Below are 51,153 nucleotides of genomic sequence, written 5' to 3' on the forward strand. Positions count from 1 at the left end.
CTGCCACGACGCCTTCTACTTCCTGCGGGACAAGCCGGCCGCGGCGGCGGCGATGCGCGCGCTGGCCGGGGACGGCGGCACCGTCGTCGTCGGGCACGCGCACGTCGCCGACCCGCACGGCGAGCCGCTGACGCCGGAGGGCTACGCCGCGGTGCTCGGCACCGACCTGCTCTACGACGACGCGGAGCTCACCGCCGCGCTGCTCGCCGGCCGCCCGCCGCGGCCGGCCGCAGCGACGGACCTGCACGAGAGCGAGGCGGTCGCCCTGGTCGCCGGCGACCCGCGCTCCCCCGCCCCGGTCGACCTCGGCGAACCGCTCGGGCCGCTGCGCCGCAACCCGCTCTACGTCGACGGCGTGCTGCGTTGGCCCAGCGAGCGCTACGCGGCCGAGTACGGCCCCCGGTCGGGGTACCTGCCGGCCCGCTGGCCCGACCCGCTGCCCGCCGACGCCGCCCGCCGCCGCCTGCTGGTCGACCTGCCGGAGGCGTGGTGACCCCCATCCCCGTCCAGCGCGACCGCCGCTCCGGCACGACCACGTGGCCGGAGCGGTACGAGTTCGTCGACTGCTCCGTGGAGAGGAGACCGGTGCGCACCGTCGGCTGGGGCATCGCCGGCTGCGGCTGGGTGGCCCGCGACCACGCGCTGCCCGCGCTGCGGGGGACGTGGGGCGCGCGGGTCGTCGCGCTGCACGACCGCGACCCGGCGGCCATGGCCCGCATGGACGTCGAGGCGCCGCGGTGCGCCGACCTCGAGGCCTTCCTCAGCACGCCGGGGCTGGACGCGGTCTACGTCGCCGTCCCCAACTCCGCGCACCGCGCGGTGGTCGAGGCGGCGGTCGCGGCCGGCAAGGCGGTGCTCTGCGAGAAGCCCCTGGCCGCCGACGTCGCCGACGCCGAGGCGATGGTCGCCGCTGCCGAGGAGGCCGGCGTGCTCCTGGGGACGGCGTACGACCAGCGCTGGCACCCCGCGCACGTGCGGCTGCGCGAGCTGGTCCCCGAGCTGGGCACGGTCACCGCCGTCCGGATCGTCTACTGCTGCTGGCTGCCGGCCGAGTGGACCCCCGACGGCCGGCCGCACGACAACTGGCGGGTCGACCGCACCCGGGCCGGCGGCGGCGCGGCGATCGACCTGGCTCCGCACGGCCTGGACCTGGCCGGCGTCCTGCTCGGGGAGGACGCCGTCGAGCTGCGGGCGCTGCTGCAGCGGCGGGTGCACGACTACCCCGTCGACGACGGCGCGCTGCTGTCCGGGCGCACCGCCGGCGGCGTGCTGGTCGACCTGCACGTCGCGTTCAACACACCCGACGCGCTGCCCCGCCGCCGCCTGGAGGTCGTCGGCACCCGCGGGTCGGCGGTCGCCGTCGACACGATGGGGCAGAGCGCGGGGGGCTCGCTGACGCTGTACCGACCCGAGCCGGTGGCGGTCCCCTTCGCCGCCGGCACCACGCCCTTCGCCGCGCAGTTCGCCGCCTTCACCGCCGCGGTCGCCGGAATCGCGCCCTGGCCGTACGACGCCGCCCGCGACCTGGCCCTGCACCGGCTGCTGCTCACCGCCCTCGCCGAGCCCGGAGGCCCGCCGTGACCCCGCCACCCGCGACCCCGCCACCCGCGACCACCCCCGCCACCAACCCCTACCGCGGCCTGCTGCCCGACCTGCCCGCCTGGGCCTGCACCAACTGCGGGCACTGGCAGCGCTGGCCGGCCCCCGGGCCGCTGGTCTGCCCGGTGTGCGCCGACGTCCGCAACGCGCTGCCGGAGAACGGCTTCGAGTTCGTCACGCCGGAGCAGGCCGACGCGCTGGTCACCGGCTTCTGCCGGCCCACCGCGGTCGAGGGGGTCACCGAGTTCGGCACCGAGCCCCGCTTCGGCCTGGACAGCCGCGGGTGGGTGGTCGAGACCGACGCCGGGCTGGTCGGCTTCGAGTGCGCCCCCTGGTACACCGCCGACATGCTCGCCCGGCTGCGGGAGATGGCGGCCGCCGAGGGCGGCTTCGACGTCCTGGCCTCCAGCCACGTGCACGGCTACGGCGCGCTGTGGCAGCTGCAGGCCGAGCTCGAACCCCGGGTGGTCTGCGTCGGCGTCCGGGACCTGGAGTGGACCAAGGCCTTCCGGGTCACCTGGCCGGCCGACGACGTGCTCGAGCTCGCCCCCGGCCTCACCCTGCACCGCACCGGCGGGCACTTCCCCGGGCACTCGGTGCTGCACGACCGCCGCCGCGGGGTGCTCTTCTGCGGCGACTCGCTCAAGGTCGACCTCGACGAGGCCGGCGACCCGGTCGGCCTGTCGGCGCACAAGGCGTTCCACGCCCAGATCCCGCTGTCCCACGGCGAGCTGCGCGAGTACCTGACGGTGGTCGGAGCGCTGGAGTTCGACACGGTGGCCACCCCGTTCGAGCTGGTCCGCGGGGTCACCACCGACCACGTCGTCCACCTGGTGCAGCGGCTGCTGTCCGGGCCGCCGGACGCCGCCCCCGTCGCGCTGGACGAGCTGTGACCGCCACCGCGACCACGGCGCCGCAGCGCTACCTGGACTCGTTCCCCAGCCCCGTCCAGGAGTTCGCCGTCGAGGGCATCGACGTCCTCGATGTGCCGCTGCACAGCGCGGTGCTGCCGCCCTCGCCCGCGCACCCGGGCGGCAGCGGCCTCGGCTACGGCGCCACCCGCGAGGAGGCGCGCACCGGAGCGCTGGGCGAGATGGCCGAGATGGCCCTGTCGGTGCGCGCGCACCAGGGCGTGCGGCGCGAACAGGGCTCGTACGCGCAGATGGCCCGCCGGCACGGCGGCGACCGGGTGGCCGACCCGCGCACCCTGTGCCTGGAGGCCGGCAGCCCCTACGACGACGACCGGCCGCTGCAGTGGCTGCCCATGACCCGGCTCCGGGACGGCGAGCGCGTGCTGGTCCCCGCCGAGCTGGTCGCCTCCGCCCCGCAGGACCTGCCCGGCGACCCGCCGCCCGACGGCTGGCTGACCACGGTCATCACCAACGGGCAGGGCGCGGGCTTCGACGCCGGGCGCGCCGTGGCGCACGCCCTGCTGGAGGTCCTGCAGCGCGACGGCAACGCCACGACGTTCCGCGCCATGGACGCCGGTGTCGTCGTCGACCTCGCCGGCCTGCGCGACCCCGACGCGCTGGCGCTGCTCGACCGGATCGACGCCGCCGGCATCGACGTCGTGGTCAAGCTGGCCAGCACCGACCTCGGCGTCGTCGACGTCTACGCGGTCGGCTGCTCCCGCGACGGGTCGGAGCCGGTGCCGGTGATGGCGACCGCGTGCGGCGAGGCGGCGCACCCCGACCGGGACACCGCCGTCCGCAAGGCGCTGCACGAGTTCGCCTCGGCGCGCAGCCGCAAGGCCTTCATGCACGGCCCGTTCGACGTCGTGCTGCCCGCGACGCCCGCGGGCTACCTGGAGTCCTGGCGCGGCGGGCACCCCCCCGAGCGGCTGGTCGAGGAGGACCGCGCGCTGGAGGCGATGCTCGCCTGGACCCGGATGGGCACCGACGCCCTGGTCGGCCTGCTGCAGGACACCGTGCTGTCCCGGCGCTCGACGGTGCGCCTGGCCGACCTGCCGACCTGGTCCGGCTCCTCGGACGGGGCGGACCTGCACGCGACGGTGACCGGCGCGGTGCAGGCAGCCGGGTTCGACGTGCTGGTCGAGCTGCAGCCCTCGATCGGCGAGGCGGTGGCGGCCAAGGTGCTCGTCCCCGGGCTGGAGGTGGAGACGATGTCCTACGGGCGGATCGGTGAGCGCGGGGTGCGCCGGCTGGCGGAGCGCGGCGACCCGCTGGTCGCCGTGGGCAGGCACCCCGGCGGCGAGGACCCCGGCGGCTGGGCGCGGGTGCACCTGACCGCCGACGCGCAAGCGCGCCTGGGCGGGCCGGCCTGGTTCGACCGCGCCGGCGCCGACCGGCGGGTGGGCGCGCTCTACGCCCTCTACCGCGAGCCCGGCCGGCACGTGGTCGCGGAGGCGCTGGCCCGATGACCCACCTGCGCTACGCCTACAACACCAACGGGCTGACCTCCCACCGGCTCGACGACGCGCTGTCCCTGCTCGCCGACACCGGCTACGCGGGCGTGGCGCTCACCCTCGACGTGGTCCACCTCGACCCGTTCGCGCCCGACGCGTTCGCGCAGGCGGAGAAGGTCCGGGCGCGCTGCGACGAGCTGGGCCTGGGCGTCGTCGTCGAGACCGGCGCCCGGTTCCTGCTCGACCCGCGGGCCAAGCACGAGCCGACCCTGGTCACCGCCGACCCCGACGGCCGGGCGCGGCGGCTGGCCTACCTGCGGCTGGCCTGCGAGCTGGCCGGGGTCCTCGACGCCGAGGCGGTGAGCTTCTGGGCCGGCGTCCCCCGGCCGGGGGTGGACCGCGACCGGGCCTGGGGCTGGCTGACCGACGGCGTCCGCGCGCTGGTCGACAGCCACGGCGACCGCTCGTACGCCCTCGCCGTCGAGCCCGAGCCGGGGATGCTGGTCGAGGACTGCGCCGGGTGGGCCCGGCTGGCCACGGAGGTCCCGGGCCTGACCCTGGCGCTGGACACCGGGCACTGCGTCGTCGCCGGCGAGCACGCCCCCGAGGAGGCGGTCGCGGCGTTCGCCCCGCACCTGGGCACGGTCGCCGTCGAGGGCATGCGCCGGGGCGTGCACGACCACCTGCCCCTCGACGAGGGGGACGTCGACCTGCCCGCGGTGCTCCGGGCGCTGCGGACGACGGGCTTCGAGCGGCTGGTCACCCTCGAGCTCTCCCGCGACGGGCACCGGGCGCACGAGATGGTGCCGCGCTCGATCGCGACCCTGAGGGAGGCCGAGGGAGCGTGAGGATCTGCTTTGTCAGCCGGCGGTACTGGCCGGCGGTCAGCGGCATGAGCGTGTACGCGGAGAACCTGCTGCGCGAGCTGGTCGCCCTCGGCTGCGACGTGACGCTGGTCAGCCAGTACCGCGACGACGAGGCCGGCACGCGGGTGTACGGCGGCGGCCCGCCCCCGCCGTCCCGCGTGCCCGCCGGTGTGGAGGTGCACGCGCTGCCCAGCCGCGGCGAGACCGTCGTCCCCGCCGACTGGGAGGGCGACATCGCCGAGATCGTGCGCACCGTCGTCGACCTGCACGCCCAGCGGCCCTTCGACGTCCTGCACGCCCAGTACGGCTACCCGCCGGGCCTGGCCGTGCTGGCCGCCGCGCGGGAGACCGGGCTGCCGACCGTGGTGAGCATCCAGGGCGGCGACGGGCACTGGGTGGGCACCTGCTGCACCACCCACGCGTCGGCGATGCGCACGGTGGTGGCCGCCTCGAGCGCGGTGCTCATCGGCAGCGCCAGCTTCCGCGACGAGGTGGTGGGCAACCTGCACTGCGACCCGGCCCGCTTCACGATCGTCCCCGGCGCCACCGACACCCGGCGGTTCACCCCCGCCGAGCGGCCGCTGGGCGCGCTGCGCGAGCCCCCGGTCCTGCTGTTCCACGGCCGGGTCGACCGGCGCAAGGGCGTGCTCGACCTGCTCGAGGCGCTGCCCGACGGCGTCCGCCTGGTCGTCTCCGGCATCGGCCCGGACCTGGACGAGGCGAAGGCCCGCGCCGACGAGCGGACGACGTTCCTCGGCTACGTCCCGCCCGACGAGGCGCCTGCGGTGTACCGCTCGGCCGACGTGTTCGTCAGCCCGACCTACAGCGAGGGGTTCAGCAACACCCTGCTCGAGGCGATGGCCAGCGGGCTGCCGACGGTGAGCACCGACAGCGTCGGCGTCGTCGACTGCCTGCGGCACGAGGAGAACGGGCTGCTGCACGCCCCCGGCGACGTCGCGGGGCTGCGTGCCGCGCTCGAGCGGCTGCTCGCCGACGCCGACCTGCGGGCCCGGCTGGCGACGACGGCGCTCGAGGATGTGCGCCGGCTGTACTCCTGGCCGGTGCTGGCCCGCTCGATCGACGCGGTGTACCGGCAGGTCGCGGGCACCGCGCCGGACCTGGACTGGGCGATGCCGGCCGAGGTCGACCTCTCCTGCCGGTTCCGCTCGGCCGCGCACCTGCTGTAGAGGGTGTCCCGATGCGTGTCATCGCGGTCAGCCCGCACCTCGACGACGCCGCGTTCTCCGCCGGCGGCACCCTGGCGGCGCTGGCCGCGGCCGGCCACGAGGTCAGCGTGCTCACCTGCTTCACCGCGAGCGTGCCCGACCCGTCCGGCTTCGCGCTGGCCTGCCAGCTGGACAAGGGGCTGCCCGCCGACGTCGACTACCTGGCCCTGCGCCGCGCCGAGGACGCCGCGGCGATGGCCGTGCTCGGCGCGACGCCGGTGCACCTGGGCCTGCCCGAGGCGCCGCACCGCGGCTACACCAGCGCCGCCGACCTGTTCGCCGGCGTCCACCCGGGCGACGACGTGTGGCGGGTGCTGGCCGGGCGGCTGGCCGGCGAGGACGCCGACCTGTGGCTGGCGCCGCAGGCGCTCGGCGGTCACGTCGACCACCTGCAGGTGCTGCGGGCGGTCGCCGTGCTCGACCGGCCGGTGCTGTGGTGGCGCGACAGCCCCTACGTGCTGCGCGACCCGGCCGCGCTGCCCGGCCCCGACCTGCCCGGCGGGCTGGGTGAAGTGCGGCTGCCGCAGGACCTCGACCGGCGCGCGGAGGCCTGCGCCTGCTACGCCACGCAGCTCGGCTTCCAGTTCGGCGGGGTCGCGGCCATGCGCACGGTGCTGGCCGGCCTGCCCGAGGTGCTGCTGGGCGGGAACCGGGTGCGCGCCGTCCTCGACCGGACCACGGCCGCAGGGGGTGCCGCGGCGCCGGCGTCGTCCTAGCCTCTCGGGGTGGCCGACGAGGACCTGCAGCGGCTGGTGCAGCGGCGTCTGCTGGAACTCGGCGTGAGCGCCGAGCAGGCGTCGCGCCGGGCGTCCTGGGCGGTCGCGCCGGAGACGATCGCCCGCATCGCGCACGGCCGGCACCCCCGGCTGGTCAGCGAGCGGCTGGCCCAGGCCCTCGCCCGGGCCCTCGACGTGCCGGAGAACCGGGTGCGCCGGGCGGTCGGGCTGCCGCTGGTCGCGGACGACCGCGCCGACGTCCACACCCGCCCGCACCTGCGCATCGTCCGCGACGACGGCCGGCCCGCCTGATCGCGACGGCCGCGTCCGAAAACCGCCGGTCCCCACCCGCCGCGGCTGTCATGCTCGCTGCATGGACCGGCTGCTGGAGCCCGAGCGCTGCTACCGCGCGGTCGCCAGCCGCGACGCCCGCTTCGACGGCTGGTTCGTCACCGCCGTGGCCACGACCGGCATCTACTGCCGCCCCTCCTGCCCGGCCCGCACGCCCCTGGCCCGCAACGTCACCTTCTTCTCCACCGCGGCCGCCGCGCAGGGCGCCGGGTATCGCGCCTGCCGCCGCTGCCGGCCCGACGCCGTCCCCGGCTCGCCCGAGTGGGACGTCCGCGCCGACGTCGTCGCCCGCGCCATGCGGCTCATCGCCGACGGCGAGGTGGAGCGCTCCGGCGTCCCCGGGCTGGCCGCCCGGCTCGGCTACTCCGAACGCCAGCTGCACCGGCTGCTGACCGCCGAGCTCGGCGTCGGCCCGCTGGCCCTGGCCCGCGCCCAGCGCGCCGAGACCGCGCGGCTGCTGATCGAGACCACCGACCTGTCGATGACCGACATCGCCTTCGCCGCCGGGTTCGCCAGCATCCGGCAGTTCAACGACACCGTGCGCGAGGTCTTCGCCCTCACCCCCACCGAGCTGCGCCGCCTGGTGCACGGCCTGCACGCAGGCGGCGTCCCGGGCTGGCTGACCCTGCGGCTGGCCGTCCGCGCTCCCTTCGCGGCGGACGAGGTGCTGCTCTTCCTCGGCGCGCACGCCGTCCCCGGCCTGGAGGAGTGGGACGGGACGACGTTCTCCCGCGTCCTCGACCTGCCGCACGGGCCCGGCGTCGTCCGGCTCTCCCCCGCTGCGGACGGCGGCGCCGCGGTCATCGCCCGGCTCAAGCTGACGGCGCTGCGCGACCTCGGCGTGGCGGTGGCCCGCTGCCGTCGGCTGCTCGACCTCGACGCCGACCCGGTCGCGGTCGACGACGTCCTCGGCGCCGACCCGGCGCTGGCCGGGCTGGTGGCCGGCGCGCCCGGCCGGCGGGTGCCCGCCTCCCCCGACGCCGACGAGCTCGCCGTCCGCGCCGTCATCGGCCAGCAGGTCTCCCTCGCCGGGGCCCGGACGCTCACCGCCCGCCTGGTGCGCGCCGCGGGCACGCCGCTGCCCGAGCCGGTCGGCACGCTGACCTGCGTCTTCCCGCGGCCGGCCGCCCTCGCCGAGGCCGACCTCACCGCCGTCGGGCTCACCGGCACCCGCCGGCGCACGGTGCACGCGCTCGCCGCCGCGCTCGCAGACGGCTCGGTGTCGCTCGACCCCGGCGCCGACCGCGAGGAGGCCGGCCGGGCGCTGCTCGCCGTCCCCGGGATCGGCCCGTGGACCGCCGCCCTCGTCGCGCTGCGCGGGCTGGCCGACCCCGACGTGTGGCTGCCCGGCGACCTCGCGCTGCGCCGGGCACTGGCCGCCCTGGGCAGCTCCGACGCCGACGCCGCCACCCGCTGGCGGCCCTGGCGGTCCTACGCCGTCCTGCACCTGTGGGCGCTGGCCGCGCCTCGTCTGTTCACCCGCCCACCCACCGCAACCACCTGCCGTCCCCCCTCTGACAGGAGCGCCTCATGACCCCGCCGCCCGCCCGCTCCGCCACCGTCGCCACCCCGCCCGGGCCGTTCACCGTGGTCACCGGCCCGGACGACGTCGTCCTCGCCAGCGGCTGGACCGCCGACGTCGCCGAGCTGGTGCCCGTCGTCCACCGGTCGCTTCGGCCCACCCGGGTGGAGCAGGTCGATCGCCTGCCCGTCCTCGACGCTGTCGAGGCCTTCCTCAGCGGTGACGTCGCGGCCGTCGACCGCGTGGCGGTGCGGCAGCGGTCCGGCCCGTTCCTCGAGGAGGCCTGGGAGGTGCTGCGCACCGTGCCGGCCGGCGCGCCGGACACCTACGCCGCCTTCGCGGCGCGCTGCGGCCGCCCGGCGGCGGTGCGGGCGGCGGCCAACGCCTGCGCGCGCAACGCCGCGGCGCTGTTCGTCCCCTGCCACCGGGTGCTCGGCTCCGACGGCGGCCTGGGCGGGTTCCGCTGGGGGACGCCGGTCAAGCGCTGGCTGCTCGACCACGAGGCGGCGCACGCGGCGGTCCCCGTCTGACCCGCCCAGGGCATGGGAAGCGATACGTGCGTCTTGCGGCCCTGAACGCAGGTATCGCTTCCCATGCCCCCGCGTCCGACACCGCGACCGCCCGCCCCGCCTCCGCCGAACTGTCGGGACCGTGCGGCAGGCTCGCCGGTCGTGGACGCCGCTTCGCTGCTCACCGGTCTGGCCGTCGGCGCGCTGCTGGCCACCGCGGTCACCCTCGGCGTCGTCGCGCTGGTCTCCCGGCGCCGGCCGGCCGCCGACGCCCTGGAGCCGGTGCACGAGTCACTCGACCACCTGCACCGCCTGCTGGCCGGCATGGAGCGGGACCGGGCCACCGCGCACGGCGAGCTGCGCGAGCAGATGGGCACCGTGGGCCAGGCGTCGTCCCTGCTCCGCCGGGAGACAGCCGCGCTGGTGACCGCGCTGCGGACCCCGCACGTGCGGGGCCGCTGGGGCGAGGTGCAGCTGCGCCGGGTGGTCGAGGTGGCCGGACTGCTCGAGCACTGCGACTTCGTCGAGCAGCCCAGCGCCACCAACGACGTCGGCGCCGGCGTCCGCCCCGACCTGGTGGTCACCCTCGCCGACGGCCGCCAGGTCGTCGTGGACGCGAAGGTGCCCTTCACCGGCTACATCGAGGCGGTGCAGGCCGAGGACGCCGCGGTGCGCACCGAGCGGGTCGCCGCGCACGCCCGGCAGCTGCGCACCCACGTCGACGCCCTCGCCGTGCGCCGCTACCCCACGGCGTTCCGCCCCGCGGCGCCGTTCACCGTGCTGTTCGTCCCCTCCGACGGGTTCCTCACCACGGCGCTGGAGGCCGAGCCGGGCCTGCTGGAGTACGGCTTCGCGCGCGACGTCGTGCTGGCCACGCCCAGCACGCTGCTGGCCCTGCTGCGCACCGTGGCCTACTCCTGGCGGCAGGAGCGGCTGGCCCGCGACGCCGACCAGGTGCTCGAGGCCGGCCGCCGGCTGCACGCCCGGCTGACCACGCTGTCCGGCCACCTCACCCGGCTGGGCTCGGCGCTGGCCTCGACGCTGACCCGCTACAACGAGACCGTCGGCTCCTACGAGGGCTCGGTGCTCGTCGCCGCCCGCCGCTTCGACGACCTCGGCGTGGCCGAGTCGCCGGTGCCGGCCCCACCGCCGGTGGAGGCCACCGTGCGCACCCTGCGCCCGGCCGAGCTCCCGGCGCTCGGCGACCAGCCGCCGGCCGCCGCCGAGGACCGCGACGGCACCACCGGTTGACCGCCGGCGGTCGGCGCACCCCCGACGTCGCGTCCGCACCGCTGCGTCCCAGGGGCCTCGGCTCCCCCGCAGGGTGTGCGCACGACGTGCTCGTTTTGGCAGTTCTGCACAGCACGCGTCGGTGGCGTCCTCCCCCGCGGGCACAGGGTCCGTCGCTACCGTTGCCGTCGACAGGGGCCTCCCCGTGCGGCCCACGACGCGAGGACGGGAGGTGCGCCATGGCCTCGGCGAGCACGGCCGACACCTGGCGGGGGTCCCCAGCACGCGCGCAGCGGCACCCCGGGTCGTGGGCTCCCCGTCCCGGTGCGGCCGACCCGGTTGCCCGCATCGGCCGGCCGCCGGTGCCGCCTCCGGCCGGGCGGCGGGCCTCCGACCTGCCGCCGTTCCCCGAACAGCTGGCCCGCGCCGGCCGCGGTCCGGACGACGACCGCCGCGGTGCCGCGCAACCGCGCCCCGCGGCCGCCGGCCCCTCCCGGCCGGTCGAGCCCGGCCGCCCCCTCCAGCACAGCCGCCCGGTGGAGCCCGGCCGTCCGATCCGCAGCGGTCGCCGGGCCGACCGTGCCCACCCGGCCGACCGCGACCGACCGGAGCGCCCGCGGGAGCGCACCGACCTCGACGGACGCGGCCGCGGCCCCCGTCCGCCCGTGCGCCGGGGCGCCACCCGGGTCACCTCGGCGCCGGAGCGCGGCAGCCGGCTGCGCGGCGCGGTCGCCGTCCTCGGGATCTTCCTGCTGACCCTGGCCGGTGCGGCGCTCGACTCCTGGCTCGGGATCGGCCTCGGGCTGTTCACGCTGGTCACGCTGACCGGGGCCACCGCCGCGGGCACGCTGCTGGTCCGCCGCCGCGACCTGCTCACGCCCGTCGTCGCCCCGCCCCTGGTCTTCGTCGCGGTCGCCGTGCTCAACTCGGCGCTGGCGCCGTCGGCCTCCCTCAACGTGGCGACGATCGCCACCCTGCTCATCCGCGGCTTCCCGACGATGGCGATCGCCACCGGCGTCGGCGTCGTGGTCGCGCTGGTCCGCTGGGCCGCCCGCCGCTGACCTGCCCTCTCCTCGGCGCGGCGCCGGGGACCCAGCGCCCAGCACCCAGCACCCAGCACGACGATCATGGAGTTGCGGTGGCGACACGCTGGGGGGAGGCGGCGTGTCGCTCCCCGGACTCCATGATCGTCGGAGGGGGCGACGGCGGATCAGGTCGGGCCGGTCGCGGGCTCGGTGCGGCGGGTGCGCAGCTCGTGCGGCAGCGCGAAGACCAACTTCTCCTCGGCGGCCTTGACCGTCTCGACGTCGCGGTAGCCGCGCTCGGCCAGCCAGTCGAGCACCTCACCGACCAGCACCTCGGGCACCGAGGCCCCGCTGGTGACCCCGACGGTGCCCACCCCGTCGAGCCAGGCCGGGTCGATCTCGAAGGCGTTGTCGACCAGGTGCGCGGCCCGGGCGCCGGCCTCCAGCGCCACCTCGACCAGCCGCACCGAGTTCGACGAGTTGGTCGAGCCGACGACGACCACCAGGTCGCACTCGCCGGCCATCTGCTTCACGGCCTGCTGCCGGTTCTGCGTGGCGTAGCAGATGTCGTCGCTGGGCGGGGACTGCAGCCCGGGGAACCGCGTCTTCAGCCGCTCGACGGTCGCCAGCGTCTCGTCGACCGACAGCGTGGTCTGCGACAGCCACACGACCTTCTCCGGGTCGCGCACCTGCACCCGCTCGACGTCCTCGGCGCCGTCGACCAGCTGGATGCGCTCCGGAGCCTCGCCGGAGGTGCCCTCGACCTCCTCGTGGCCGCGGTGGCCGATGAGGAGGATGTCGTAGTCGTCCTTGGCGAACCGCTTGGCCTCGGAGTGCACCTTGCTCACCAGCGGGCAGGTGGCGTCGATGGTCCGGAGCTGTCGGGCCGCGGCCTCGGCGTGCACCGTCGGGGAGACGCCGTGGGCGCTGAAGACGACGACCGAGCCCTCGGGCACCTCGTCGGTCTCGTCGACGAAGACCGCGCCGCGCCGCTCGAGGGTGACCACCACGTGCTTGTTGTGGACGATCTGCTTGCGGACGTACACCGGTGCCCCGTGGACCTCCAGCGCCCGCTCGACCGCGACCACCGCTCGGTCCACGCCGGCGCAGTAGCCTCGGGGATCGGCCAGCAGGACGCGCCCGCGCTGATCAGCCATGCCCCCATGGTAGAGAAAGGACCTCCCCGCCCCCCGCCACCCGCAAGCTCGCAGCGGGCCCCTGCGGGGAGGCCGTCCGCGACGGGGTGTCGGAGGCGGCGTTCTGGGGCAGGGTGGGCGCATGTCGCGTGAGATCCCTCAGGCCGTCCGCGCCCTCGCCGGCCTGGCCGCCACCTTCCTCGACGAGGCCCGCCGGCTGCCGAGCCTGCCGGTGCGCGTCGTCGGCTTGGCCATGCAGGCCACCATGAGGCTGCAGCAGCACTATGCCGGGCTGGTCGCCCGCGGGGACGAGCTGTTCACCGGCCTGCGCGGTGAGGACGAGCCCGGCCTGGCCACCTTCGACGAGGAGCTCCCGGCCGCCGCGCCGGCCGACGCGGCGCGCACCTCGGCCTTCGACCGCGCGACCGAGGCGGTGCCGGACGAGGAGATCGTCGAGGAGGAGATCGCCGAGGAGCTCGCCGAGGAGCTGATCGCCGAGGAGGTCGCGCTGCTCATCGACGACGAGGTCTCCGGCCTGCCGCAGGACCCGGCGCCGGAGGAGGTCGTCGAAGCGCTGCAGGACATCACCGACGAGGTGGTGGCCGCCGAGCTCGCCCTCGCCGAGCCCGGCCTGACCACCGAGGACGCGCTGGAGACCGCCCTGCTGGAGGCCGACGGCGCACCCGACACCGCGCTGGTGGACGGGGGCACGGCCGACACCGACACCGTCGACACCGACCTGATCGCTGAGAGCCCGACCCTGCCGCCGGCCCCGATCACCGAGGACGACGTGGCGGCGGCGCCGGCTCCCAGCGACCCGGGCGGCTCGCCGGTCGGCGAGGCGGCGGGGGCGCCCGACGTCGGCACCGATGTCGACGTCCTCACCCCTGACGGCGAGGTCGCGACCGTCGAGGCCACGGTGACCGACGAGGGGATCGCCGCCCCCGAGGCCGCGGTCGAGCCCACCGCCGACGACGCGGTCGCCGGCGCCCCGGCCCAGGCCGAGCGGCAGGACACCGGGGTCGACGAGGCGATCGGCAGCGGGATCAGCGATGCAGAGGTCCGCCCCTCCGCCGACGTGTCGGCGGCCGACGCCGCGCCGGTCACCGACGACCGCGACGCCACCGGCCGGGGCGACGAGGTCGTCACCGCCGCCGGCGCGCAGGTGGACGACGCGCTGGGTGCGGGGGAGGACACGGCCCCCGACGAGGACACGGCCCCGAACGAGGACACGGCCCCGGCCGACACGACCCCGGGCCCGGACGCCGTGGCCATCGACGAGGGCGGCACCGCGGTCGCCGCCGTGACCGCCGAGGACACCGGCGAGCAGGACACCGGCGAGCAGGACACCGGCGAGCAGACCGCGGAGACCACCGGGGCCGAGGCCGCCGGCGCCGCCCCGGTCGCCGGGTACGACTCCTTCACCATCGCCCAGCTGCGCGGCCGGCTGCGCGGGTACCAGCTCTCGACCGTGCAGGACCTCCTCGCCTACGAGGAGGCCACCCGGGCCCGCGAGCCGTACCTGCGCATGCTGCGCAACCGGCTGGAGAAGCTGGAGCGGCAGGCGGTGGAGGCCAGCCCGCTGGCCCCGCGCGGCCTCTGAACGAGGATCCCCCTGCCCCACGGCCCCGTCCCGAGGCTCCGGCCCCGTGCAGGCAGAAGGACCCCGTCCTCCCCACCCCGCGCAGGCTCGGGGCGGGACCCGGTATGGGGCCGGGGGGTAGGGGGCCGGGCACGGTCGGACCCGCGACACCACCCGACCTACGGCAGTGCGTCGGTCCTGTTTGGCACGCTCGGGGGCATGACCGCCCCTTCCACTCCGGAAGCCCCCTGGCCGGTCCGCACGGTGGCCCGCAAGGTCGCCGAGTGGATCGGCCGGCTGGGCGAGGTGTGGGTGGAGGGGCAGGTCGCCCAGATCTCCCGGCGGGGGACGGCGACGGTCTTCCTCACCCTGCGCGACCCGGCCGCCGACCTGTCGGTCCCGGTCACCTGCGCCCGCGACGTCGCCGCCCGCCCGGGCCTGGAGCTCGCCGAGGGCGCTCGCGTGGTCGTGCGGGCGCGGCCGGACTACTACGTCGCCCGCGGCTCCTTCTCGCTGCGGGCCACCGAGATCCGCGCCGTCGGGATCGGTGAGCTCCTGGCGCGGATCGAGCGGATCCGTCGGCTGCTGGCCGCCGAGGGGTTGTTCGACGCCGCCCGCAAGAGGCCGCTGCCGTTCGCCCCGGCCGTGGTCGGGGTGGTCACCGGCCGGGACAGCGCCGCCGAGCGCGACGTCCTGGTCACCGCCCGCCGCCGGTGGCCCGCCGTGCGGTTCGCCGTCCACCACAGCCTCGTGCAGGGGTCCAGCGCCGCCGCATCGGTGATCGACGGGCTGCACCGGCTGGACGCCGACCCGACAGTCGAGGTCATCGTCGTCGCCCGCGGTGGCGGGTCGGTGGAGGACCTGCTGCCCTTCTCCGACGAGGGCCTGGTGCGGGCCGTCGCCGCCTGCCGCACCCCGGTGGTCACCGCCGTCGGCCACGAGACCGACACCACGCTGGTCGACCACGCCGCCGACGTCCGGGCCGCCACGCCGACCGACGCCGCGCACCGGGTGGTCCCCGAGATCGGCGAGCAGCGGCGGCTGGTCGACGGGCTGCGCGCCCGCGCCGGGCACGTGCTGGCCTCCCGCATCGAGCAGCAGGAGCGCTGGCTGGAGAGCCTGCGCAGCCGGCCGGTGCTGGCCTCGCCCCAGCGGCTGCTGGAGGGCCGGTCGGACGACGTGCAGCAGCTGCGCCAGCGCGCCCGGCGCAGCCTCACCCACCGGGTGGAGAGCGCCGAGCGCGACCTCGAGCACGCCCGGGCGCGGGTGGCCGCCCTCTCCCCCGCGGCGACGCTGCAGCGCGGCTACGCCGTCGTCCAGCGGGCCGACGGCGCCCTCGTCCGTGACCCGGGCGCGGTGGCCGACGGCGAGCGGCTGTCGGTGCGGGTCGTGGGTGGCCGGCTACCGGTGCGCGTCGACAGGGAGGATGTCCAGCCATGAGCGAGCCGACCGAGCCGGCGACCACCTTCGAGCAGGCCCGCGAGGAGCTCGCCGACGTCGTCCGTCGACTGGAGGCCGGCGGGCTGACCCTGGAGGAGTCCCTCGCCCTCTGGGAGCGCGGGGAGCAGCTGGCCGAGCTGTGCCGGCACTGGCTGGACCGGGCCCGCGAGCGGCTCGCCGCGGCCACCCCGGGCGATCAGCCCGAGTAGGGCCGCACCGCCGCCGCCACGGTCTCCAGCTCGCCCTCGCCGGCCGAGCCGGTCACCAGCACGGTGACCCCGGCGTCCTCCCGCCACAGCACGGTCTCACCGCGCCCGGTGGTCGAGCGGGTCCAGGTCTGCCCGCCGAGGTCGACGGTGCCCTGCTGCCGGGCGTCGTCGAGGACGGCGGTGACCGCGGGAGCCCGGGCGTCGTCGCTGACCGCGAAGCCGGCGAACTCCTCCGACGGGGTCAGGTAGCCGATCTCCAGGGTGACCGGGTCACCGGCCCCGGCGGTGCCCGCGTCGGTGCGGGCGCTGGTCGGCCGGTACCCCTCCGGCAGGCCGGCCGGGACGACCACGGGGTACCCGGCGCGGGCGGCGGCCAGCTGCACGGTGCTGGCGGGGTCGACCTCGCGGACCGGGTCCACGCCGGAGTTCTTGGCCGCCATCCAGCCGACCAGCCCCAGGCAGATGAGCACCAGCGGGGCCAGCGACCGGATCATGTTGGTCGCGCTCATCCGGTGGGCACGCACGACCGCGGGTGAGGGCCCTGCGGCCGGGGGCACCGTGTCCTGGGGAGGCTGACTCGCGGGGCCGGCTCCGGTCACCCCTCTAGGATGGCAGGACCGTCCCCCCACCCCGCCGCCCACGGCCCCGTCCCGGACCCCGCCCTGAGCTCGCGAAGGGTGGGGTGAGGACCCCCTTGCCCCGCCGCTCGCACGCTCGCGGCGGGACCCTGCACGGGGGCCGGGGTCCTTGCACCAGGAGGTCCGCGTGTCCCTGCCCCTCCCCGACGGCCCCGCGACCCGAGGCCGGAGCAGCTTCCGTTCCGACCGCCCCGCGCCCGACCGCAACCTGGCCCTGGAGCTGGTGCGGGTCACCGAGGCGGCGGCGATGGCCGCCGGTCGCTGGGTGGGTCGCGGGGACAAGAACGGCGGTGACGGCGCCGCGGTCGACGCGATGCGGGCGCTCATCGGCACGGTGAGCATGAAGGGCGTCGTCGTCATCGGCGAGGGCGAGAAGGACGAGGCGCCCATGCTCTACAACGGCGAGCAGGTGGGCGACGGCCAGGGCCCGGAGTGCGACGTCGCGGTCGACCCGATCGACGGCACCACCCTCATGGCCAAGGGCATGCCCAACGCCATCGCCGTCATGGCGGTCGCCGACCGCGGCGCGATGTACGACCCGTCGGCGGTCTTCTACATGGAGAAGCTGGCCACCGGCCCGGCCGCGGCCGACGTCGTCGACATCACCGCCCCGGTCGCCGAGAACGTCCGCCGGGTCGCCCGGGCCAAGCAGAGCTCGGCCGAGGACGTCACCGTCTGCATCCTCGACCGCCCCCGGCACGAGCAGCTGGTGCAGGAGGTCCGCGAGGCGGGCGCCCGGATCAAGTTCATCACCGACGGCGACGTCGCCGGCGCGATCGCCGCCGCGCGCGAGGGCACCGGCGTCGACCTGCTGCTGGGCATCGGCGGCACCCCGGAGGGCATCATCGCCGCCTGCGCTCTCAAGTGCATGGGCGGTGCGCTGCAGGGCCGGCTGTGGCCCAAGGACGACGACGAGCGGCAGAAGGCCGTCGACGCCGGCCACGACCTCGACCGGGTGCTGCACATCGACGACCTCGTCCGCGGCGACGTCTTCTTCGTCGCCACCGGCATCACCGACGGCGAGCTGCTGCGCGGCGTGCAGTACCGCGCCGGCGGGTGCACCACCCAGTCGCTGGTCATGCGCTCGCGCTCGGGGACGATCCGCTCGATCGAGAGCCTGCACTCGCTGCAGAAGCTGCGCGCCTACTCGGCCGTCGCGTTCGACCGCTCCGACGCCGACGGCTGACCTCGTCCGCGGACGGCCACGGAACTCACAGCTGGACCACAGGTGGGTGGTCCACCCTGGGCTGCGACGCCCGGCACCGGCCGGCGCGAGGACGGCTAGGGAGAGACACCATGCGGAAGAGGACACTCGTCGCGGCCGTGGGTGCCGCGGGCGCGCTGACGCTCACCGGCGTCGGCGTGGCGCTCGCCGACCCATCGCCGTCGGCGACCCCCACGACGAGCTCGGGCAGTGAGAGCTCGGACAGCAGCGACGCCAGCAGCCGGCACGACGCCATCGTCGAGGCGCTCGGCGGCCTGGTCGACGACGGGACGCTCACCCAGGAGCAGGCCGACAAGGTCGCCAGCACGCTCGACGACTCCGACGCCCTCGGCCACGGCGGGTGGCGCGGCGGCGGGGACGGCGGCCCCTGGCGGTTCGGGTTGGACACGGCCGCCGACGCTCTCGGCATGACGAGCGACCAGCTGGCCGATGCCCTCTCCAAGGACGGCACCAGCCTCGCCGACGTCGCCGCGCAGCAGGGCGTGCCCACGCAGACCCTCGTCGACGCCCTGACCAACGCGGCGCGGGACAAGATCAACCAGGCGGTCGCCGACGGCGACCTGTCGCAGTCGCGTGCCGACGACATCCTCGCCGACCTCCCCGGCCGGATCTCGGACGCCGTGCAGAACGGCTCCGGCTGGGGCTGGTGGCGCCACTCCGACTGACCGCCTGACCGACCCCCTGACCGTCGTCCCGCCCTCTGGTCAACCGCCCGGGCGAGGCGGCAGGGGTGGTGGCGGCAGGTGCCGCTGCGCGAGACGGTCCATGATCGCCCGCCACCGGCTCGGCGACTCACCGGGGGCCAGGCTGCGCAGCTTGAGGTCGCCGAAGACCGTCCGTGCGCGGACGACGACCCGCGGGGTCCCCGCCAGCCGCGGCACGGGGGCGAGCTCCGTCCTGCGGTCGCCGAACACCGTCCAGCCGTGCAGCTCGGCGTGCACCCCCTCGGCGACGATCACGTCGACGTCGCCGAAGACGGTGCCCAGCACCAGGTCGACCCGGTCGGCGTCGGTGCGCAGGCCGCGCAGGTCCAGCCGCACGTCGCCGAAGACGGTGGAGGCGTTGCGGGGCACGTCCGCCGTGCCCTCCAGCTTGACGTCGCCGAAGACGGACGTGACGGTCTCCGGCGTCCGCGTGCCGACGATCTCCACCGGGGGCGGAGCGTCGGGGGGCAGGTCGGCCACGAGCGCGTCGAGGTCGGTGAGGGTGACGGCGGCGTAGGCGGCCTCCACCCGCTCCCCGAGCTCGTGCAGGTCGATCCGGCCCTCGGCGACGGCCTTCTGCAGCCGGGTGACGACGGCCTCGCGGTCGGCGTCCGAGGCGCGGACGGCCGGCGGGGGTTCGGGAGCGTCGGGGTCCACCGCCCGACCGTAGCCGCGGGAGCGGCCGCGGCGGACGACGCGAGGCCCCGGCCGGGCGGTCAGCCGCCGTAGCGCGAGGCGCAGGAGCCGACCGGCTCGTTGCGCCCGCCGCAGGTCTGCCCGTACCGGCCGTACTCCTGCAGCGACGCATCGTCGCGCACGGTCACCGTCAGCAGGTCGCACAGCGCCACGACGCCCCGCTGGCAGCCGTCGGCCAGGGCCTGCACGTCCGGGGCGCCGCCGGTCGGTGCCGGGCTGCCCGGGGGCAGCCCGGCCGGGACGCCGCCGTCGCCGGGGGACGAGGACGACGGGGACGGCGAGGTCGACGACGAGGTGGGTGCCGAGGTGGGTGCCGAGGTGGGTGCCGAGGTGGATGGGGAGGTCGACGGGGACGGTGAGGCCGAGGCCGACGTCCGGGCGGTGGAGGTCGCACCGGCCCCGGCACCCGGCCCCGGCTCACGGCCGGCGCGGACCAGGAGGAACAGGCCGGCGCCGGCCGCGGCGAGCAGGAGCAGTCCGACGACGGCGACCGCGACCACGGTGGCGCGCCGACGCCTGCCCGCGGTACCGGGCGGGCCGTACGGCGGCGGCCCGTACGGCGGTGCTCCGTACTGCGGCTGACCCCACGGCGGTGGCGCCGAGTACGGCTGCCCGTACGGCGGCGGCTGGCCGGTGCCCGGGAGCCCGTACGGGGACGAGGCGTACGGCGGCTGCCCGTACGGGGACGGGTGGTACGGGGCCTGGCCGTACGGGGCCGGCTGGCCCGGGCCCGGTGCTCCGTACGGCGGCTGACCGTACGGCGGCGGCCCGTACGGCGGCGGCTGCCCGTATCCGGGCTGCCCGGCGAACGGCGACTCGCCGAACTGGCGGGTCTCCTGGCGGTCGCCACCGGTCGGCGGCGGGAGAGGTTGGCGGGGGTGGACCACCTGCGTCGTCCCCTCGTCCGGCCCGCCCGTCTGCCCGGGGGTGGACGGACCGACCGGCTGCGTCTCGTCGTCCCGCCCGCCGGGCCGCGCCCGATCCCCCGTCCGGTGTCCGGACCGCCGGCCCGCGGGGTCCTCGCCGCCCTGCGGCCGGTACGGGGGCTGGGACATCGGGGCTCCTCGAAGGCCGGGTGCCTGCGCCCGGATGCTAGAGGCGCCCCGCGGCCGCGACCAGGCACACCGGCCCGGTCGCCGGAGCAGGCCGGCCGGGCCGCGGCGCGGTCACTCCAGCCGCGGTCACTCCAGCTCGGTGCACAGGGCCACGGCGTACGGCTTGACGCGGCCACCGCAGGTGCTGCCGTAACGCTCGTACTCGGAGAACGGTGCCGACTCGAGGTACAGCCGGTCGCAGGCGTCGAGGTCGCCGGCGAAGCAGTCCCGGGCGTAGCCGTCGAGGGCGGGGTCGGTGCCCAGGGTGCCCGGCGGGACGGGCTCGGACTGCTCGGCCGGCCCGGGCGGGTCGGCCGACCAGCCCTCGGGGCCGAGGAGCCCACCCACCTGCTCGTCCACGGCCTGCCCCAGCTCGGCGCCGAGCCCGCTGCCGATCCCACGGCCGAGGTCCTCGGCCCGACCGGCCAGGACGAGGGCGGCGACGAGGGCGGACACCAGGACCCCGGCGGCGAGCACCGCCGCGGCGACCAGCGCCGCCACCACCCGGCTCTCGCCGCGCCCGCCGGCCGGCTGCGGCGCGGGAGCCGCGGCGGGCTGCGCCCACGCGGTGGCCGGCGTCCAGGTCGGGACCTCGGCCACCCACTCGGTGGCGGGCGGCGCCCAGCCGGGCGCGACGGGGGGTGGTGCTGCGGCGCCGGACGGCTGCGGCTCGGACACGCGTCCTCCTCGGTTCGGTGGTCGCCGCACGCTAGGGCCGCCGCCGCGGCCCGGGCCGTTCCCACGACGGAGCGGTCCGGGCCGGGACCTCCCCGGCATCTAGGGTCGCTGTCGGAGCACTGTCACCACACACCACACCGGGAGCTGCAGCATGCCCCCCGAGAACACCGCCGCACCGCAGGACGGCGCAGGGCAGGACCACCGCATCGAGCACGACTCGATGGGCGAGGTGCGGGTCCCCGCCTGGGCCAAGTGGCGGGCGCAGACCCAGCGCGCCGTCGAGAACTTCCCCATCTCCGGCACCCCCATCGAGCGCGAGCTGATCGGCGCCCTGGCCGCCATCAAGGGCGCCGCGGCCGCCGTCAACGCCTCGCTCGGCGTCCTGCCGCAGGAGACCGCCGCGGCCATCGGGTCCGCGGCCGCCGAGGTGGTCAGCGGGCGGTGGGACGAGCACTTCCCCATCGACGTCTTCCAGACCGGCTCCGGGACGTCGAGCAACATGAACACCAACGAGGTGATCGCCTCCCTCGCCACCGAGGCCCTCGGCGCGCCGGTGCACCCGAACGACCACGTCAACGCCTCGCAGTCGTCGAACGACGTCTTCCCGTCGGCTGTCCACGTGGCCGCGACCCGGGCGATCGTGCGCGACCTCGTCCCCGCGCTGGACCACCTGGCGGCGGCGCTGGAGCGCAAGGCCGCCGAGTTCGCCGAGGTCGTCAAGAGCGGCCGCACCCACCTCATGGACGCCACCCCGGTCACCCTGGGCCAGGAGTTCGGCGGCTACGCCGCGGCGGTGCGCTACGGCATCGAGCGGCTGCAGGCGTCGCTGCCGCGGATCGGCGAGCTGCCCCTGGGCGGCACCGCGGTGGGCACCGGCATCAACACCCCGCCCGGGTTCGCCGCGGCGATCATCGAGCGGCTCGCCGCCGAGCTGGACCTGCCCCTGACCGAGGCGCGCGACCACTTCGAGGCGCAGAGCTCGCGGGACGGTCTGGTGGAGGCCTCGGGCCAGCTGAAGACGATCGCCGTCAGCCTGGTGAAGATCGCCAACGACCTGCGCTGGATGGGCTCGGGCCCGCGCACCGGCCTCGGCGAGATCAACCTGCCCGACCTGCAGCCGGGCAGCTCGATCATGCCCGGCAAGGTCAACCCGGTGATCCCGGAGGCGACCATCCAGGTGGCCGCCCAGGTGATCGGCAACGACGCCGCGGTGACCTTCGCCGGCACCACGGGCAACTTCGAGCTCAACGTGACGCTGCCGCTGATGGCGCGCAACGTGCTGGAGTCGATCCGCCTGCTGGCCACCGTCAGCCGGCTGCTGGCCGACCGGTGCGTGGACGGGATCACCGCCAACGTCGAGCGGCTGCGCGAGCTGGCCGAGTCCTCCCCGTCGATCGTGACGCCGCTGAACAAGTACATCGGCTACGAGGAGGCGGCGAAGGTGGCCAAGCAGTCGCTGGCCGAGCAGAAGACCATCCGCCAGGTGGTGCTGGAGAGGGGGTACGTGGAGCGCGGCGAGCTGACCGAGGAGCAGCTCGACGAGGCCCTCGACGTCCTCTCGATGACCCACCCGTGACCCTCGGCGGGGTGGGCCGGCCCGCGGATCCACCCCGCCGGAGCGGCGTGGCTCCTCCTACCCCCGGTAGCCGCGTAGCGTCCACAGCTGATGAGCGAGACAGCGAGCGCACCCACCGCCGGCGACCCCGACGTGTCCCTGCGCTACCCCGGTGGAGAACTGCCCCTGCCCGTGGTCCCGGCCACGGAGGGCGCCGACGGCCTGGACACGAGCAAGCTGTTGGCCACGACCGGTCGGGTCACCCTCGACGTCGGCTTCGTCAACACCGCCTCGTGCACCTCGGCGATCACCTACATCGACGGTGACGCCGGGATCCTGCGCTACCGCGGCTACCCGATCGACCAGCTCGCGGAGCGGGCGAGCTTCATCGAGGTCAGCTACCTGCTGATCTACGGCGAGCTGCCGACGGCTGCGCAGCTGGCCGAGTTCGACCAGCGGTTGCGCCGGCACACCCTGCTGCACGAGGACCTCAAGCAGTTCTTCAACGGCTTCCCCCGCGACGCGCACCCGATGCCGGTGCTGTCCTCGGCGGTCAGCGCGCTGTCGACCTTCTACCAGGACTCGCTGGACCCGTTCGACCCCCAGCACGTCGAGATCTCGACGGTCCGGCTGCTGGCCAAGCTGCCCACGATCGCCGCCTACGCGTACAAGAAGTCGGTCGGTCAGCCGTTCCTCTACCCGGACAACTCCTGCGGGCTGATCGAGAACTTCCTGCGGATGACCTTCGGCTTCCCGGCCGAGCCCTACCAGGTCGACCCCGAGTTCGTCCGCGCGCTGGACATGCTCTTCGTGCTGCACGCCGACCACGAGCAGAACTGCTCGACGTCGACGGTGCGGCTGGTCGGCTCCTCGCACGCCAACCTGTTCGCCTCGGTGTCGGCCGGCATCAACGCGCTGTTCGGCCCGTTGCACGGCGGCGCGAACCAGTCGGTGCTGGAGATGCTCGAGTCGATCCAGGCCGAGGGCGGCGACATCCCGGCGTTCGTCGAGCGGGTGAAGAAGAAGGAGCCCGGCGTCAAGCTCATGGGTTTCGGGCACCGGGTCTACAAGAACTACGACCCGCGCGCGGCGATCGTGAAGCAGACCGCCGACAGCGTGCTCGACAAGCTCGGCGGCGACAACGAACTGCTCGACCTGGCCCGCCAGCTGGAGGAGATCGCGCTCTCCGACGATTACTTCGTCGAGCGCAAGCTCTACCCGAACGTCGACTTCTACACCGGGCTGATCTACCGGGCGATGGGCTTCCCGACGCGGATGTTCACCGTGCTGTTCGCCCTGGGCCGGCTGCCCGGCTGGATCGCCCAGTGGCGGGAGATGATGGCCGACCCGGCGACCAAGATCGGCCGGCCCCGGCAGGTGTACACGGGCGAGACCGAGCGGACGTTCGTGGAGATGACCGACCGCTGAGCGAGGACCTCCTCCGCCGAGGTCCCGTCGTCCGCCCCGGACGAGGGGACCTCGGCGTCTCTCGGCACCATGGTCGCCGCCGGACCGATCCGCAGCCGCACCGTCAGGGAGCCCCATGGCCGAGTCCTCCGCCGGGGACGACCTGGTCCTGCCGCCCGTGCCGCTGGCCACGGGCGACGTGGTCCGCGTCGAGGGCACCGGACGCCGGGTCGCCCGCGTCGAGCTCGTCGTCGCCACCGAGGACGGCGCAGAGCTGCGCATCCCGCTCGAGCACCACCACGGCGGCTGGTGGCCACCGGCCGAGCGCACCCCGCCTGCGGACGATCCGTCCGCCGATCGGGTGTCACCTGCCGATCACCCCCACCCGGAAGGGTGACGCCGTCCCCGGGCTCACTCCGGGGACTCCCCCACCCCGTCGATACGACGGCTGAGCGCTCCGCCGCACCACCCGGAGCCGGCCACGGACGACGAGACCACCCGGGGGACCCACGGTGCCAGCACCCCGCACGACGGCTCCCTCCGGCGGCGTCCCGCGACAGTCAGCCACCCGTCCGGCCGCCCGGCCGCCGGCCGCTCGCCGGACCGCCCCCCGGCAGGCCACCCCCCGGCAGGCCGCCCGCCCGGCCGGCACCCCCGCCCGGAGCACCGCCCCGCGGCCCCCGCTCACCCCTGCGCAGGCGCAGGCGCTGCGCGCCCTGCTGGAGGCCCGGGCCGCCGCGACCCCCCGTGCCCCCGGTCGCCGACCCGCACCGGGTCGCCGTCCGGCGAGCGCCCGGCGGCCGACCCGGACACGCCGGCGCCCACCGGTCCGCAGGCGGCAGAGCCGGCTGCGGCTGCCCGCCGCGGACGGCCGGCGCTGGCGGCTGCGGCTGTCCCTGGCCGCGGTCGGTCTCGTGCTGCCGGTGGTGGCCGGGCTGCTGGCCCCCGGCACGCAGGCGCCCGGGACCACCGCCGAGCCCTCCGACGTGACCGGCCTGGCCCTGGCCGCGCGCAGCACCCTGGTCGACGGGGCGGCCCGGCACCGTCGGCTGCAGCAGGACCTCGCCGCGCGGCGGGCCGAGCTGCAGACCGCGCGGGAGGCCGAGCAGGCCGCGCAGGAGCGGGTCCGGGCCGAACGGGCGACGGTGGGCGCACGCGCCGGGGCGCTGTACCGGACGTCCGCCGAGGAGCGCGCCCCCCTGCTCGGGCTGAGCGTGCAGGACCCGTCGTCCACCGCCGACGTCCTCCACCGGGCAGCGCTGGCCGACCGGGCCGACGGCGAGCTGGAGACCAGCGTCGCCCGCGCCGACCGCGCCGTCGCCGACCTGACGCTGGCCACCCGGCGCGTGGCGGTCGCCGAGGCCGCCGTCGCCGCCGTGGAGCAGCAGGCCGCCGACGTCCTCGAGGGGATGCGGACCGAGGTCGACGGGCTGCGCACGGACGTCGCCGCCCAGCTGGCCGCCCTGGGCACCGGCTCGGCCGCCGCCGGGCAGCAGGAGAGCAACCAGCAGGCGCTGCGGCGCTGGCAGGAGTTCCTCGGGGTCCTCGCCGCCGCGGGCATCGAGTCGCCGCCCGCGGCCGCGCTGGCCGACCCCGCGCACCTCCCGGCGGGCCTGTCGCCCGCGCTGGACGGCGCCGGCCAGCCGATCCCGGGCGTCGCGTGGGCCGTCGCCGGGAACCGGCCGGTGACGGTGCTGCCGGCCGAGACCGTCGCCGCGGTCAGCTCCGCCCTCGCCCAGCTCGGTCTGCCGTACGTGCCCGGCGGGGTCGGTCCCGACGCCTACGACTGCGGCGGCCTGACGGCCACGTCGTGGTTGCTGGCGGGCTACGCGCTGCCGGCCGCGTCCGGCGACCAGTGGGCCGGCGGCGCCGCCGTCCCGCTGTCCCAGCTGCAGATCGGTGACCTGGTCTTCGCCGACGGCGGCGCCGACGTGGGCATCTACCTCGGAGAGGGACAGGTGGTCGCGGCGTCGGCGGCCGGCTACCAGGTCGGCGTCCGACCGATGGCGGACGTCGTCGGCGCGGTGCGGGTCACCCTGCCCGCCCCGGCGCAGCCCAACGCCGCGCTGCCGGCCGGGACCGCCGGGCGGGGTGCCTGCGGGGCACCGCCGCCACCGGTGGGCCCGGTGAGCCCGGCCTGGGGCGGCTGGGCCAACGGCACGATCCCGTCGACGGCGCTGTGCCCCATCGCCCGTGGCCACGCGCTGCGCTGCGACGCCGCAGCCGGGTACACCGCGCTGGCCGACGCCTTCGAGGCCGCCTTCGACACGCCCCTGTGCATCACCGACTCCTACCGCTCCCTCGACGCGCAGGTGACCGCCGCCAGGACCAAGCCCGCCCTCGCCGCGGTCCCGGGGACGTCGAACCACGGCTGGGCGCTGGCGGTCGACCTGTGCGGCGGGGTCAACGTGGCCGGCACCCCGCAGTCGGCCTGGATGGCGGCCAACGCCGGGCGGTTCGGCTTCGTCCAGCCGGACTGGGCCCGCCCCGGCGGCGAGAAGCCCGAACCGTGGCACTGGGAGTTCGGCCGGCTCGCGTGAGGTGGATCGTGTCCGCGCTGCCGGCCGTGATCAGCTCACCTGGTCGTCGAGCCTCCTGGCTCACGGTCGACGGTGAGCCAGGACGCTCGAGGGTGAGCTGACCTGATCATCGGTGCGGCGGGTCAGATCCAGGGCAGACGCGGGAACCGTCCCCACGGCAGCCGCTGGCACGCCTCGCCGGACTCCCCCGCCAGGCGGACGGCGACGCCGGCGTCGGCGCAGGCCAACGGCGAGTGCGGGGTGACGACGACGTGCAGGTCGCTCACCTCGAGACCGGCCGCGGCGATGCGGTCGAGCAGCCTCCGCGGGGCCACCAGCACCGCGGAGGCGAGCAGCGGCACCTCGGGGTGCGACCACAGCGCCACCGGGCCCTCCACCCGCAGGTTCCCGTCGAGCGCCGCGGCCCGCCCGGCGGCGGCCGTCCGGATCCGCTCCGCGGCGCGACGGTCGACGGCAGGGGACGGCGTCCACGGCAGCGCCCGGCCGCCCCTGCGGACGACGACCCGCCAGCCGACGGCGGTCTGCGTCCGGTCGGTCCAGTCCAGGACGGCGATGCCGGCGTCCTCGGCATCGGCGTCGCACACCGGGCGATCCGCCACCCAGGCCGTCAGCGCAACGGCGACCTGCCCTGGGGTGGCGCCCACGCGGGCGTCGGTCATGTCCTCGGCCAGCTCGCGCAGCGGTACCCGCAGACGGCGCTCCGCCTCCTCGGCGACGAGGACCGGACCGTCGGCCCGGTCCTCGACCACGGCCAGCCGCAGCCGGTCGGTGGCCAGCGCGGGCAGCACCTCCTCCGCGGCCCGCCGCAGGTCGGCCACGGTGACCGGCCGCGGCCGCAGCCGCTGGAGCAGACCGAGCCCCGCGAGTCCGGGCGAGCTCACCGCAGCCCCCTGTCGAGCGCGGTGCGCAGCCCCGGCGGCAGCGCCGGCAGGGTGAGCACGCTGGCCAGCTCGCGGGCCGACAGCCGCACCGGCAGCACGTCGGCGCCCCAGCCGGTCACCCGGCGCACCCGCGCGGCCGCCCGGGGCCAGACGGCGTCGCGGGCCGCGGCCACGGACAGCTCGGTGAGCACGTCGGAGAGGTGCACCGCGGTGACCGGGTGCACGACGGTGGTGTCCGCGAGCGCGTCCCGGACGACGGCGGCCAGCTGCTCGCGGTCGTCGGCGGTCAGCCAGCGCGGCACCAGGACGTCGGGGACGGAACCGCCCGCGGCCAGCGCGCTCACCGGGCGATCCCCGCCGGCACGGTCCCGCGGGTCGAGCGCGGCCCCGTGCTGTCCTTCACCACGCTTGAGGTATCGGCAGGTCCGCACCGCGATCGACCCGTCCCGTCCGCCTTTCCACCGGTGGACCGCCGCGGTCCGGCGGCCGGGTCCGCGCCGTCTCCCCGTCGAACGCCGTGCGGGGTGCCGAGCCACGTGCAGAGAGTCAGCGTGCAGAGAATCAGTCGGCCAGCTCGGTCAGCCGCTGCCGCAGCGCTGTCTCCACCCGGTCGGCGTGCACGTTCATGTTGCGCACCGACGTGCCCAGATCGGCCGACAGCTGCGTCTTCGTCCGCCCACCCCACGTGGTGAGGTACCAGGTCGCCCAGCCGAGGACGTTGGGCTGGCCGGCCCGCTGGTCGCGCCGCGCATCCGGGTCCGGCGCGCAGGCGGCGGTCAGCGCGTGCGACAGCAGCGTCTGCTCCGCCTCGCCCATGATCTCGTCCGGCGCCTCGGCGGCGTCCGGGAGCATGATCTCGGTGGCGTCCGGCCCGCCGTCCAGGGACTGCAGGTTGCGCAGCCCGTTGAGCGTGGCCACCGTCTGCGAGTTGCGGCGCAGCGTCGCCACGCTCTGCCCCATGTAGGCGGCCAGCTCCTTCTCGCTCGGCTTGCGCTGGTGCTCGGCGAGGAAGGCCGCGATCGCCTTCTGCTGCTTGTTCTCCGTGTCCGCGGCGGTGCGACCGTGCGCGCTGCGGCCCAGGTCGTGCACCCACTTGGACAGCTGGGTGGCGAGGAAGGCCCCGAAGGGCACCCCCTTGGTCTCGTCGTACTGCCCGACCGCCTTGAGGATCCACTCGCTGACCTGCTGGGTGAGGTCGTCGGGGTCGGGCACGTGCAGCCGCAGCGTGCTCGCGTTGCGCTGCAGCCGCTTGAGGCTGACCGGCAGGTAGTGCCGGCACAGCGCGTCGAGGTAGGCCGGCGGCAGGTCGCGCGGCGCCCGGCGGCGGACGTCGGTCTCGGCCCGCAGGCCGACGGTCGCGGTGCTCCGGCCGGCGCACCAGGCCCGCACCCAGTCGGCCAGCACCTGGGCGGTCCCACAGGCGCCGTCCACCCGGTAGAGGCCCTCACCCTGGTCGTAGCTGACCGCGACGCCGTCGGGCAGGTCGCGGTGGAACTCGTCGAGCGGCAGCTCCCGGTCGACGCGGAAGTGCACCCGGTCGCGGGGGGTGATCGGCGCGAGGGCGAAGCCCTCGGCCTCGGGGATGCCGCCGAACACCAGCGGAGCGCGGCCGCGGCCGGCGGCGGGATCGGCGGAGGGAGCAGGACGGGACACCGGGACTCCTGGACGACGGTGGGGGCAGGGAGGACGGCGGCCCCCCTGCAGGGTCCCGCCGCGAGCCTGCGAGGGGCGGGGGGCAGGGGGGTCCTTTATCAGGCCGGGATCTGCTCGACCGGCGAGGACGGGCGCGGCGCCGGCACGACGGTGGGCGTCGCTGCCCCCTGCTCCAGCCGGGCGACCAGGTCGGCGGCGGCGGCGCGCTCGGCGCTGCCCGGCTCGGTCGTGTAGACGGGCAGGTGGTCGTAGAGCGTCGTGAAGAGCGCGCTGACGAAGGAGTACGCGGCCTGGGCCTGCGGCGAGAAGCGGGCCACGGCGGCCCGCGGACCGAGCTCGACGCCGACGGTCACGCGCACGACCCGGTCGTCCTTGGCCAGCCCGGTGAGGGCGAACGCCACCGCGGGGTGCAGACCGGCCAGCTCGGCGAGGGCCGCCAGGCACCGCCGCGTCGACCCGCGGCGGGGCCGCAGCTGGACGTGGACGACGACGGTGTCGGACTCCGCGGCCGGGCCGCTGTCCGTCGCGGTCTCCTCGTCGGACCAAGTGACTGTGCTCTGTCGCATCATGATTGCCCCCTGTGACGTGCGTGGGGGCAACTCTCGCGTACGCCGGTCGCGCCGGCGGCACAAGACTCGCTGTGTCTGCGCAGTTGTCCGGGGCTCTCTTCGGCAGGTGTTGCCCGTATCGGATCGGACGCCGGACGAGGCCCGGTGAGGATCGGCGACTTCCGACGAGGAACCCCGGGTGCGACCCGGCTGGTCCGGTCAGCCGGCGGAGCCCTCCGGGACCTGCTCCGCCGGCCGCGGCTGCGGGGTGGGGGGCGCCCCGGGGGCGAAGGCGGCCAGCGCGCCCAGGGTGTCGGCGGTGACCTGGGCCGCCAGGAGGTTGGCCTCGGCGATCTGCCGGTAGACCTCCTCGCGGTGGATGGTCACCTCCCGCGGGGCCGTGAAGCCCAGGCGCACGGTGCCGCCGCGGACCTCGACGACGTGGACCTCGATGTCGTCGCCGATGCGGATCGTCTCGCCGACGCTGCGGGTGAGTGTGAGCACGAGAACCCCTCCGTGGGTGTGGGTCGGCCGTCCGTGGCGGGTGGGTGGGAGACGGCCGGAACGGGCCGTGGCGGACGGCGCGGAGCCGCCCTGGTGAGCTATCGGCGCAGGGGACGCCGGATGGGATGGGCGGCGTCGGCGAGCACGACCTGGGCGGCCCGCCAGGTGGCCGGGTCGACCACCAGCGGCGCGCGCAGGTTCGCCGTCGCCGCCGCCGGCCCCTCCGGCGGCACGGTGACCAGGCAGTACAGGCGCGCCTGCGCGGGGTCGGCGAGCTCCAGGTCGGCGCAGACGGCGCGGGGCAGCGCCGGCGCGTAGTCCGGGAAGTACACGCCGGGGTCGACGGCCAGGAACCGGGGGCCGTCGGGGGACATCGACTGCAGCCAGAACAGCCGGCCGTCGCCGTCCGCGGTGACCAGCACGTAGTCCCGGTGACCGGGGAACCCCGGCAGCGCCTCGGTGAGCGACAGCAGGGGCAGCGTCGGAACGAGCGAGAGGGTCACCGCAGGAAGTCCACGAGCGTCGGCTGGATCACGTTGGCGGTGGCCTGCAGCGCCGCCTGGTAGCCGACCTGCTGCTGGCTGAGCTCCATGATGGTCTTGGCCAGGTCGACGTCCTCGACGCCGGCCAGCTGCGTCTTGAGGGTGAGCTGCAGGTCGGTGTTCACCTGGGCGGCCGCCTCCATCCGGGCCGAGCGCGCGCCGATGGCGGAGGCCGCGTCGAGCAGCCGGGCGAGCGCGACGTCGAGCGCCGCCAGGTCGGACGACAGCGCGTCGGGATCGGTGACGACGTGGTCGGCGATGTCGGACACGACGGTGAACAGGTCGCTGCCCGGGGGGCCGAAGGCCTCGGGGCCGGTGACGTCGACGCGGATCTGCTCGGAGTCCGACACGCGCCGGAGGATCGGCACGACCGGGGTGCCGCCGGCCCCGCCGACGCCGACGTAGCCGCCGGTGGCCGGATCGTAGGCGGTGCCCTCGGTCGTGGGGCCGCCGAAGAGGGGGCGGCCGTCGATCGTCGAGTTCGCCAGGCCGAGCAGGCTCTCGCGCAGCTCCCCCACCTCGACGCCGATCGCCTGGCGCGAGGTGGCCGACATGCTGCCGGTGTTCAGACCCTGCACGGTCTTCGCCCGCACCTGCTGGACCTGTCCGACGATCGCGCTCAGGGCGCTGTCGGTCGCGTCGAGCCGGCTCTGCCCGTCGGAGATGTTGCGGGCGTGCTGCAGCGCCGCGCTCTGGTCCCGGCGGGCCCGCATGGCCGTGTTGGTCCCGGTCGGCGAGTCCGACGGTGCGCTGATCACCTTGCCGGAGGTGAGCTGCTGCTGCAGCCTGCCGACGGCGGCGAGGTTGCCGTTCAGGCCCAGCAGGGCGGTATGGGTGACGGCGCGGTGGGTGATCCGCATCAGGTCACCGCCCCACGAGGCCGGTGCGGCTGATCAGGGTGTCCAGCGCCTCGTCGATCGCCGTCACCATGCGGGCGGCGGCGCTGTAGGCGTGCTGGAAGGAGAGCATGCTGGTCATCTCCTCGTCGAGGTTGACGCCGGACACCGACTCGCGGGCGGCGTCCACCTGCGTGGAGATCACCGTCTGCACCTGCAGGTCGCGGGCGGCGACGGAGGACTCCACCCCCAGCGCGACGACCATCGCCCGGTAGGTGGCGTCCACCCCGTCGCTGGCGAGACCGAGCCGGGAGAACGCGTCGGCGTTGCGCCCGTCGGCGGAGACCGCGCCACCCGCGCCGGCCGGCGCGTTGGCGTCCGCCGCCAGCTGCGCGGGGTCGGTGGCGCGCAGGGTGATGGTGGCCGCGGTGACCAGGGCGGGGTTGCCGGTGCCGTCGTCCATCAGGACGCCGCCCGGCGCTCCGGTGGCGTCGAAGCCCGCGGCCTGCACGGCGTTGAGGTCCTGCACCAGGTCGCGGGCCAGCTGGTCGAGCTTCCCGCGGTAGGTCGGCAGGATCGTGGTCAGCACGCCCAGCTGACCCCCGGCGCTGCCGCCGACGGCGAGCGCCGTCCCCCCGGGCGCGGTGACGACCCGCGGGAGGTCGCCCGCCGCGACGGCGTCGGGGTCGGCTCCTCCGGCCAGCTCCAGCCGCAGCGTGTCCCCGCCGGAGACGAGGGCGCTGCCGCCGACGACGACGTCGACCATGCCGTCGGCCGCGGACACCGCGGTGCCGCCCACCTGCCCGGCCAGTCTCACGACCAGGGCATCGCGGCGGTCGGAGAGCTCGTTGGTCGACAGGCCGGCCCGGGTGGCGGTCCGGATCGCCGCGTTGAGCTCGGCGACCGACGACGCGGTCGCGTTGACCTCGGCCACGAGCGCCTGCAGGTCGTCGTGGGTCTGCGTCCACTGCTCGTCGAGGGTCGCCCGGGTGGTGCGCATCCCGGCGGCCAGCGTGTCGAGGCGCTCGAGCACCTGGCGGCGCGCCCCCGTCTCGGTCGAGTCGTTGGACAGCGCGCTGAAGCCGTTCCACACCTCGGCGAGCACGGCCTGCAGGCCGCTCTCCCCGGGCTCGCGCAGCGCCGTCTCCACCTGGCCGAGCACGTCGCTGGCGACGGTGAGCGCAGCGGTCCGCGCCGTCTCGGTCTGCGCGCGCCTCTCGAGGAACACGTCGCGGATGCGGGTGACCCGGTCGGCGTCGACCCCCGAGCCGACGGCGCTGCTCACCGAGTGGATCGCGGGGACGGCGGTACCGCCCGTGGCCCGCAGCTCGACCCGCTGGCGCGAGTAGCCCTCGGTGTTGACGTTGGCGACGTTCTGCCCGGTGACGTCCAGGCCGCGCTGCGCCGCCCACAGCGCGGTGGAGGCGGTGTTGAGCGCGGAGAACGTGCTCACAGTGCGCCGTCCAGGGTGACGGCGCGGTGGGACCGCTCGTCGCTGCGGCCGCTGGCCCCGTAGGTGCCGGCCGACGGCGACCGGACCGACACCAGCGCGTCGCCGATGGCCGACAGGCCGCGCTCGATCAGCTCGCGGTTGGAGTCGGACAGGCCGCGCAGCTCGGTCACCAGGACCAGCAGCGCCTCGTGGTGCTTGGCGTACAGGTCGTCCCACGGCGCCGGCGCGGCCTCGGCCAGCCTGCGCAGCGACGGGTCGTCACCCAGGCCCAGCCGGACGGCGAGCGCCTCGGTGACCGCGGCCCGCTCCACCTCGAGGGTGCGCAGCTGGTCGAGGACCACCTCGATCTCGTGCGCGATCCGCGCCAGCCAGCGGGTCTTGCCCGTGACGATCAGGTACTGCTTCTCCTCCGCCTTGAACAGCAGCAGGTCCAGCAGCTCCTGCTCGCGCCACAGCAGCGTCGACAGGTGCTGGAAGTCCACGCCCTCACCGCCTCCCCGTCCCGTCCCCTCCCGCGGCGGCCACCGGTGCCGCCCGCGGGTCCTGCGCTCCAGCCATCGGCACCCGCGCGGAGGTCCTCAAGCCGAGGCGCCTCCGAGCGGGCCGGGATGCGCCGATCGGGTGGTCCCGTCCGGGCCCGGCCCTGCCGAGAGAGGGGACGTGAGACCATCGCGTGCCCCGGCGATCGAGCGGACCCCTGCCCCGCGGCCTCCCGCCGCCGCACCCGGCACCCCTGCCCGGGACGTCCCTGCCCGCGACGTCCCTGCCCGCGACGTGGACGCGCTGGTGACCCAGCACCTGCCGCTCGCCGCCTTCGCCGTCAACGCGGTGGCCTCGCGCATCTCGCTGCCCGCGCACGTCAGCCGGGAGGACCTGCTGTCCTGCGCCCGGGTCGCGCTGGTCGAGGTGGCCCGCCGGTTCGACCCGTCGGCGGGGGCCTCGTTCGCGACCTACGCCCTGGCGCGGCTGCAGGGCGCCGTCCTCGACGAGCTGCGCTCCGGCGACTGGGCCAGCCGGTCGGTGCGGGCCGCCGCCCGCCGCACCGACGCCGCGGCCGACGCCCTGGCGGTGCAGCTGGGCCGGCCGCCGACGCGCGAGGAGCTCGCGGCGAGCCTCGGCATGGCGCGCAGCGAGCTCGACTCGCTGCAGGTCGACGTCCACCGCGCGGTCATGGTCAGCATCGACGCCGAGACCGGCCCGGACGGCAGCACCCTGGACCTGCCCGACACCGGCGAGTCGCCGGAGCGGGCCGTGCTGCACCGGGAGCGCACCCGCTACCTGCACGAGGCCGTCCGGCAGCTGCCCGACCGGCTCGACGAGGTCGTGGAACGCAACTTCTTCGGCGGGGAGTCGCTCACCGACATCGCCGCCGACCTCGGCGTCACCCTCTCCCGCGTCTCGCAGATGCGCTCCCGCGCGCTGACCCTGCTGCACGCGGCGATGAGCGAGGTGTGGGAGGGCAGGGCGGTACCGGCGGACGGCGGCGTGCGGGCGCGCAACCAGCAGCGCTCCTACGTCGACCGGGTGGCCGGCCGCAACGCCCCACCACCGGCCGCTCCGCAGCGCACCGCTGCGCCGCTCCCCCACCCGCGTCCCGCGGCGGTCCCGCCGCACCGCAACCCGTGGGTGACGGCGAGCCGGGCCGCCGCCCGTCCGGCCTGACCGCGGTCCTCTCGTCGGCTGCCCCCCTTGCCGGCTCTTCTCGCGCTCTGCGGGTGCGATCGAGCCGGCAAAGCACGCAAACGACCGGCAAGACGCTGTGAGCTGGGCGGGCGCTCAGTCGTGCGGTGACGGGGACCTCGCCCGGTGCGGCCGGGGAGGGCCGGACGTCAGCGCGGTGCGCGCGGGAGGGTCCACACCGCCGCGGCCCGCCCCTGGTGCCAGGCGCGGCCCGGGGGGGCCACGGCCAGCCACGGTGCGGGCAGCAACCCGCCGGGGTCGTCGGTCGGGACGAGCTCGACGTCGACGTCCTCGCCCCGCGCCAGCGCGGCCTCCGCCAGCGGGACGAGCCGGTCCAGGTGGCGCTGCTCGGTCGCGATGAGCAGCCGGTCGGCGGCGCCCGCGGCACGGACCTGCCGGAGGGCCTCCACGGTCGCGTCCACCTCCGCCGCGTCCGGAGCCGGCACGGCCAGCGCGAACGGGTGCGGCTGCGCCCAGACGTCCAGCTCCTGGGTGAACCGGTCGAGGACGGCGGGACCGTGGACCCGGTCGGCCAGAGGCCGGTCGTCGTCCACCGGGACCCGGGAGCCCAGCTCCACCAGGCGGGCCGTGGACAGGAACACCGCCTCCAGGGCGGGGCCGGCCTCCGCGGCCGAGGGCATCCGGGCCGAGACCGCCGCCGCCGTCCGCAGCGCCTCCGCGTGCGCCCGGCGCTCCTGCTCCGGGTCGCCCAGGAAGCCGTGCCGGCGACCCCAGTCGATGAGCAGGGGCCAGTCGCGCGCGCCCCTCGCCAGGAGCCGGGGGTCCCGGGAGCGCTGGGTGGGGTGCAGCCGGAAGGAGCTGAGGGTGTCCGCGCTGTAGAAGGCCCTGCCCCGTGACAGCAGGTCCAGCCAGAGGCCCACGTCACCGTTGGCCGCCAGCTGCCGCCCGTCGACCTGCCACAGCCGCAAGGGGTCGACGTCCGAGCGCCGGAACAGGCACGTGGTCAGCTCGCCGACGACGTTCCGGCAGAACTCCAGCACGGCGTTGCCCAGCAGCGTCCCGTCGAGCACCCCCGTCCGCTCCAGCAGGGGGGCGCCGAGCGGGCTGCCGACCGGTTCGCCGTCCGCACCGATCGTCGAGCGGTGGGAGAAGGCCAACGACACCGAGTCCGAGGACCGCATGCCGGCCAGCAGCGTCGCGACGCACCCCGGGGCGAGCACGTCGTCGTGCAGGAGGAACTTCACGTACTCGCCCCGCGCCTCCTCCAGCAGGCGCACCGGGTTGGCGAAGGCACCGACGTTGGTCTCGTGGCGCAGCACGCGGACCCGGGGGTCGGCCGCCCGGAAGGTCTCCAGCAGCGCCGGCGTGCCGTCGGTGGAGGCGTCGTCGCCGACGAGGACCTCGAGGTGGGTGTGGGTCTGGGCGAGCGCCGAGCGCAGGGCCTCCCCCAGGAACCGCTCCCCGTCGTGGGTCGGGACGAGGACGCTGACCAGCGGCCCGCTCACGGCCGGAACGACCACACGGCGTCGAGGACGTGCTCCTGCGCCGCCTCGTCCAGGTGCGGGCCCATCGGCAGGCTGAGCACCTCCCGCGCGAGCCGGTCGGCGACCGGCAGGTCCGCGGCGGCCGCCGGAGTGCCGGCGAAGGCCGCCTGGCGGTGCGGCGGGACGGGGTAGTGGACGCCCGTCTCGACCCCGAGGGACGCCAGGTGCGCCCGCAGCGCGTCGCGGTGCGGCGTCCGGACCACGTAGAGGTGCCAGGCCGGCGCGGCCCAGGCCGCGGTCACGGGCAGGACGAGCCCCGACCCGGCCAGCCCCTCGTCGTAGCGGCGGGCGACCTCGGCCCGGCGGGCGGTGAACCCGGCGAGCCGGCGCAGCTTCACCGACAGCAGGGCGGCCTGCAGCTCGTCGAGCCGGCTGTTCCAGCCGACCTCGTCGTGCACGTACTTCTCGGTGGAGCCGTAGTTGCGCAGCGACCTGAGGCGGCGCGCGACCTCGGGATCCGACGTGGTGACCGCGCCGCCGTCCCCGACCGCGCCGAGGTTCTTCCCCGGGTAGAAGCTCCAGGCCGTGGCCGAGGCCAGCCCGCCGACGGGACGGCCGCGGTACCGGGCGCCGTGCGCCTGCGCGGCGTCGTCGAGCACGGCCAGGCCGCGACGGGCGGCCAGGTCCAGGACCGGGTCGAGGTCCACGGGGTGCCCGTAGAGGTGCACCGGCACGACGGCCCGCGTCCGGCTGGTGACCGCGGCGTCGAGCGCACCGGCGTCCCACAGACCGGTGGACGGCGAGACGTCCACCGGGACCGGTACCGCGCCGACGTGGACGACGGCCAACCAGGTGGCGACGAAGGTGTGCGACGGCACCAGGACCTCGTCGCCGGGGCCGACGCCCAGCGCCCGCAGGCCGAGGGACAGCGCGTCGAGGCCGCTGCCGACGCCCACGGCGAACCGGGCGCCGACGGCCTCCGCCCAGGCCTGCTCGAAGGCGGCCAGCTCCGGACCCAGGAGGACCCGTTCGCTGCGCAGCACGCGCAGCGCCGCCTCGGCGAGCTCGCCGTGCAGCTCCTCGTGCAGGGCGACGAGGTCCAGGAAGGGGACGCGCTGCGCGGTGCGGGTCACGGGGTGCCCTCGCCGGCGCGGGCGGCGACGAACTGGTCGTAGTCGCGGTAGTAGTCGCCCTCGTCGTACCTGCGGGAGGCGAGCACCAGGCAGACGCTGCCGCTGGAGAAGTCGTCCAGCTCCCGCCACGTCATCGGCGGCACGTAGAGCCCGAAGTACGACCGGTTGAGGAAGAAGCGTTCCCGCCTGGTCCCGTCGTCGACGACCACGTCGAAGCTGCCGGCGGCGGCGATGATCAGCTGTTCCAGCTCCCGGTGCGCGTGCCCACCCCTCGACTCGCCCCCGGGGACGTCGTACAGGTAGTAGACGCGCTCGATGTCGAACGGGACGTGCTCGCTACCTTCGATGAAGGTGAGGTTGCCCCGGCAGTCGGCCACCCGGGGGAGGTCGACGATCCGGCACCCGAGCGCGGCGCGTCCCGGGGGCCAGCTCCGGTCGCCGGCCCGGCGCCCCAGGGGACGCACCCGGCGCTCGACGCGGACGTCCGGTGGCAGCTCTCCGACGGTCATGCACCGAGCGAACAGGATGCGCGGACCCGTGGGTCCCAAGCGCGGGGGTGGGACTTGACGATGCTGGACACGCTCGTTGGTGGAGGCTTGCTGTTCTGCTCCTCCCGCTTCCACGACCTCAACGCGGTGGCCGGGGCGCGGCGCTGGCGGTACGAGCACCGGCGCGACGGGCGGCTCGTGGGCGTCCTGGACGGGGTCGTCTCCGACGGCGTCCTCCTGTCCGGGCACAGCGCGCCCTTCGGCGGCCCGGACCTGGTCCGGTCCGACCCTCCCGTCGAGGACGTCGTCGGCCTGGTCGAGGGCGCCCTGGCGGCCGCCCGGGCGGCCGGTGTCGGGACCGTCCGCATCCGCTGCCGGCCGAGCGAGTACTCGGCCGCGGAACCGCTGGTCGAGTACGCCCTGCTGCACCTGGGCGCCACCGTGGAGCACTGCGACCTCAACCAGTACGTCGACCTGCGCCGCATCCCGGCGGACGGCGACGCGCTGGCCCTGCTGGGCAGGAAGCGCGCCCGCGACGTCCGCGCCGACCTGCGCCTGCCGTACCAGCTCACCGACGTCGACGACGGCGAGAACCTCACCGTCCTGCACGGCATCCTGGCCGCCAACCGGGCGGCGCACGGCCGGCCCCCCGGGCTGTCCCGCGACTACCTCGGAGAGGTCCGGCGGGCGTTCCCCGACCGCGTACGGCTGTCGCTGCTGCGGCACGCGGGCCGTCCGGTGGCGTCGGCGGTGGTGTACCGGGTGCTGCGCGACGTCGACCTGCTGGTCGCCTGGGGCGACGCGGTCGACCACGGGCTGCAGCGCTCCCCCATGAACCTGCTGGCCCACCACCTGGTCACCCGCTCGGCGCGCACCGGGGCGCGCCTGCTCGACCTCGGCCCGTCGAGCGAGAAGGACGGGACGCCGAACCTCGGGCTGGCCCACTTCAAGCGCAGCGTCGGCGCGTCGACCGGTACGCGGAAGGTCCTCGTGGTGACACTCGGTTGATGGCGCACGACTACTCGAGCCGCTACGACCCGGACACGGACTTCGACCGGCACTACACCGTGGCCACCGGCACGCGCATCCGCCGGTGGTTCCGCCCCGGGGACGGCGTCCTCGAGCTGGGCTGCGCGACCGGGCTCATGACGTCCCTGTTCGCGGAGCGGGACGTCACCGTCGACGCCGTCGAGCGGACCCCGTCCTACCACCGGGCGGCGGTGGCCCGCGCGCTGCCGCGGGCCACGTTCCACCTGACCGACATCGACGACTTCCCCGGCACGCGGCGCTACGAGCACGTGGTCGCCGCCCACCTGCTCAACGAGCTCGCCGATCCGCTGCGCCTGCTGCGCCGGATCCACGACGACCTGCTCGCACCCGGCGGGCTGGTGCACGTCTCGCTGACCAACCCCTACTCCCTGCACCGGCTGATCGCGGTGGAGATGGGCATCCTCGACGGCCCGGCCGCGCTGAGCGACCGCGGCCGCGCGCTGGCCACGGTGGAGATCTTCGACGCCGACCGCCTGGAGGCGCTGGCCCGGCAGGCGGGGCTGGTGTGCGTCCACCGGGAGCCGGTGCTGCTCAAGCCGTTCACCAACGCCCAGCTGGCCGAGCTGCCCGACGGCGTCGTCGCCGGCCTGGACCGGGTGGCGCGGCGGTTCCCCGAGCACGGCGCCCTCAACTACGCCGTCTTCGTCGCCGATGAGTGAGCCGCAGGTCGTCGTCGGCGGCACCGTGGCCGCGCTCACCGCCGCCGACGCGCTCGCCGACCGCGGCCGACCGACCCGGCTGTTCCTCCCCCGCCGGGGCGTCGGCGGGGGTTTCGTGCCGCTCGTGCGCGACGGCCGCACCCTCGAGCGGGGCATGCGGGTGCTGGAGCTGCACTACGAGGGCACGGGGACGCCGCCTCCCCTGGCGCGCTACCGGCCCGACGAGGAGGGGCACCGGCCCTTCGTCGCCCTGGTCGACGCGTGGGTCCGCGAGCTGGTCGGCGACGACGCCGTCGTCCCCGTCGCCGCGCCGGCGTCCTTCCTCGGCGGCCGCCTGGGCCCGGAGGTGCTGCTGAGCTCGGACCTGTCCCGGGCCGCCGAGCTCGTCCCCGCCGACGTCGCCGGCCGGATCGCGGCCGAGGCCGCGCAGGCCGCGGCCGCCTCCGGCGACGCGGGCCTGCTGGCGCCCGACCGGCGCCCCCGGCTGTGGGAGACGACGTTCGACGACGTCTCCGCGCAGCAGCACGGGCTCACCTTCCACGACGTCCTCCTCGCCCCCTTCGTCGCGAAGGTCCGCCCGGCCGGGGGCAGCGACGTGCTCGCCGCGCTCCGCCGCAAGCTGTGGGTGCCGCTGTTCTGGCCGCGGACGGTCGCCGAGGCGTTCGGCGGAGCGCCGGTCGGCTTCGTGCCACAGCGCCCGCTGACCGTGGTGCGGCCCGGTGGCACGGGACCGGTGGTGCGGGCCCTGCTCGACCGGCTGCGGGCCCGCGGCGTCGAGGTCGTCGCCTACGACCGGCTGGCCGGGGTCGCCGCGGACGGGCGGCGGGTGCGCATCGAGTTCTCCGACGGCCGGGTGGAGACCGCCACCCGCCCGGTGCTCGGCGTCCCGGCCGGTGAGCTCTTCGCCGCGGCGGGCACCTCCTTCGCGCCGGCCAAGGTGGGCTCGGTCCTCGCCTGGGTCGGGGTGCGGGAGGCCGACCTGCGCGCGCTGCCCGGCTTCGTCGACGTGCTGGACGCCGACGTGGCGGCCTACCGGGTCACGCCCGGTGCACCGTACGGCGCCGGCTGCCGCGTGGTGTGCGTCGAGCTCGCCCACGACGTCCCGCAGGAGGCGGCGGCCCGCACCGCCCACGGCGTCCTGCAGCGGGTGGGGCTGCTGCGCGCCGGCGCCGCCGCCGACGACCTCGGCGTCTTCGCCGGGCCGACCTTCACCGACCCGACCGCGGACAACCTGCGGCTGCACGCCGCAGCCCTGGACCGGTGGCGAGACCTGGCGGTGCCCGCCACCGTCGTCGGCGGCGCGCAGGCGCCGTTCGCCGACTCCTTCAACGAGCAGGTGCTGCAGGGGCTGCAGGCCGCCGCGTCCACGGCCTGACCCGCCGCCCCGGCCCCCCTGCAGGTGGAAGGACCCCCTCCTCCCCACCCCTCGCTCCGCTCGGGGCGGTGCCCGGGAGGGGGCCTGGCGCGAGCTCACGAGGGGTGGGGGGCAGGGGGGTCCTCCCCTCAGGCGCCGAGCCGCACCGCGCGGGAGCGGTTCTCCCGCGCCTGCCGCCAGGCCGACGCCCACAGGTCGGCGGTGTGCTCGGTGAGGTGCCCGGCCAGGACCCGCTCCCGGCCGCGGACGGCCGCCTGCCGCCGGGCGTCGGGGTCCTCGACGGCCCGGGTGATCCCGGTGGCCCAGTCCCGCGGCCGCTTGGCGCGCAGCCCCAGCCCCAGCCGCTCGTACTCGGCGCTGGGTGACCGGACGGCGTAGACCCCGCGCGCGGCGTACTCCATGACCTTCAGCCAGCTCTTGCCGGTGTTGAACCGGTCGATGCGCAGCGGGGCGACGCCGATCTCGAAGCGCTCGCCCATGGCCGCCAGATAGCCGTCGACGTCCTGGACGAACGGGATGTGCTCGGGCTCGTCGGTCAGGCGCAGCAGCTGCCGGGCGTCGTCGGCCTGGCCCAGGACGGCGAACCGGCTGCGCCCGCGGGTGCGGTCGAGGGCCTGCTGCAGGCCGGACTCCATCTCCTGCAGGTCGTAGGGGTGGGTCGCGGCCGAGCCGGTCCAGCCGATGGTGACCACCTCGGGGGCGCGCTCGTAGGCCGGCGGGAGCGCCATGATCCGGCGCGGGATCGCGTTGGGGACCACCGCGCCGCGGCCGTGCGGGGCGTACTCCGCGAGCAGGGCCGGCGTGGACACCGTGACGAAGTCGGCCTCGCGGGCGCACTGCCGCGCCAGGTCGGCCGCGCCGCCGCGCACCAGCGCCCGGTGCCCCCGGTGGCCGAACGGGACGGCCGAGAGCAGGTCGTCCATCTCGACGACCACCGCGACGCCCTGGGCCTGCAGCACCCGCAGGCACTCGAGCATCCCCTGGGTCTTCGGCAGCTGGAGGACGACGACGTCGGCACCCTCGGCGTCGACGGCGCCGACCGAGGTCTGGGCCTGGCCGGGTCGCTGCACCATCGTCGTCCGCAGGCCGCGCCGGACCTCGACCTCGACCCCCAGCCCGGCCTCCTCGACCGCCCGCGCCGGTTCGGCCGTGCGGTAGTAGAGCGAGCCGCGGAACAGCGACGTGCTGAGCAGGACCTTCATGGTCGGGTGACGTCCTCACTGCGCTCGGACCGGCGAGCGCGGTCGCACCGCCCGGCAGCGCGGAGCGCCCGGGGACCGGGCGGGCTGCGGGCGGCGGGTCGCCGGGCGCAGGCGTCGGTGCGCCGCGCCCGCTGTACCCGCCACCCTCGCACCGGGCCCCTGTGCCCCTTCTCGGACACGCTGGCCGCCGACGCCGTCGCCCGGGGGCAGCGACCCACGCGCCGCAGCAGCCCCACCCGTCCCGCCGTCGGCCGACCCGCCCGGGTGAGACGCCGCGGAAAAAAGCCCCGGGTTCGGGTCAAGGACCGCCCCGCAGCGGCCGTTACCCCAGGTGTCACGCCCGCCAGCACGGATGCCAGCGGGACCAGAGGACCCCGGCCAAGGAGGAACCCCATGGGTCTGAGCGTCAACACCAACATCGCGGCGTTCAACGCCTACCGCAACCTGTCGGTCACCGACACGCAGATGGGCAAGTCCCTGGAGAAGCTCTCCTCGGGCTACCGGATCAACCGCGCCGCCGACGACGCGGCCGGCCTGGCCATCTCCGAGGGGCTGCGTTCGCAGATCGGCGGGCTCAAGGTCGCCGTCCGCAACGCGCAGGACGGCATCTCCGTCGTCCAGACGGCCGAAGGTGCGCTGACCGAGGTCAGCTCGATGCTGCAGCGGATGAACGACCTGGCCGTGCAGTACAACAACGGCACGCAGAGCGACGACTCGAAGTCCGCGATCTCCCAGGAGTTCGAGGCCCTCAAGACCGAGATCGGCCGCATCCAGGACAACACCAAGTTCAACGGGGTGGCTCTGTTCAACGGCGCCTCGGGCACCACCTTCCAGGTCGGCTACGCCAGCGGTGACACGATCTCGGTCGACCTGAGCGCCAGCACCGACGTCAGCAGCCTCTCGGCCAGCGGCGGGAGCGACGCCGTCCAGGCCGTCATCACGACGGTCTCGGGCTACCGGGCCGACCTGGGTGCGCTGCAGAACCGCTTCGAGCACACGATCAACAACCTGAACACGTCGGTCGAGAACCTGTCGGCCGCCGAGTCCCGCATCCGGGACACCGACATGGCGCAGGAGATGACCAACTTCTCCCGGACCCAGATCCTCAGCCAGGCCGGCACGGCCATGCTGGCGCAGGCCAACCAGGCCTCGCAGGGCATCCTGCAGCTGCTGCGCTGACCCACCCGCAGCAGCTGAGCACCACCCGGTGAGGGGGGTGGCCCCGGGCCACCCCCCTTCCCGGCGCTCGCCCCACCACCGCCGACGTCGGAGGCACCGTCGTGACAAGCGTCAGCACCGGCCTGATCTCGGGCCTGGACACCGCCTCCCTGATCGACCAGCTCATCGCGGTCGAGCGCAACCCCCAGACGCTCCTCAAGAACAAGCTCACCGAGGCCAAGGCCGACGCCGCCGCCTACCGCGCCGTCAACACCAAGTTCGACGCGCTGCGCTCCGCCGCCGAGGCGCTGACGAAGGCCCCCACCTGGGGCGCGGCCAAGGCCACCAGCAGCTCCGCGTCGGTGGTGGCCACCGCCGCGACCGGGGCCACCACCGGCTCCCTGACCTTCACGGTGGACAGCCTCGCCGCCCGGCACACCGTGGTCGGACGCGCCTCGTGGACCGCGCCGACCGCCGACCTGACGCTCACCATCACCGACGGCGACGGCGACCGGACGCCGGTGGACGTCACCATCGGCGCCGGCGCGTCCCTCGCCGACGCGGTGAAGGCCATCAACGCCGCCGACGCCGGGGTCACCGCCACCATGGTGGGCAGCGCCGACGGGTACCGGCTGCAGCTGACCGCGACGACCCCCGGGACCGACGGCGTCTTCACCGTGTCCGACGGGACCGGGTTCGCCGTCCTCAGCCAGGGCACCGACGCGAAGCTGACCGTCGGCTCCGGCGACTACACCTTCTCGGCCACCTCGACCACCAACACCTTCAGCGGGCTCGTGCCCGGGGTCACGCTGACCGTCACCGCGGCGTCCGAGGAGCCGGTGACGGTGGACGTCGCCAGCGACCCGGAGGCGATCACCACCGCGGTGCAGAAGCTGGTCACCGCCGCCAACGACGCGCTCTCCAGCATCAGGACGCAGACCGGCACGGCCACCGGCAGCACCGCGGCCCTCAAGGGCGACAGCACCCTGCGGGGGCTGGCCAACGAGGTGCTGCGAGCCGTCGCGGACGCCATCGGCGACGAGGACTCGGCTGCCCAGGTCGGCATCCAGCTGGACCGCTACGGCAGCGTCGTCTTCGACGCGACGGCCTTCACCGAGGCCCTCACGGCCGACCCGACGCTGGCCCGGCGGCTGGTCGACGGCACCGGCACCGGCACGAGCGCGGTCCCCGGCGTCGCCCGGCGGCTGCTGGCCGTGGCCGAGGAGGCCAGCAGGTCCACCACGGGCGTCCTGGTCCTCAAGGCCGCGAGCGAGGACGAGCAGGCGTCGGACCTGCAGCTGCGGATCGAGGACTGGGACCGGCGGCTCGAGCTGCGCAGGACCACGCTCACCGCGCAGTTCACCGCCATGGAGACCGCCCTGAGCTCGTTGCAGAACCAGTCGTCCTGGCTGGCCTCGCAACTGAAGTCGCTGCCGTCGTCCTGACCCGACCCCACGCCCCTCCCCCGAACCAGGAGTCCACCGATGAGTGCCGCCGCCCTGCGCGCCCGCTACCTGGGCGACTCGGTCGCCACCGCCTCGCCGCAGCAGCTGCTCGTCATGCTCTACGACCGGCTCGCGCTCGACCTGGAGCGGGCGCAGGCGGCCCTCGCCGAGGGCGACCGCACGGCCGCCGGCGAGGAGTTGCAGCACGCCCAGGACATCGTCTTCGAGCTGCGCAGCAGCCTGCAGGTCGACGCCTGGGAGGGCGGCCCGCGCCTGGCCTCCCTGTACTCGTGGCTGATCGGCGAGCTGGTGCAGGCCAACGTCAGGGGCGACCGCAACCGGGTCGCCTCCTGCCGGCAGGTCGTCGAGCCGCTCCGGGACGCGTGGCGGCAGGCGGCCGCCTCGCTCGCCGCGCCGTCCACGTGACCCCACCCCGCCCGACCGGCGCCCCCGGCGGCGAGGCGTCCCGCGACTGGGCGACGGTCCTCGACACGCTGGAGGGCGAGGTCGTCGCCGCCGAGTCGCTGCTGGCGACCGACCGGGACGAGGAGATCGCCACCTGGGGCCGGCGCGCGCAGGACTGGGTGCCGCCCACCGCGCTGGGCCCCGTCCCCGAGGACCTGCGCGAGCGCGCCGCCCGGCTGCTGCAGCACCAGCTGGCCGTGGCCGAGGAGCTCGTCGAGCGGATCGTCGCGTCCCGGCGGCAGCGCGACGTCGCCGCGCGGATGTCCCACGGCCCGTCCCGCCCGGTCGCCTCGTTCATCGACCGAGCCCTGTAGTCCCCCAACCCCATCCAGGGCACCGCCGCTGGCCCCGTCCCGAGGCCCACCCCGAGCATGCGAGGGGTGAGGAGGACGGGGTCCTTCAGCCGAGACCCCCGTGGCCCTGCGGCCGCGGGGGTCTCGCGCATCCGGCTCCGGCCCCCGGCGGGCACCCCGGGCGCCGGCTGCACCACCCCCGGCAGTCACACGGGAACCGTCCACCCCACCCGGCGACTGCGGCCACTCCCGTGGCCGGCACCGGTTCAGGCGCGGGGCGCGGGGTGCCGATGAGACGGGAGCACGGACAGCACAGCCCTTCGCCACGGATCGGCGGCCCTCACTCGCTCGCGAGTGTCCCCTTCGCGCACCCGGAGGCCGATCGTGTCCTGCTGCCCTGCCCGCGGAACCGCCCGGTGATCGGCGACGTCACCTCGACGGCCCTGCACGCCGCCCTCACCGGGCTCGCCCAGCGCCAGCGGGTCACCGCCGACAACATCGCCAACCTGCAGACGCCGGGCTTCCTCGCCGGCCGCGTCGACTTCGAGTCCGGCCTGCGCAGCGCCCTGTCCAGCGGCCGGACGCCGACCGGCTCCGCCGGCACCGTCGCCCGCTCCCTGGAGCCGACCCGCACCGACGGCAACAACGTCAACCTCGACGCCGAGACCGTGATCGCCACCGAGACCGGCCTGCGCTACCAGCTGGCCCTGAACGCGCTCGACGGCAAGTACAGCGTCCTGCGCACCGCCCTGCGGACGGCCTGACCCATGAGCGAGCGTGCGGGCGAACCGATGAGCACAGCCGTCTCGCGGATGCGATCGACGAGGACCAGCGAGGAGATGGCATGAGCGTCTTCGACACCCTCGGCATCTCCGGCTCCGGGCTGCTCGTCCACCGCAAGTGGCTGGACGCCGTCTCGGACAACATCGCCAACGTCAACACCGTCACCTCGACCGACGAGGACGCGTTCCGGGAGCGGCTGGTCGTCGCCCAGGCCGTCGACTACGGGTCCGGCGAGGGCGGCGTGCGCGTGGCCCGGGCCGAGTTCGGCAGCGCCGAAGGCCGGCGGGTGTACGAGCCCGACCACCCGCTGGCCGACGCCGACGGCTACGTCGAGTACCCCGACATCGACCTCGGCGACCAGATGACGCAGCTGCTCATGGCGCAGCGCGGCTACCAGGCGAACCTGGCCGTCGTCGAACGCGCCACCAGCGCCTACCAGGCCGCCCTGCAGCTCGGGAAGGGCTGACCATGACCTCCGCCATCGGCGGCATCTCGTTCCCCGTCGTCCCGACCCCGGGTGTGGCCGCGACGACCGGCACCGAGGCCGTCACCGGCACGCGGGCGGCGGCCTCCGACGGCGGGTTCGCCGCGGTCCTGGCCGCGTCGCTCGACCAGCTGCAGGCGACGCAGTCGGCGTCCGACTCGCTGGCCACCCAGGCCGCCACCGGCGAGCTGCGCGACGTGCACGACTACACGATCGCCGCGAACGAGGCCGAGCTCGCCACCGAGACGGTCGTGACCCTCAAGAACAAGGCCGTCGAGGCCTTCACCGAGATCATGAGGATGCCGGTCTGATGCCTGCCGCCCTCGCCGGGCCGCTGGGGCGCCTGCGCTCCGCGCTGTCCACGATCAGCCTCGGCCAGAAGGTCGTCATCGGCCTGCTGGTCGTCGGGCTGCTCCTCGGCGGGTTCTTCTTCTACCGGTGGATCACCGCCCCCACCTACGCCCCGCTGTTCTCCAACCTGGCCGCGTCCGACGCCTCGGCGATCGTCGACGAGCTCAACGCCGCAGGCGTGGCCTACCAGCTGGCCGACGGCGGCGCGACGATCATGGTCCCCAACGACCAGGTGTACGACCTGCGGCTGTCGATGAGCGGCAAGGGCCTGCCCGCCGGCTCCGACACCGGGTACGCGCTGCTCGACGAGCAGGGCATCACCACCAGCGAGTTCCAGCAGCAGGTGTCCTACCAGCGGGCCCTCGAGGGCGAGCTGGCCACGACCCTGGAGGCGCTCGACGGCGTCCGGTCGGCGGTGGTGCACGTGGCCCTGCCCGAGGACGAGGTCTTCGCCACCGACCAGGAGCAGGCCACCGCCTCGGTGCTGCTGGACCTGGCCCCGGGCACGGAGCTCTCCGGCGAGCAGGTGCAGGCGGTCACCAACCTGGTGTCCTCCAGCATCCAGGACATGGACCCCGACCAGGTCACCGTCGCCGACTCCGCCGGCGCGGTGCTCTCCGCCCCCGGCCAGGGCGTGACCGCCGCGGCCGGTGACGCCCGCTCGCAGCTGGAGCAGGAGTACGAGTCCCGGCTGGCGGCCAACGCGCAGGCGGTGCTCGACCCGATCCTCGGTCCCGGCGGCGCCCGCGTGTCGGTGCGCGCCGACCTGGACCTCTCCCAGCGCAGCACCACCTCGGAGACGCACACCTACGAGCAGGGCACCCCGCCCATCTCGGAGCAGACGACCACCGAGCAGTACCGCGGCACCGGGGCCGCGGTCGGCGGCGTCCTGGGCCCGGAGAACCAGACCGGCACCACCGGCGGCAACGGGGACTCCACGTACAGCAAGGAGTCGACGACGGCCAACAACGCCGTCGGTACGGTCACGCAGAAGGTCGAGGACGCCCCCGGCACCATCAAGCGGCTGACCGTCTCGGTGGTCATGGACCAGCAGGTCGCCGGCAACCTCAACCAGGCCCAGATCGAGCAGCTGGTCGGCAACGCCGTCGGCCTCGACGCGGCGCGCGGCGACGACATCACCGTCGCCGCGATGGCCTTCGACACGAGCGCCGCCGACCAGGCGGCCGCCGAGCTGGAGACCGCGCAGGAGGCCGAGCGGCAGGCCCAGCTGTGGTCGATGGTCAAGACCGGCGGCATCGCCCTCGGCATCGCCCTGCTCGTGCTCGTGGTCTGGCTGCGCTCGCGCCGCAGGCAGGAGGTCGAGGAGGACTACGAGCCGCTGGAGCTCACCGACGACGTGATGGCCGAGCTCGACCGGATCCGCATCGAGAGCACGCGGGAGGCCCCGGTGGACGACGCCGCGGCCGAGCTGGAGGCCGCCGAGCGCCAGCGGGTGCGGGGGGAGATCGCCGCGATGGTCAGCGAGAAGCCCGACGAGGTCGCGGCCATGCTGCGCGGCTGGCTGAGCGAGAGCGGGCCGAGGCCGTGACGCTCGCCAGCATCGAGCAGATGGTCGGCACGGCGCCGGCCGCCGCGCAGACCGCCGTCCTCCCCGCCGTGCGGCAGCGCCCGGAGCTGCCGGGCATCCGCAAGGCCGCGGTGTTCATCGCCCAGCTGTCCAAGGAGGAGGCCGGCGCGCTGCTGGCCAAGATGCGCCCACGCGAGGTCGAACAGGTGACCCGCGAGCTGATGAAGCTCGGCACGGTGGGGGCCGAGGACGTCGACGGCGTCCTCCAGGAGTTCCACCACCTGATGACCGCGCAGCGGTTCGTCGGCCGCGGCGGCGTGGAGTTCGCCCGCGAGATCCTCGCCGCGGGGCTGGGCGAGGACAAGGCCGACGGCATCCTGTCCCGGCTCAACGTCGTCTACACCGAGGTGCCGTTCGCCTCGCTGCGCAACGCCGACGTCCGCCAGCTGGTGACCTTCTTGAAGGACGAGCACCCGCAGGTCATCGCCCTGGTGCTGGCCCACCTGACCGCCGCGCAGTCGGCCGAGGTGCTCTCCGGGTTCGCCCCCGAGCAGCAGGCCGCGGTCGCCCACCGGATCGCCACCATGGACCGCACCTCCCCGGAGATGGTCCGGCTGGTCGAGGAGGAGCTCGGCCGCCGCATGGGGTCGCTGCTGGCCCACCAGGACATGAGCACCGTCGGCGGCGTCGAGACCCTCGTGGAGATCATCAACCGCTCGCCGCGGCCCACCGAGCGGTCGATCCTCGAGTGGCTGGACAGCACCGACCCGGAGCTGGCCGAGCAGGTCCGCGCCCAGATGTTCGTCTTCGAGGACATCGTCACCATCGACGACCGCTCGCTGCAGCTGGTGCTGCGGGAGGTGGACGCGAGCGACCTGGCCACCGCGCTCAAGGGGGTGCGCCCCGACGTCCGCGACAAGGTGGTCCGCAACCTCTCCGAGCGCGCCGCGGAGAACCTCGCCGAGGAGATCGAGCTGCTCGGCCCGGTCCGCACCCGGACCGTCGAGGAGGCCCAGGCCAAGGTCGTCGGCGTCATCCGCACCCTCGAGGAGCAGGGCGTGCTGACCATCAGCCGGGGAGGCGAGGATGACTTCGTCTCCTGAAGGACCCCCCGAAGGACCCCTCGAAGGACCCCGTCCTCCCCACCGCTCGCAGGCTCGCGGCGGTGTCCTGGACGGGGCCATCAACCGCTCGCAGGCTCGGGGCGGGACCCTGGACGGGGCCGCTCACCGGATGACGGGACGAGAGTCCGCGCTGCTGCGCGGCGGGGTCGCCGCGCAGGCCGCCCCGGCCGCCCCGTACACGCGGGCGGTCCCCGTGCCGCCGGTCGGCGAGCGGCGGACGACGGTCCGCCGGGCGGCCGACGTGCCGGTGCCGGGCGGCCGGACGTCGTTGCGGCTCGGCGACGTCTACGCCGAGGAGCTGGCGCGGCTGCGCGAGCACGCCCGCAGCGAGGGCTACGCCGCCGGGCACGCCGAGGGCAGCCGCGCCGCCGAGGCGGTCGTCGTCGAGGCCGAGCGGGCCGCCGAGGCGCGCCTGGCCGAGGTGCAGGCCCGCTGGGAGCGGCGGCTGGTCTCGGCCACCGCGGCCCTGGGCGCGGCGGTGACCCAGCTGGAGGCGGCCGCGCTCCCGGTCGCCGAGGACGTCCGCGACTCGGTCGTCTCGATCGTGCTCACCCTGGTCGAAGACCTGCTCTGCCGCGAGCTGGCCCTCGCCGAGGACCCGGTCATGGACGCCGTCCGCCGCGCGCTGACCCTGTGCCCGGCCGACGCGCCCACCGTCGTCCGGCTGCACCCCGACGACCTCGCCGAGATCCCCGCCGAGGCGCTGGCCGGGCTGCCCGACACGGTGCGGGTGGTCGGCGACCGCTGCGTCGAGCGGGCCGGCGCCGTCGCCGAGACCGGTCCCACGCGGGTCGACGCGCAGCTCGGCGCCGCGCTCCAGCGGGTCCGCGCGGTGCTGGCGCCATGACCCGGGAGCTGGCGCCATGACCCTGGGGCTGCTCGACCGCGCCCGCGCCGCGGCCCGCCCGGAGCTCACCGGGTCGGTCGTCGGCGCCATGGGGCTGACCCTCGCGGTGGAGGGCGTCGTCGCCGCCGTCGGCGACCTGGTCGAGGTCGACCCGGGCCCGCGCGGGCTGCTCGCCGAGGTGGTCGCGGTCTCCCGCGACCGGCTCACCTGCATGCCGCTGGGCGAGCTGTCCGGCGTGCACGCCGGGGCGCGGGTGCGCGCCACCGGCATGCCGCTGCAGGTGCCGGTCGGCGAGGCGCTGCTCGGCCGGGTGCTCGACGGGCTGGGCCGGCCGGTGGACGGCGGTCCGCCGCTGGACCCGTCCCTGGAGTGCGTCGACCTGGTCAGCGAGACCCCGCACGCGCTGTCGCGCACCCGCGTGCAGGAGCCGCTGACCTCCGGCGTCCGGGTGCTGGACACGATGGTGCCCCTCGGCAAGGGGCAGCGGCTGGGCATCTTCGCCGGCTCCGGCGTGGGCAAGTCGACCCTGCTGGCCCAGATCACCCGCGGCACCGACGCCGACGTCCGGGTCATCGGGCTGATCGGCGAGCGTGGCCGCGAGGTCCGGGAGTTCCTCGAGGAGAACCTCGGGCCTGCGGGGATGGCGCGCACCGTCGTCGTCGTCGCCACCTCCGACGAGCCGCCGCTGGTGCGCCTGAAGGCCGCGTTCGTCGCCACCCGCATCGCCGAGGGCTTCCGCGACCAGGGCCGCGACGTACTGCTGATGATGGACTCGATCACCCGGACGGCGATGGCCCAGCGCGAGGTGGGCCTGTCGGCCGGCGAGCCGCCGGCCACCCGCGGCTACCCACCGAGCGTCTTCGCGATGCTGCCCCGGCTGCTGGAGAAGGCCGGCACCGCCGCGGTCGGCTCG

The 51,153-nt window shown here is 75.9% G+C and carries 53 protein-coding genes and 1 pseudogene (1 of these 54 cut by a window edge); 36 read left to right on the plus strand and 18 right to left on the minus strand.

Annotation, left to right across the window (positions count from 1 at the left end; translation table 11 throughout):
* From DQ238_RS10335 to DQ238_RS10390, 12 genes are all read left to right on the plus strand, one after another.
* On the plus strand, positions 1-493 hold the 3' portion of the coding sequence (locus tag DQ238_RS10335) for a bifunctional 2-polyprenyl-6-hydroxyphenol methylase/3-demethylubiquinol 3-O-methyltransferase UbiG (RefSeq protein ID WP_233495867.1). It extends 599 nt beyond the left edge of the window; 493 of the gene's 1,092 nt are visible here — the last part of the coding sequence; its start codon lies beyond the left edge, outside the window; its stop codon occupies positions 491-493.
* On the plus strand, positions 490-1,581 hold the full coding sequence (locus tag DQ238_RS10340) for a Gfo/Idh/MocA family protein (RefSeq protein ID WP_233495868.1): 1,092 nt from the start codon (positions 490-492) through the stop codon (positions 1,579-1,581). The genes DQ238_RS10335 and DQ238_RS10340 overlap by 4 nt, the downstream gene beginning before the upstream one ends.
* Positions 1,578-2,492, plus strand: a complete 915-nt coding sequence (locus DQ238_RS10345) for an MBL fold metallo-hydrolase (protein ID WP_199506257.1) — start codon at positions 1,578-1,580, stop codon at positions 2,490-2,492. The genes DQ238_RS10340 and DQ238_RS10345 overlap by 4 nt, the downstream gene beginning before the upstream one ends.
* Positions 2,489-3,979: a YcaO-like family protein gene (locus tag DQ238_RS10350; protein WP_199506258.1), complete on the plus strand. Its 1,491-nt coding sequence runs from the start codon at positions 2,489-2,491 to the stop codon at positions 3,977-3,979. The genes DQ238_RS10345 and DQ238_RS10350 overlap by 4 nt, the downstream gene beginning before the upstream one ends.
* Complete coding sequence (locus DQ238_RS10355) at positions 3,976-4,812, plus strand: sugar phosphate isomerase/epimerase (protein WP_233495869.1); 837 nt, start codon at positions 3,976-3,978, stop codon at positions 4,810-4,812. The genes DQ238_RS10350 and DQ238_RS10355 overlap by 4 nt, the downstream gene beginning before the upstream one ends.
* Positions 4,809-6,017: a glycosyltransferase family 4 protein gene (locus DQ238_RS10360; protein WP_113781203.1), complete on the plus strand. Its 1,209-nt coding sequence runs from the start codon at positions 4,809-4,811 to the stop codon at positions 6,015-6,017. Before DQ238_RS10355 ends, DQ238_RS10360 begins: the two co-directional genes overlap by 4 nt.
* 11 nt (positions 6,018-6,028) lie before the next feature.
* The gene (locus tag DQ238_RS10365) at positions 6,029-6,772 is read left to right on the plus strand and encodes a PIG-L deacetylase family protein (RefSeq protein WP_113781204.1); all 744 of its coding nucleotides are present in this window, start codon (positions 6,029-6,031) and stop codon (positions 6,770-6,772) included.
* A gap of 9 nt (positions 6,773-6,781) precedes the next feature.
* Complete coding sequence (locus DQ238_RS10370) at positions 6,782-7,084, plus strand: helix-turn-helix transcriptional regulator (protein ID WP_113781205.1); 303 nt, start codon at positions 6,782-6,784, stop codon at positions 7,082-7,084.
* A gap of 61 nt (positions 7,085-7,145) precedes the next feature.
* Positions 7,146-8,657, plus strand: coding sequence for a DNA-3-methyladenine glycosylase 2 family protein (locus tag DQ238_RS10375; protein WP_113781206.1), 1,512 nt, complete (start codon positions 7,146-7,148; stop codon positions 8,655-8,657).
* A complete protein-coding gene (locus DQ238_RS10380; RefSeq protein WP_113781207.1) occupies positions 8,654-9,175 on the plus strand; it encodes a methylated-DNA--[protein]-cysteine S-methyltransferase in 522 nt (173 codons plus the stop codon). Before DQ238_RS10375 ends, DQ238_RS10380 begins: the two co-directional genes overlap by 4 nt.
* 141 nt (positions 9,176-9,316) lie before the next feature.
* On the plus strand, positions 9,317-10,405 hold the full coding sequence (locus tag DQ238_RS10385; protein ID WP_113781208.1) for a DNA recombination protein RmuC: 1,089 nt from the start codon (positions 9,317-9,319) through the stop codon (positions 10,403-10,405).
* A gap of 218 nt (positions 10,406-10,623) precedes the next feature.
* The gene (locus DQ238_RS10390; RefSeq protein WP_113781209.1) at positions 10,624-11,445 is read left to right on the plus strand and encodes a DUF6542 domain-containing protein; all 822 of its coding nucleotides are present in this window, start codon (positions 10,624-10,626) and stop codon (positions 11,443-11,445) included.
* A 149-nt stretch (positions 11,446-11,594) separates the two neighbouring features.
* Here DQ238_RS10390 and DQ238_RS10395 read toward each other — a convergent pair whose 3' ends face one another.
* Positions 11,595-12,566: a 4-hydroxy-3-methylbut-2-enyl diphosphate reductase gene (locus tag DQ238_RS10395; protein ID WP_113781210.1), complete on the minus strand. Its 972-nt coding sequence runs from the start codon at positions 12,564-12,566 to the stop codon at positions 11,595-11,597.
* A 121-nt stretch (positions 12,567-12,687) separates the two neighbouring features.
* Here DQ238_RS10395 and DQ238_RS10400 point away from each other — a divergent pair, with 121 nt between their 5' ends.
* From DQ238_RS10400 to DQ238_RS10410, 3 genes are all read left to right on the plus strand, one after another.
* Positions 12,688-14,148, plus strand: a complete 1,461-nt coding sequence (locus DQ238_RS10400) for a hypothetical protein (RefSeq protein ID WP_113781211.1) — start codon at positions 12,688-12,690, stop codon at positions 14,146-14,148.
* A gap of 198 nt (positions 14,149-14,346) precedes the next feature.
* The gene (gene xseA / locus DQ238_RS10405; protein WP_113781212.1) at positions 14,347-15,567 is read left to right on the plus strand and encodes an exodeoxyribonuclease VII large subunit; all 1,221 of its coding nucleotides are present in this window, start codon (positions 14,347-14,349) and stop codon (positions 15,565-15,567) included.
* Entirely contained in the window at positions 15,564-15,776 is a 213-nt protein-coding gene (locus DQ238_RS10410) for an exodeoxyribonuclease VII small subunit (RefSeq protein ID WP_113781213.1), read from the plus strand. The genes xseA and DQ238_RS10410 overlap by 4 nt, the downstream gene beginning before the upstream one ends.
* Here DQ238_RS10410 and DQ238_RS10415 read toward each other — a convergent pair.
* Positions 15,764-16,285, minus strand: coding sequence for a DUF4245 domain-containing protein (locus DQ238_RS10415; protein WP_113781214.1), 522 nt, complete (start codon positions 16,283-16,285; stop codon positions 15,764-15,766). The genes DQ238_RS10410 and DQ238_RS10415 overlap by 13 nt on opposite strands.
* A gap of 256 nt (positions 16,286-16,541) precedes the next feature.
* On the opposite strand from DQ238_RS10415, the gene glpX reads away from it, so the two are divergent.
* Both glpX and DQ238_RS10425 read left to right on the plus strand, forming a co-directional pair.
* On the plus strand, positions 16,542-17,600 hold the full coding sequence (gene glpX / locus DQ238_RS10420) for a class II fructose-bisphosphatase (protein WP_199506259.1): 1,059 nt from the start codon (positions 16,542-16,544) through the stop codon (positions 17,598-17,600).
* 110 nt (positions 17,601-17,710) lie between these two features.
* The gene (locus DQ238_RS10425) at positions 17,711-18,304 is read left to right on the plus strand and encodes a hypothetical protein (protein ID WP_147263044.1); all 594 of its coding nucleotides are present in this window, start codon (positions 17,711-17,713) and stop codon (positions 18,302-18,304) included.
* A 39-nt stretch (positions 18,305-18,343) separates the two neighbouring features.
* Here the strand turns inward: DQ238_RS10425 and DQ238_RS10430 are convergent, their stop codons facing one another.
* The 3 genes from DQ238_RS10430 to DQ238_RS10440 all read right to left on the minus strand — a co-directional run bounded on the left by DQ238_RS10430 (position 18,344) and on the right by DQ238_RS10440 (position 20,811).
* The gene (locus DQ238_RS10430; protein ID WP_113781216.1) at positions 18,344-19,000 is read right to left on the minus strand and encodes a DUF1707 domain-containing protein; all 657 of its coding nucleotides are present in this window, start codon (positions 18,998-19,000) and stop codon (positions 18,344-18,346) included.
* Positions 19,001-19,059: 59 nt separating this feature from the next.
* The gene (locus tag DQ238_RS24225; protein WP_113781217.1) at positions 19,060-20,094 is read right to left on the minus strand and encodes a hypothetical protein; all 1,035 of its coding nucleotides are present in this window, start codon (positions 20,092-20,094) and stop codon (positions 19,060-19,062) included.
* Between the two features lie 126 nt (positions 20,095-20,220).
* Positions 20,221-20,811: a hypothetical protein gene (locus DQ238_RS10440; RefSeq protein WP_113781218.1), complete on the minus strand. Its 591-nt coding sequence runs from the start codon at positions 20,809-20,811 to the stop codon at positions 20,221-20,223.
* Positions 20,812-20,962: 151 nt separating this feature from the next.
* Between DQ238_RS10440 and DQ238_RS10445 the strand changes: the two genes are divergently transcribed.
* The 4 genes from DQ238_RS10445 to DQ238_RS10460 all read left to right on the plus strand — a co-directional run bounded on the left by DQ238_RS10445 (position 20,963) and on the right by DQ238_RS10460 (position 26,313).
* Positions 20,963-22,387 carry an aspartate ammonia-lyase gene (locus DQ238_RS10445; RefSeq protein WP_113781219.1) on the plus strand — a complete coding sequence of 475 codons (1,425 nt, stop codon included), beginning with the start codon at positions 20,963-20,965 and terminating at the stop codon, positions 22,385-22,387.
* Positions 22,388-22,477: 90 nt separating this feature from the next.
* Positions 22,478-23,794, plus strand: coding sequence for a citrate synthase (locus DQ238_RS10450; RefSeq protein ID WP_113781220.1), 1,317 nt, complete (start codon positions 22,478-22,480; stop codon positions 23,792-23,794).
* A 115-nt stretch (positions 23,795-23,909) separates the two neighbouring features.
* Entirely contained in the window at positions 23,910-24,170 is a 261-nt protein-coding gene (locus DQ238_RS10455) for a hypothetical protein (RefSeq protein WP_113781221.1), read from the plus strand.
* A 115-nt stretch (positions 24,171-24,285) separates the two neighbouring features.
* A complete protein-coding gene (locus DQ238_RS10460) occupies positions 24,286-26,313 on the plus strand; it encodes an NlpC/P60 family protein (protein WP_113781222.1) in 2,028 nt (675 codons plus the stop codon).
* 122 nt (positions 26,314-26,435) lie between these two features.
* Here the strand turns inward: DQ238_RS10460 and DQ238_RS22760 are convergent, their stop codons facing one another.
* From DQ238_RS22760 to DQ238_RS10505, 9 genes and pseudogenes are all read right to left on the minus strand, one after another.
* Positions 26,436-27,194, minus strand: a complete 759-nt coding sequence (locus DQ238_RS22760) for a hypothetical protein (RefSeq protein WP_158550756.1) — start codon at positions 27,192-27,194, stop codon at positions 26,436-26,438.
* Positions 27,191-27,538 carry a hypothetical protein gene (locus DQ238_RS10470; protein ID WP_113781223.1) on the minus strand — a complete coding sequence of 116 codons (348 nt, stop codon included), beginning with the start codon at positions 27,536-27,538 and terminating at the stop codon, positions 27,191-27,193. The genes DQ238_RS22760 and DQ238_RS10470 overlap by 4 nt, the downstream gene beginning before the upstream one ends.
* 217 nt (positions 27,539-27,755) lie before the next feature.
* Positions 27,756-28,847: a flagellar biosynthesis protein FliA gene (locus DQ238_RS10475; RefSeq protein WP_113781224.1), complete on the minus strand. Its 1,092-nt coding sequence runs from the start codon at positions 28,845-28,847 to the stop codon at positions 27,756-27,758.
* A gap of 98 nt (positions 28,848-28,945) precedes the next feature.
* Entirely contained in the window at positions 28,946-29,413 is a 468-nt protein-coding gene (locus tag DQ238_RS10480; RefSeq protein ID WP_113781266.1) for a hypothetical protein, read from the minus strand.
* A gap of 312 nt (positions 29,414-29,725) precedes the next feature.
* Positions 29,726-29,899 (minus strand): annotated as a pseudogene (gene csrA, locus DQ238_RS24370) (carbon storage regulator CsrA); the annotation flags it as partial.
* Positions 29,900-29,997: 98 nt separating this feature from the next.
* Positions 29,998-30,402 carry a flagellar assembly protein FliW gene (gene fliW, locus DQ238_RS10490; RefSeq protein WP_113781226.1) on the minus strand — a complete coding sequence of 135 codons (405 nt, stop codon included), beginning with the start codon at positions 30,400-30,402 and terminating at the stop codon, positions 29,998-30,000.
* On the minus strand, positions 30,399-31,301 hold the full coding sequence (locus DQ238_RS10495) for a flagellin (protein ID WP_113781227.1): 903 nt from the start codon (positions 31,299-31,301) through the stop codon (positions 30,399-30,401). The genes fliW and DQ238_RS10495 overlap by 4 nt, the downstream gene beginning before the upstream one ends.
* 4 nt (positions 31,302-31,305) lie before the next feature.
* On the minus strand, positions 31,306-32,730 hold the full coding sequence (gene flgK / locus DQ238_RS10500) for a flagellar hook-associated protein FlgK (RefSeq protein WP_113781228.1): 1,425 nt from the start codon (positions 32,728-32,730) through the stop codon (positions 31,306-31,308).
* Positions 32,727-33,212, minus strand: coding sequence for a flagellar protein FlgN (locus DQ238_RS10505; protein WP_113781229.1), 486 nt, complete (start codon positions 33,210-33,212; stop codon positions 32,727-32,729). Before DQ238_RS10505 ends, flgK begins: the two co-directional genes overlap by 4 nt.
* 304 nt (positions 33,213-33,516) lie before the next feature.
* Here DQ238_RS10505 and DQ238_RS10510 point away from each other — a divergent pair, with 304 nt between their 5' ends.
* Complete coding sequence (locus tag DQ238_RS10510) at positions 33,517-34,392, plus strand: sigma-70 family RNA polymerase sigma factor (protein WP_233495870.1); 876 nt, start codon at positions 33,517-33,519, stop codon at positions 34,390-34,392.
* A 167-nt stretch (positions 34,393-34,559) separates the two neighbouring features.
* On the opposite strand, the gene DQ238_RS22765 is transcribed toward DQ238_RS10510, so the two are convergent.
* The 3 genes from DQ238_RS22765 to DQ238_RS10535 are packed head-to-tail and all read right to left on the minus strand — an operon-like array spanning position 34,560 to position 37,497.
* The gene (locus DQ238_RS22765; protein WP_158550757.1) at positions 34,560-35,876 is read right to left on the minus strand and encodes a glycosyltransferase family 2 protein; all 1,317 of its coding nucleotides are present in this window, start codon (positions 35,874-35,876) and stop codon (positions 34,560-34,562) included.
* Positions 35,873-36,988 (minus strand): DegT/DnrJ/EryC1/StrS aminotransferase family protein, encoded by a 1,116-nt coding sequence (locus tag DQ238_RS10530; protein ID WP_113781231.1) that lies wholly within the window; start codon positions 36,986-36,988, stop codon positions 35,873-35,875. The genes DQ238_RS22765 and DQ238_RS10530 overlap by 4 nt, the downstream gene beginning before the upstream one ends.
* Entirely contained in the window at positions 36,985-37,497 is a 513-nt protein-coding gene (locus DQ238_RS10535) for an FdtA/QdtA family cupin domain-containing protein (protein WP_113781232.1), read from the minus strand. The genes DQ238_RS10530 and DQ238_RS10535 overlap by 4 nt, the downstream gene beginning before the upstream one ends.
* Positions 37,498-37,557: 60 nt before the next feature.
* Between DQ238_RS10535 and DQ238_RS10540 the strand changes: the two genes are divergently transcribed.
* Genes DQ238_RS10540 through DQ238_RS10550 form a run of 3 tightly spaced genes read left to right on the plus strand, consistent with a single transcriptional unit; the run spans position 37,558 to position 40,560 of the window.
* Positions 37,558-38,484 carry a GNAT family N-acetyltransferase gene (locus DQ238_RS10540; protein WP_147263045.1) on the plus strand — a complete coding sequence of 309 codons (927 nt, stop codon included), beginning with the start codon at positions 37,558-37,560 and terminating at the stop codon, positions 38,482-38,484.
* Positions 38,484-39,185 carry a bifunctional 2-polyprenyl-6-hydroxyphenol methylase/3-demethylubiquinol 3-O-methyltransferase UbiG gene (locus DQ238_RS10545; protein ID WP_113781234.1) on the plus strand — a complete coding sequence of 234 codons (702 nt, stop codon included), beginning with the start codon at positions 38,484-38,486 and terminating at the stop codon, positions 39,183-39,185. Before DQ238_RS10540 ends, DQ238_RS10545 begins: the two co-directional genes overlap by 1 nt.
* On the plus strand, positions 39,178-40,560 hold the full coding sequence (locus DQ238_RS10550) for a hypothetical protein (protein ID WP_113781235.1): 1,383 nt from the start codon (positions 39,178-39,180) through the stop codon (positions 40,558-40,560). Before DQ238_RS10545 ends, DQ238_RS10550 begins: the two co-directional genes overlap by 8 nt.
* Positions 40,561-40,688: 128 nt before the next feature.
* Here the strand turns inward: DQ238_RS10550 and DQ238_RS10555 are convergent, their stop codons facing one another.
* Positions 40,689-41,762, minus strand: a complete 1,074-nt coding sequence (locus tag DQ238_RS10555; protein WP_113781236.1) for a glycosyltransferase — start codon at positions 41,760-41,762, stop codon at positions 40,689-40,691.
* A 393-nt stretch (positions 41,763-42,155) separates the two neighbouring features.
* Here DQ238_RS10555 and DQ238_RS10560 point away from each other — a divergent pair, with 393 nt between their 5' ends.
* The 11 genes from DQ238_RS10560 to DQ238_RS10610 form a co-directional block, all read left to right on the plus strand.
* Positions 42,156-42,941: a flagellin gene (locus DQ238_RS10560; RefSeq protein WP_113781237.1), complete on the plus strand. Its 786-nt coding sequence runs from the start codon at positions 42,156-42,158 to the stop codon at positions 42,939-42,941.
* A 101-nt stretch (positions 42,942-43,042) separates the two neighbouring features.
* Positions 43,043-44,365, plus strand: a complete 1,323-nt coding sequence (gene fliD, locus DQ238_RS10565; RefSeq protein ID WP_113781238.1) for a flagellar filament capping protein FliD — start codon at positions 43,043-43,045, stop codon at positions 44,363-44,365.
* A gap of 39 nt (positions 44,366-44,404) precedes the next feature.
* The gene (gene fliS, locus DQ238_RS10570) at positions 44,405-44,791 is read left to right on the plus strand and encodes a flagellar export chaperone FliS (RefSeq protein WP_113781239.1); all 387 of its coding nucleotides are present in this window, start codon (positions 44,405-44,407) and stop codon (positions 44,789-44,791) included.
* The gene (locus DQ238_RS10575; RefSeq protein ID WP_113781267.1) at positions 44,788-45,144 is read left to right on the plus strand and encodes a hypothetical protein; all 357 of its coding nucleotides are present in this window, start codon (positions 44,788-44,790) and stop codon (positions 45,142-45,144) included. The genes fliS and DQ238_RS10575 overlap by 4 nt, the downstream gene beginning before the upstream one ends.
* A gap of 395 nt (positions 45,145-45,539) precedes the next feature.
* A complete protein-coding gene (locus tag DQ238_RS10580; protein WP_199506260.1) occupies positions 45,540-45,887 on the plus strand; it encodes a flagellar basal body protein in 348 nt (115 codons plus the stop codon).
* A gap of 80 nt (positions 45,888-45,967) precedes the next feature.
* Complete coding sequence (locus DQ238_RS10585; RefSeq protein WP_113781241.1) at positions 45,968-46,372, plus strand: flagellar basal body rod protein FlgC; 405 nt, start codon at positions 45,968-45,970, stop codon at positions 46,370-46,372.
* A gap of 2 nt (positions 46,373-46,374) precedes the next feature.
* Positions 46,375-46,701: a flagellar hook-basal body complex protein FliE gene (fliE, locus tag DQ238_RS10590; RefSeq protein WP_113781242.1), complete on the plus strand. Its 327-nt coding sequence runs from the start codon at positions 46,375-46,377 to the stop codon at positions 46,699-46,701.
* Complete coding sequence (gene fliF, locus DQ238_RS10595; RefSeq protein WP_113781243.1) at positions 46,701-48,290, plus strand: flagellar basal-body MS-ring/collar protein FliF; 1,590 nt, start codon at positions 46,701-46,703, stop codon at positions 48,288-48,290. The genes fliE and fliF overlap by 1 nt, the downstream gene beginning before the upstream one ends.
* Positions 48,287-49,372 (plus strand): flagellar motor switch protein FliG, encoded by a 1,086-nt coding sequence (gene fliG, locus DQ238_RS10600; protein WP_113781244.1) that lies wholly within the window; start codon positions 48,287-48,289, stop codon positions 49,370-49,372. The genes fliF and fliG overlap by 4 nt, the downstream gene beginning before the upstream one ends.
* A gap of 130 nt (positions 49,373-49,502) precedes the next feature.
* Positions 49,503-50,240, plus strand: coding sequence for a FliH/SctL family protein (locus DQ238_RS10605; protein ID WP_113781245.1), 738 nt, complete (start codon positions 49,503-49,505; stop codon positions 50,238-50,240).
* Positions 50,241-50,256: 16 nt separating this feature from the next.
* A partial coding sequence (locus tag DQ238_RS10610; RefSeq protein WP_113781246.1) for an EscN/YscN/HrcN family type III secretion system ATPase occupies positions 50,257-51,153 on the plus strand: 897 nt, incomplete at its 3' end.

The sequence above is a fragment of the Geodermatophilus sp. TF02-6 genome, from assembly GCF_003319115.1.
GTDB lineage: Bacteria > Actinomycetota > Actinomycetes > Mycobacteriales > Geodermatophilaceae > Geodermatophilus.

Coding starts and splice junctions, on each gene's coding strand:
- DQ238_RS10355 (WP_233495869.1), top strand. CDS start 3,976: ATGACCCACCTGCGCTACGCCTACAACACCAACGGGCTGACCTCCCAC.
- DQ238_RS10365 (WP_113781204.1), top strand. CDS start 6,029: ATGCGTGTCATCGCGGTCAGCCCGCACCTCGACGACGCCGCGTTCTCC.
- DQ238_RS10375 (WP_113781206.1), top strand. CDS start 7,146: ATGGACCGGCTGCTGGAGCCCGAGCGCTGCTACCGCGCGGTCGCCAGC.
- DQ238_RS10380 (WP_113781207.1), top strand. CDS start 8,654: ATGACCCCGCCGCCCGCCCGCTCCGCCACCGTCGCCACCCCGCCCGGG.
- DQ238_RS10390 (WP_113781209.1), top strand. CDS start 10,624: ATGGCCTCGGCGAGCACGGCCGACACCTGGCGGGGGTCCCCAGCACGC.
- DQ238_RS10395 (WP_113781210.1), bottom strand. CDS start 12,566: ATGGCTGATCAGCGCGGGCGCGTCCTGCTGGCCGATCCCCGAGGCTAC.
- DQ238_RS10400 (WP_113781211.1), top strand. CDS start 12,688: ATGTCGCGTGAGATCCCTCAGGCCGTCCGCGCCCTCGCCGGCCTGGCC.
- xseA (WP_113781212.1), top strand. CDS start 14,347: ATGACCGCCCCTTCCACTCCGGAAGCCCCCTGGCCGGTCCGCACGGTG.
- DQ238_RS10410 (WP_113781213.1), top strand. CDS start 15,564: ATGAGCGAGCCGACCGAGCCGGCGACCACCTTCGAGCAGGCCCGCGAG.
- DQ238_RS10415 (WP_113781214.1), bottom strand. CDS start 16,285: ATGAGCGCGACCAACATGATCCGGTCGCTGGCCCCGCTGGTGCTCATC.
- DQ238_RS10425 (WP_147263044.1), top strand. CDS start 17,711: ATGCGGAAGAGGACACTCGTCGCGGCCGTGGGTGCCGCGGGCGCGCTG.
- DQ238_RS24225 (WP_113781217.1), bottom strand. CDS start 20,094: ATGTCCCAGCCCCCGTACCGGCCGCAGGGCGGCGAGGACCCCGCGGGC.
- DQ238_RS10445 (WP_113781219.1), top strand. CDS start 20,963: ATGCCCCCCGAGAACACCGCCGCACCGCAGGACGGCGCAGGGCAGGAC.
- DQ238_RS10450 (WP_113781220.1), top strand. CDS start 22,478: ATGAGCGAGACAGCGAGCGCACCCACCGCCGGCGACCCCGACGTGTCC.
- DQ238_RS10455 (WP_113781221.1), top strand. CDS start 23,910: ATGGCCGAGTCCTCCGCCGGGGACGACCTGGTCCTGCCGCCCGTGCCG.
- DQ238_RS10480 (WP_113781266.1), bottom strand. CDS start 29,413: ATGCGACAGAGCACAGTCACTTGGTCCGACGAGGAGACCGCGACGGAC.
- DQ238_RS10495 (WP_113781227.1), bottom strand. CDS start 31,301: ATGCGGATCACCCACCGCGCCGTCACCCATACCGCCCTGCTGGGCCTG.
- DQ238_RS10535 (WP_113781232.1), bottom strand. CDS start 37,497: ATGACCGTCGGAGAGCTGCCACCGGACGTCCGCGTCGAGCGCCGGGTG.
- DQ238_RS10540 (WP_147263045.1), top strand. CDS start 37,558: ATGCTGGACACGCTCGTTGGTGGAGGCTTGCTGTTCTGCTCCTCCCGC.
- DQ238_RS10545 (WP_113781234.1), top strand. CDS start 38,484: ATGGCGCACGACTACTCGAGCCGCTACGACCCGGACACGGACTTCGAC.
- DQ238_RS10550 (WP_113781235.1), top strand. CDS start 39,178: ATGAGTGAGCCGCAGGTCGTCGTCGGCGGCACCGTGGCCGCGCTCACC.
- DQ238_RS10555 (WP_113781236.1), bottom strand. CDS start 41,762: ATGAAGGTCCTGCTCAGCACGTCGCTGTTCCGCGGCTCGCTCTACTAC.
- DQ238_RS10560 (WP_113781237.1), top strand. CDS start 42,156: ATGGGTCTGAGCGTCAACACCAACATCGCGGCGTTCAACGCCTACCGC.
- fliS (WP_113781239.1), top strand. CDS start 44,405: ATGAGTGCCGCCGCCCTGCGCGCCCGCTACCTGGGCGACTCGGTCGCC.
- DQ238_RS10585 (WP_113781241.1), top strand. CDS start 45,968: ATGAGCGTCTTCGACACCCTCGGCATCTCCGGCTCCGGGCTGCTCGTC.
- fliE (WP_113781242.1), top strand. CDS start 46,375: ATGACCTCCGCCATCGGCGGCATCTCGTTCCCCGTCGTCCCGACCCCG.
- fliF (WP_113781243.1), top strand. CDS start 46,701: ATGCCTGCCGCCCTCGCCGGGCCGCTGGGGCGCCTGCGCTCCGCGCTG.
- DQ238_RS10605 (WP_113781245.1), top strand. CDS start 49,503: ATGACGGGACGAGAGTCCGCGCTGCTGCGCGGCGGGGTCGCCGCGCAG.